Source organism: Sphaerochaeta halotolerans (genome assembly GCF_003429665.1).
Taxonomy (GTDB): domain Bacteria; phylum Spirochaetota; class Spirochaetia; order Sphaerochaetales; family Sphaerochaetaceae; genus Sphaerochaeta; species Sphaerochaeta halotolerans.
This window is the reverse complement of record NZ_QUWK01000004.1, coordinates 57,672-109,871: the sequence shown is the minus strand read 5'-3', so window position 1 is coordinate 109,871 and position 52,200 is coordinate 57,672. Positions and strand designations below refer to the sequence as shown.

Genomic DNA, 52,200 nt, shown 5'->3' with positions numbered 1-52,200 from the left:
TCTCCTGCACACCATAGGGGTAGACCAGTTCCTTGGGCTCCTCTACTACCGGTGCCGGGGCTGGTGCCGGGGCTGGTACCGCTACGAGCTCTGGAGCTGGTTCTACTGGGGGTACCGGCTCAGGAGCGGGTTCAACAGGAGCTGGGGGAATTGGTTCTACCTTTGCAGTGCTCTTACAGCCAACAAGGGAAAAAGCCAACAAAGCTACCAGCATTGCTGTCATAATTGTTCTTGAAAGACGTTTCACGTGTTTCCTCCTCATGACGTTCTCATGTGTCGTTGTATACGTACTCATCAACACTATAACACACACTACTTGAAACGGATACATTAAAAATGCTTGAAAAACGTTGATTTTCCGGAAGAATTAGAAAAAAAAGCAGCCTGCGATAGTATTAATCACAGGCTAATGGTTATTTTTCTTGATGCTAATTCCTTACATCAAATCTTTGGGCTTGCGAGCAGTATTACCTGATTTCTCGCAATATGCCACATGCCGAAGTTTTCCATTCTCGAAAACTGCTTTCATCTTGATAGCGCCACCCCAACGGCTGGTCATTGCCTTTGCACCTTCACGGCGTGCGTTTTTGGATACATTACCTGCCATATACCTATTCCTCCATACTTATTGCTCAATTTTTTATTATCATAACGATTATCACGTTACAAGTCAAATGTCTACCTAATCAGTGTAGCTACTTGTTGCAACTTTGACAATCGCTCAATAAAATGTTCTCATGAAAAAAATACTTTGGCTGTTAAGGCAGATATTTCTCATTCCAGTGTACCTATACAAAGGGATCCTGTCACCTTTTTTTGGTGGGGGGAGCTGCCTATACCATCCTACCTGTTCCTCATATATGGTAGATGCCGTGACAAAGCATGGAATTGTGAAAGGTTTTATCATGGGATTTGCCCGAGTTATCCGTTGCAGCCGATGGTTTTATGGAGGGGACGATCCAGTCCCAGAATCGTGGTCTTGGAAATCAATCAAAGAGGGTTTTATCATCTTTCGCAAGCGTTGATCACCCGGCAAGCTCCTTCACAAAGGGTATAAGCACCGAAAGTGCATTCTCATTATACCCACCTTCAGGGATGATTAAATCAGCAAACGCCTTGGTAGGCTCAATAAAATTGAAATGTCCAGGCCTCACGACCTCTAGATACTGTGTGCACACACTTTCAACGGTTCTCCCACGCTCTGCAATATCACGCTTCAACCGTCTAATGAAGCGTATATCATCAGGGGTATCAACATATAGCTTCAAATCCAACAAATCTCGAATATTGCTATCATATAAAATCATCAACCCTTCAATAATCACCAGGCTTTTTGCTGCTACCGACACTGTTTCTTCTTTTCTACGATGATGTACGAAATCATACTGAGGCATTTCAATAGGTTTACCCTCCTTGAGTGTCTTCAGATGTTCATGAAGTAGTTCCATATCAAATGCATCAGGATGATCAAAATTAAAAGCAGTGATATTTGCATTGCTTATAAAAGTAGCTGAGCGATAATAGTTGTCCTGTGGAATGAATACAAAATCCGTGCAGACCTCACTGATTTTCTTCACAATTGTGGATTTCCCGGAACCAGATCCCCCGGTAATCCCTATAATTTTCACCTCTTTCATACTAATGCTCCCTTCAGCAGATTTTTACTCTTTCTACTACAGCGATACCATTTATTACAAGTAGGTACCGTTACTATCGTCCTTATAAGAAAGAGCACGAGAAGACTCCCGACTTTGGGCGGGAGAGTTGTCACTTTACGCCAAAGGAGAACACCGTTGTATGCTTATAAGGTCGCTCCTTACTAAAAATACAGGAAGGAAACGCTTCATGATTCGGTGCATCTGGATAGTATTGAGTCTCAAAACAGACTCCACCATGCTTGGGGTAGGCTACTCCACCCTTCCCAATCTCTTTACCTTCAAGAAAATTCCCACTGTACAGCTGCACAGCTGGCATGGTTGTCTTGATTTTCATGGTTCGACCGGAGACCGGCTCATAAATCCACGCGAATTCTACAGGTTTTGCCACGGGTGTCTGTTCAAGAATAAAACAGTGGTCATACCCCCCTGCTTCTTGCATATCCCTTCCCAATGCTTTTCCCTTGGTAAAGTCAAAGGCAGTACCTTGAACTGGCACCACTTTTCCAGTGGGAATCAGTTGCTCATCAACCTTCAGATATCGGTCACAAGCAAGTTTCACCTCATGTGCAGTAATTTCACCACTGCCAGCGCCTCGTAAATTGAAATAGCTATGATTGGTCAAGTTGATCGGTGTAGGAGCAGAGGCAGTCGCTTCATACTCAATATGTAGTTCCCCGTTTTTGGTAAGCACATAGGAGACCGTACAATTCACATTGCCGGGAAAGCCACCATCACCATCAGGACTGAAGAGACTCAACACCACTCCAGGATTGCCATGCAATTCGAAGGGCTCTACGTGCCAGTTCCGCCATCCCCAATTACTCTTTCCACTATGAAGGGAGTTCCCCCCTTCATTTGTTTCAAGGGTATACTGTTTTCCTCCCAGAGAGAACGTACCTTTTGCTATACGATTCGCGAATCGACCCACAATTTGCCCGAAGTAGGTTGTGGATCTCAAGTTATCCAAAGGGTTGTCAAAACCAAGTACTATATCTACTACCTTCTTGTTCCGGTCCGGAGTCTTTAGTGTCTTAAGATTAGCCCCTAGACTCAAAATCTCAGCGGAATAATCACCAATGGAAAGTGTTATCACATAAATGGGTTCCCCATCATTGGTTTGGGCGACAACTTGTTTGGTCAACATATTACACTCCTGTGAAGCTATACTTTCTTGCAACGAGTATACACCCAGCCACAATCGAGAACAACAATGAATTAGGCAAATACGTTATTTAGAACTGTCATCACTCTTCAAAACAGCGAGGAATGCACTCTGAGGAATCTCCACATTCCCTACCATTTTCATGCGCTTCTTTCCCTCTTTCTGTTTCTCAAGCAATTTGCGTTTTCTGCTGATATCACCACCATAACATTTGGCTGTCACATCCTTGCGGAAGGCGTTGATGGTCTCCCTGCTGACAATGGTACCTCCAATAGCTGCTTGGATTGCTATCTTGTACTGCTGACGGGGAATTTCCCCCTTCAACCGTTCACAAACCTGTTTCCCACGCAATTGACTGCTTCCCCTAAAGACGAGTTGGCTCAAAGCATCAACCGGCTCCCCATTCACGAGGATATCCATCCTCACCAGATCGGTACGTTTGTAACCAATCAATTGGTAGTCGAATGAAGCATACCCCCGGCTAACCGACTTCATACGGTCATAAAACTCAAAGAGCACCTCACTCAAAGGCATCTCATACAGTAACTCCACACGCTTCTCATCAAGATAATTCATCCCAACCTGAACTCCACGTTTTTCCATGCAGAGCGTAATCAGGGAGCCAACGAACTGAGAGGGAGTTATGATATTTGCCTGGATGAAAGGCTCCTCTGCATATTCAACCCGCATTGGATCAGGATACTCAAGTGGATTGTCAATATTGATAACATCACCATTCTTCATATGTACGATGTATTTGACCGAAGGGCTGGTAAAGACGATAGACAGTCCGAATTCTCGTTCAATACGTTCCTGGACCACCTCAAGATGCAACATTCCCAAGAATCCACATCGGAATCCAAATCCCAAAGCAGCTGAACTATCCTTCTCATAGATTAAGGAAGCATCGTTGAGCTTAAGTCGCTCAATTGCACTAACCAGTTCTTCATAATCATTGGTATCTACCGGATAAATAGAACTGAACACGACCGGTTTCACATCTTTGAATCCCGGAAGAGGGTTTTTTGCTGCATTCTTTACAGTGGTAATGGTATCGCCGACTCTTACGTCGCTGATTGTCTTTACGCCCGTGATGACATACCCAACATCTCCTGCGTGCAGTGCATCTGTTTTCACCAAACCAAGCTGGAAGAAACCGACCTCCTCAACCTTGTAGGGGGTATCAGTATGCATGAAGCGAACTTCAGATCCAACCTCCAAGATTCCATTGAAAACACGACAATGGACAATGACTCCTCGATATGCATCATAGTGAGAGTCAAAGATTAAGGCCTGAAGAGGCAAGGAGTCCTTCCCTTCAGGGGGATTAATCTGTTTGACGATTGCCTCAAAAAGTTCATCTACTCCTGCTCCCGTTTTTGCACTCACCAAAACTGTTTCTTCAGGCTCCAGGCCCAAATCATGGTCAATCTGGTGCAAACATGCATCAATATCTGCTGAAGGCAGATCAATCTTGTTGATGACAGGAATGATAGTGAGGTTGTGTTCCATTGCCATGTACAAGTTAGCCAAAGTCTGGGCTTCAACACCCTGTGAGGCATCTATAACGAGCAGGGCTCCTTCACATGAGCTGATTGCACGACTCACCTCATACGAGAAGTCAACATGTCCCGGGGTATCAACGAGGTTCAGCTCATAGGTCTTGCCATCCTTGGCCGTGTAGGGAATGGTTACCGCTTGGCTCTTTATGGTAATTCCCCTCTCTCTCTCAATATCCATAGTATCGAGAATTTGATCCTGCGCAGGACCACGAGACACATACAGTTTTGCTTTCTCAATGAAGCGGTCGGCAAGCGTCGACTTGCCGTGGTCAATGTGCGCAATGATGCAAAAATTACGTGTCAGTGTTGAATCAGCTGGCATACTGTTCCTTATTCATGTATAGGTTCTTCCTGCGTGCCAGGAGAAGCCTCCTCATTCGTTGAGGGTTCTCCCTGGAAATCATCGATGGCTTCGAAGCCCAGGAGAATCCTGATCTGTGCATCGTCCAGGGTCTCCTTCTCGATCAGCTCAGTGGTAAGGGCATCCAATTTGTCACGGTGCGTTGAAAGAAGCTGACGAGTCTCTTCCATTGCCTTGTCAAGAATCTTATGGATTTCCGCATCAATCCGTTTTGCTGTCTCTTCGCTGTAGTCCTTGTGCTGAGTAATCTCCCTACCCAGGAACAGCGGCTCTGCCTCATCTGCAAAATTTACAAAGCCCAATCCACTCATTCCCCACTCAGTAACCATCCTATGTGCTAGGTCGGTTGCTTGCTTGATATCGTTGCTGGTACCGGTCGTGGTTTCCCCATAGACCAATTCCTCTGCAACATATCCACCCATGCAAACCTTGATCCAGTCATCTAGCATGGAATGGGTCTTGGTGTAGGGATCACGCTCTGGAAGACTGACCGTAAGGCCAAGTGCACGTCCGTGCGGAATGATGGTCACCTTGTGCAATGGGTCAAGATGCTTGAGGTAGTAATGCAGCAAGGCATGCCCTGCTTCATGATACGCAGTAGCACGTTTTTCTTCATCAGTCATTGCACGACTCTTTCGCGCAACTCCGAGAAGAATCTTATCCCGTGCATCTTCCATCTCCTCCATCCCAACAGTGCTCTTGTTTTTCCGAGCAGCAAACAAGGCAGCCTCATTGACCAGATTTGCTAGATCTGCTCCGCTGGTGCCAGCTGACCCTCGGGCAAGACGCTTGAGGTCTACATCCTTTTCCAACTTGATCTTTCTGCAGTGAATCCTGAGAATCTCCTCGCGCTCCTTGATATCCGGAAGATCAACAACGACCTGCCGGTCGAAACGTCCAGGACGGAGCAAAGCAGGGTCTAGAACATCAGGGCGGTTGGTAGCTGCCATAACAATAACGCCTGTTGTGGTACCAAAACCATCCATTTCCACAAGGATTTGGTTCAAGGTCTGTTCCCGTTCATCATTTCCTCCACCAAGGCCACCTCCACGGGTACGTCCTACAGCATCAAGCTCATCAATAAACAGAATACAGGGAGAGTGTTTACGGGCTTGTTCAAACAAGTCACGTACACGGGCAGCACCCATTCCTACAAACATCTCTACAAAGTCGGAGCCACTGGTATGAAAGAAAGAGACACCACTCTCCCCAGCAACCGCTTTTGCAAGCAGTGTCTTGCCGGTTCCTGGAGGACCTACCAATAAAACGCCACGGGGGATTTTTGCCCCAACCTTGGTAAAGTGATCAGGATTCTTGAGGAAGGAGACTACCTCCTCCAATTCATACTTCGCCTCAACCTGACCAGCAACATCCTTGAAGGTAGTCTTCGTATCAGTCTCCATATACTCTTTTGCTTTACTCTTCCCCAACGTTGACATCATCTTCCCATTCAATCCACTGGACTGCCGGTACAGCATAATGGTAAAACCAATAAAAATTATCCAGGGAAGCAACTGCAACAGCACTTGCAGGAATGAAATTTCCTGTACAGAACCAGTGACAGAGACACCCTGTTGCTTCAATGTTTTGAGCAACATATCATCAAAGTATGGTATTCTGGTCTGCGCTGTGAGCCCATTTTTCAAAGAAAATCGAATCAAAGATTGTTCCTTGATCTCTACTTGCGTTACCTGACCAGACTCAACATAGGAGATGAATGTGGTGTAAGGTACCGACTGCTCAACACCTGCGGCACTACTAAAAAACATATACGCAAATAGAATTGCCAAGGTTGCAAATACAATCAAGGCAAACCGATTCTTTGGATTATTCGGAGGCATGAAAGGAGGCTTTTTGTCATTCTTGGGAGGACCCTGCCAGTACTGGTTTGGATCCTGGTTTTCCGAATGTTTGTCCGGTCCGTTCTCTTGGCTATCTTTTCTCAATTTCACTGTCATTGTTCCTTTATTCTACTACTATATATATTTGTCAATCTTCGGGCAAGGGGAGCCTTGAAACGACGAGCCAACCTATCCTTTCCCCCATACATACGTGCAAAAACCGCCACAACACCACTGCGGTCACACAAAAGAGGAACCGCAGGGTGTTTGCTCTTGGGAATATGGTAGGAAGAGAGCAGTTTTGACACTGAAACACTTCCTGCCTCCAGCTCAATGCAATCTCCTACTTCTGCAGATCGGATAACCGCATTCTTCAAGGAATCTGCATCAATCATAAGCAATTGGGAATCCATTTCCTCTTGCATTTCATCGATACGAAACAAGATTCCACCGGGAAAGGAAATTTCCTGTACCTTGCCAGGATTATCCAAAGGAAAAAGAAAATGAGGGTATTGCGTGACTTGGCTCCAGATTACCTGTCCATCAGAGATCAATACACTGCAGCCTCCTGTCTCAATATGCAACCGGGTAGCAGAGGTACTACCATCAAGGTGCGCTCGTAACCCTGCAACCATTACCTGACGGAGGCGTTGTGTTTCACAAGCGCATACTTCCGCGTACAAGCGAAACAATAATCGCTCACGCATTTCTTCCATCGTACCCTGGTACCATGCAAGAGAAAATCGCACCTCTCCTTTGCCCACCTCTACGTGAGAGAGGGCATCATCTTCCCAAGCCTGCAACATACTAGCAATTTCGGAAAACCGTTGGGACATAATGGAAACTGCATGGTAAGCCTTTGGGAAAAGAGCAAGAATCTGGGGTTTGACCTTATGGCGTAACTGGTTTCGTAAGTACGTATCTTGTGCATTGGAGGAATCCTCAGCCCACAGGAATCCTTCAGCCTCTACATACTCCCGCAGTGTTCTATGAGGAATCGTCAGCAATGGCCTGATCAGTACGGGATTACCCGCTGATTCACTCCATGCAGCAATCCCTTTAAGAGAAGAAACCGAGGCAGCCTGAAACAGACGCATCAGCAGGGTTTCCATCTGGTCATCCGCATTATGGGCAGTGGCAAGGTAAGTGCAGCCATGATTACGGCATGCAGCAAACAGGGCTTCATAACGAAGTGTTCTTGCGGCAGCTTCCACACCTTCCCCACACTTTTTCGCTTGTGCCTCAACGCTTCCTTTCCCCAAATCAAGAACCTCGAGAGAAAATCCCAATCTTTGGCAATTCGAATGACAAAGCTGTAATTCAAGGGACAACTCCGGCTCTGGACGTAGATGATGATTGACATAAAAGACGGAGACTTGCGCACTCTCCAACAAGCAGGAGAGACCCAACAGGAGCGCTAGGGAGTCACTTCCACCTGAAAAAGCTACAGCAATCTGTGCATCGTTGTCTATGTGGTGAGCAACCAGAAATTCATGGATTGTCTTAGGAACGATTGCGTCTGTTGTAGGCAAGCATTACCTCCTCCAGGGACTTTCCCTGAATAAGATCCTGTAGTGCAGAAGAAGCAAGCATGATTCCATCCTGCAATGCAGGGGAAGGATCATGAGAAAGTACATGATCCACTACCGACACCCCTTTAGCAGGTCTGCCTATACCAATATAGACACGAGTAAATTCACTACTATCCAGAGCACTGATAAGACTTTTAAGCCCATTATGGCCGGCACTGCTTCCTCCTCTACGGATTCTGATCAATCCAGGAGGCAAGTCCATCTGGTCACAGACTACCACGATATCTTCTGCTTTCACATCTGGAAAGTACCGCATGACTTCTCCACTATTGTTCATATAGGTTAGTGGCTCTACCAAGGATACAAAACTCCCCACCTTAGCCTGTCGGTAAAGACGAAAACAGCGCTTTCTCAGGCGAGCCTGAAAAAACGCTGCACAAGCTTCCACTGCATCGAATCCGACATTGTGGCGGGTGTTTGCATACTTGGCACCAGGATTACCCAGCCCAAGAATCAACTGCATTGTTTCCCCTACTCTTCCTCAGAAACAGCTGCTTCCTCTGCCTCTTCCTCAGTAGATTCCACAACTTCGGCCTTCACACCCTTGACGGAAGCAACGGTCTTGGACAGGTCCTCAAGAACTTTGATGGTTTCAGGGAATTTCACATCTCTCAAGTGCAATGCCTGGTTGATCTCCAAGTGGCTCACATCAGCTTCGATTGCTTCGGGGAGGTCCTTAGGAAGACATTCAATTTCAATTTCATGAAGAACCTGGTCAAGGATACCACCTTCACGAGTCCCGATGGGGCTTCCCTTGAGAACGATAGATACCAAAGCACGCAGGGTATGTCCATGAGTAACCTCATAGAAATCAACATGCTTGATCATTCCACGCATCAAGTCTTCCTGGTAGTCCTTCAACAAGACCTCATAGTGTTTTCTTCCTACAGCAATCTTCAACAGCGCACTCTCTGAAAAGTGACGCATCTTGTTAGTAAATTCCTGGGCATCAAGAGCGATGTGTACTGGATCCTTCTTTCCATAGATAACGGCAGGAATCTGGCCACTTCTAAGCAGGCGACGTGCACCGGCACTACCGAAATCCTCGGTTCTTGGTTTAGCTTTTAAGCTTCTATTGATGTCAGACATACATACTCCTTGTACTCTCATTGGTGCATCTTCTTTATGCGATGCCCAATTACCATAACATTCGGATATTTAGAATACCACTAGGGTGGGAGTATAGAATGTTTTGGCACACCAACACAAGTACTCCATACCACGAAAAAACGAGCAGCCCTAACGACAGGACTGCTCACTACTGGGAAGGAGGGATTCGAACCCCCGATGCCGGCACCAAAAACCAGAGCCTTAACCGCTTGGCGACTTCCCAACAACGGAAATGACAGTATACCATATTCCCAAGTTTGTCCAGCGGATTGTTATAATTCCTTTTTTTCCGCTGCCTGTGGGGCTTCTTGTGCTTCTTCTGAGTCATAAGCATCCATCACCACTTGCTGGAGATGATCTCTGAAGTCACTACTGATGGGGTGGGCTACATCCTTGAATTCACCATTGGCCAACTGTCTACTCGGCATAGCAATGAAGTCACCTTCCCTGCCCTCGATAATCTTGATATTGTGTACCACAAATTGATTGTCAAACGTTACGGTCACATAAGCCTTCAATTTGCCTGCTTGACTGACTTTTCGTACTCGAACCTCTGAAATGTCCACAAGAACCTCCAAACAAACAGTATCTTATTCTATAATACTAAACCGGTTTTCCAACTCATCACTTCAGTCCCAAACCGCGAAACAACCTCATCAAAAACAATTTGTACTTGCCTCTGGTCATCGCTGACGAAAAACCAACAAGCGCCACTACCTGTAAGCCCACTATACCCATTGCAAGCGCTGCGTAGTTGTTCAAGTTGGCTATAGAATGCTTGATGCTCCACACCTTGCTGAAAATCATTATACAACAAACTATTCCATACTGCAGGTGATTTCTTGAAAACTTCTGCAATCTCATCACCTGTTGGTCCCATTGTAACAAAATCACCGCCACGAATCTCATCAAGCCTGAAATAAGCAGATGACGTAGAGGTAGCAAATGAAATCGGCATCACCAAACACACCGCAAGATTTCTTGTCTCGACGGGGGTAATACCTTCACCTCTTCCCGTAACAATCGCGCAGCAATGCGAGGAGAGAAAAAAAGGCACATCACTGCCAACCTGCAGAGCAATATCTGCCAAGTTATTTTCATCAAGCGCATCATCTGAAGCATATTCCTGCAAAAGGTGGAGCACTGTAGCAGCATCGCTGGAACCACCTCCTAAACCAGCCTGGGCAGGAATTCGTTTCTTGCAATCTATATGCAAGGATAACGGTACATGTGCCCGTTCACACCAGAGTCGGGCAGCCTTGGTTAAGGTATCCTCTCCATTGAGCTGAAACGCTTCCAATCCAGTTACTTCTACCTTGAACCTACGACTCCCTGTTACCGTTATGGCAATATCATCGAAGAGATCCACCAAGGCAAAAAGTGAGCGGATGGGATGATACCCATCAGGAAACGGTTGACCGACGGCCAGATGCAGATTTACCTTGGCATAAGCAGGACGCGCAAGTATGGTATCCATGTTCTACAGAGTACCAAAGCCAAAGTTGATTGTCTAGTAAGATTTTTTCATACTTGTAAGCTATAAGCCATTTTTTTCAAGAAATACAATTCTAAAAGTGATATATTCATCAAAGATAGAAAACAAATCTAGAATACAAGCTTATGCATTTTCCCAGACACCCAACGCAACAAGTTGCTGCTGGGTTTTTTCTTGCCAGTTCCGATTGGCTTGAGGATTGGCAGGACTGGGGTGAATGATGGAGCCGAGTATGTATCTATCATCGCCGGAAACCACCTGTTGCAACTTCTTTAGTGCATACGTACCTACCCCGATTAAATAGGTTGGCTTCAGCAACAGAATCAGGTCAAGAAGGTAGCGGTCACAGATGGCTTCCAATGCCATCCGCTCACCTTTGGGGAGCTTGTCCGGAGTAATATTCTTTGCGTGTTTGGTTTGTTCCATAAATGCCAATGGGCAATAATTGGTAATGGCAATCTCCTGTGAAAACGCATCGGCATTCTCGTAATGTTCTGCCATCAGTGCCCAGAGTCGCTTACCACTGACCTCACTTCGCTGTACAGATAGCCCAAGCACTGGACGTGATGGATGTTCGATAGCGGGTTTTTTGATAGGTTCGTCAAGCTTGAGGAACTCCCTCACGGCACCCACTTCACCAAAGGGGATGCCGTTCTGGGCCATGCCGAAAGGCCCTGGATTCATCCCGAGCATCAGTGTATTCACTGGATGAGCAAGATACTTCCTTATGTATGCTTCATGCATGTTCCAAGCATATTGTAATGGATTATAGATGTAAAAATCTCCACTGAATCGCAGTTGCTCCACCTGCCAAGCAAACAGCTCTGTACGTTGTACGATCTCTTGTGAGCAATTCTGCACCACTGTACCCCTAGCATTAAATTCGGTTTGTACCGTATGATACCACAACATGGCACAAAAGGTTGAGAAACTCAAGGGAATCATTTTTGACAAGGATGGGACGTTGTTTGACTATGCTCAGGTCTGGGAGACTATCCTTAAAGAAGGTATTGAACTGACCTTCAATTCCATGCGAAAACAGCACAAACAGAGCGCGAGTCAGGCAATGCTTAGCCTGATGGGCATAGATGAAGACGGTCAGTGCATTCCAAGGGGTTTGATGTTTACCCATCGTAGGGCCCAAATTTTCAGAAGATTCCTACTCTATTGCATTCGTTACCGTGTCAATCCAATCCAAGCATTCAAAGGCTATCAGAGAAGTATAAAACATAGTGAAGTCTTGCTCAACGAAAAGCTCAAGCAGATGGACTTCTCTATACAGCAAAGCTTGTTCAAAAGACTGAAAGAGGAAGGGTATCACATTGGAGTCATCACCAGTGACAATGCTTCTTCAACCAATCTGTTTCTCTCCTTGATGGGCTTGGAAAAAATGGTGGATTTCATAGCAAGCCGTGACAGCAACTACCGCAGGAAACCCCATAGTGAAGCATTCGATGCATTTTGCAAACAGACTGGGATTGAACCCTCTCAGGTAGCAATGGTAGGTGACACATTCACCGACATGCTGTTTGCAAAGCGAGCTCATGCAGGATACCGGGTTGCTCTTCTAAGCGGAAGCAATGACAGAAGAAGGCTAGAACGGTTAAGTGATGTTGTCTACGAGGATATTTCTTCCCTTCATACTGATACACGACTGTTTCCAGCCAAATAGTACGTTTTAACTAAGTGTCCAATCATTTTCATTGAAAGAATTTATGCTTTTTCTTGACAAATGAGTACCTTTCTGTGAGAATAGCTGTTAGGTATTCAAATCGGTATCTAGTAGATTTCTATCATTCGTATTTTTTTTGGAGATTTCCCTATCATGAAACATTCTTGGGATGAACTGGACCAATATCGTGGCATACAGTTTGAAGGCCAGTGGCCTACCATTATAGATCTCTTATGCATTACAGAGCAAAAATTTGGGAAGAGAAACGGGTTCACTGTATTCAAGCCCGAGCGGAAAACGCTGACCTTCTCCGAAATCCTCCAAGAAGTTAGGCGAGTCAGTTCTTATCTTCAGCAGTGTGGCATAGAAAAGGAAGATCGAATCATTGTCAACGGGAAAAACAGTCCTGCATGGGCTATTGCTTATTTGGCAACCTTGTATACCGGCGCAATTGTTGTTCCCTTGGACAACCAGATGAATACTGAACGTGTTGAAACACTCAGCAGTTTTGTGGAAGCATCCTTTATCTTCGCCGACAAGAACGTTCTCGAAGCACTGGATACTGAAAAAGATTGGTTCAAAGAACTCAAGGGTCATGCTACTCTCCTCGGATCAAGTGAGCTCTACCCAAGTATCACCACTGTGCACGCTGAAAAGGAATATGAACGTGTACAGAGCTCTGAACATGACATTGCATCCATTCTCTTTACCAGTGGAACCACAGGCAACGAAAAAGGAGCCATACTTACTCATGCAAACATCGTGAGCGACCTCTACCAGGCATGTGATGGCACGTTCCTCAGCCTTGATGAGACTGATGTGCTCTATGCCCTACTCCCTCTCCACCACAGCTATTGCTGTACGGCTGTATTGCTTGAATCCATCAAGCATGGGGCGGAATGTGTCTTCGGACAAGATATCGTGGTGAGCAGGATGATTACGGACATGAGAGAAGGAAAGGTCACTATTTTTATGGGGATACCCCTGCTGTATAACAAGCTGCTTGCAGGAATGATGAAGGAGGTAAAGAAAAAAGGGTTTCTGGTCAACTCATTGGTGCATACCATGATGGTGATCAACGGATTCGCCAAACAACACTTACATTGGAATCCTTTCAGAAAGACCTTCAATACATTGCTGCTCAGCAAGATAGGTCTGGACAGAAACAATTTTTTGATCTGTGGGGCCGGCCCTCTAGCTCCAAAGGTTTTCAAACAATATCAGCAACTTGGCCTTGATTTCATTCAAGGCTATGGTCTCACCGAGACAAGTCCAATCTTGACACTCAATCCGATCAGTCACTTCAAAGTGGACTCGGTGGGCATGGTATTCCCCTTGGTTGAGATGAAGATAGCCGATCCTGACGAAAATGGAGTAGGTGAAATCCGGGTGAAGGGCCCAAACATCACCCAAGGCTACTACAACGATCCAATCCACACCGCTGAACTGTTTGATGAAGAAGGGTACCTAAAAACAGGAGACCTTGGATATCTGGACAAGGAAAACTACCTCTATCTCAAGGGACGGGCAAAGAACATCATCGTTACTGAAGGTGGCAAGAATGTGTACCCTGAGGAGATTGAAGATCTCTTCCAGCTCTACGATCAGGTTGAACAGATACTTATTCGAGGATATCAAGAGAAGAAAGATATCCCCAGCGAGCTTATAGAAGCTGTCATATACCCCAATCCAGATTACTACACGGAACATAGGGTTCCCTTGCAGGAAGACATGGAACGGGTGATCAAGGAAGTCAACCAACGGGTATCCGGCTACAAGAAAATCACACGTCTTACCATACTTGACGAACCGATGGATATGACAAGCACCAAAAAGATTAAGCGTAACAAGGTGACTGCCTAACGACTTCATGGTACTATAGCTTCATGAAACTACTCATAGCAAACGCACTCATCATACCAATGACCAAAGAGGGTCTCTACCTCCGTGGTGATATTGGTATCGATGGGAAACATATTGTATTTGTCGGAACGGGAGACCCTTCATTCAGGGCGGACCGTATCATTGATGGATCTTCATTCCTTGTAATGCCTTCCTTGGTGAATGCCCATACCCATTTGAGCATGGGCCTTATGCGCAACTACAAGGACTCACTTCCTACCCTACAGGCATGGCTAGCTGAGATTTTCCCGATCGAAGACAAACTCACCGCAGAGGATGTACTGCTTGCCAGCCGTCTTGGTATCATTGAACTGATCCAGGGCGGCTGCACCCTGTTCACTGACATGTACTTCGAACCCCAGGCAACGGCCCAGGCTGTCATCGAGGGAGGGATCAGGGGAAATATAGGAGTGACATTGTTCGGCGCACTTGAAGAGAACAAAGCACGGGTCGAAGAGAGGGAGACCCTTCTTGCTCCCTATCTTGCAGAAGCTGAAGGGCGTCTTACGTTGAATGTTGCCCCTCACGCAATCTATACCTGTACGCAGGAAACCTACCAGTATGCAGCCTCTTGGGCACGTGAGCATGGCAGAGTACTGCACACGCATCTTAGTGAGACCAAGAAAGAAGTGGATGATTGCATCAAAGAAACAGGAATGACTCCCCCTTCCTACTTGGCAAAGACAGGTGTACTACAGGACGTTAAGAGCATGCTTGCCCATTGTGTTCACTTGAGTGAAGAGGATATCAAGCTTCTGGAAACCTTTGACACCACCATCGTACACAACCCCAGCAGCAATCTCAAACTTTCCAGTGGCATTGCTCCTATCGCATCCTACCTGAAAGCAGGAATTCCTGTAGCGTTGGGCACCGATGGGGCAAGCAGCAACAACAATCTGAACATGTTCGAAGAGATGCACATCGCCAGCCTTCTGGGAAGAGTCGTGGAAACCGACGCTGAGAAACTAACACCTTACCAGGTGTTGGAAATGGCCACCAAACGAGGAGCAGAAGCCATGGGAGTTGGTGACAAGGTGGGAACATTGGAAGCAGGTAAGGAAGCAGATCTTCTTTTGATTGATCTGAAGAAAAGCCACCTCACCCCACTCAATGACCCATTCAGTGCATTGGTGTATGCAGCCCAGAGCTCTGATATCGACACCGTTTTCTGTCAGGGAAAGATTCTAATGGAACAACGCAAGGTACGTACATTGGATGAAAACAAAGTAATGGATGATGTACAGAAAAGCTGGGCAAATATACTCAAGCGCTAACGAGGAGATAAGCATGGATGAATCATTTGCAACACTTATATTCAAGGATGATACGCTTACGTTGATCGATCAACGTATCTTGCCGGCTGAGGTTTCCTATGTAACTTGTAAAACCTTTGAGGATGTCGAGTTTGCCATCCGGGACATGATTGTTCGAGGCGCTCCAGCCATCGGCTCTGCTGCAGCGTACGGAGTATATCTTGCTGCACTCCAGTGCCCTGATGATGCAGACTTCAAGAAAGCTTGTAAGTTTCTTAGTCTGGCAAGGCCTACTGCGGTCAACCTTGGTTGGGCTATCAACCGAATGCTGGCAACGTATGAGCACAATATAAAACAGCCAAGAGCAGAGCTCCTCAATTTATTGCTCGCTGAGGCTGATTCCATCAGGGAAGAGGATATCAAAACCAACAAGCTGATGTCCCGTATCGGTGCTGCAGTGGTTCCTCAGAAGGCAACAATTCTTACCCACTGCAATACTGGTGCACTGGCAACAGCAGGTTGGGGAACAGCGCTTGGTGTCATCAAGACAGCGTTCTATGACAAGAAAGACATCTTTGTCTATGCTGATGAAACTCGACCAAGGTTCCAGGGAGCTCGCCTTACTGCTTGGGAATTGATGGAAGCTAAGATTCCCTCGAAGCTCATCCCAGATAGTGCAGCAGCGACGCTTATCAGAGATGGAAAGATAGACCTGGTTCTCCTTGGAGGGGATCGGGTCGCTGCTAACGGTGATGTTGCAAACAAACTGGGGACCTTTGCACTTTCGGTCATATGCAAAGCCTATGGGATACCCTTCTACAGTGTTGTTCCCGTTTCAACAATAGATTTTTCCATTCCAGATGGCTCTGCCATTCCCATCGAAGAGAGGGATGCAGAGGAAGTTACCCATGTGCAGGGAGTTCAGGTAGCACCAAAAGGTATGGATGTGTACAATCCTGCTTTTGACGTTACCCCACACCAGAACCTTACGGGGATCATTACAGAAAAGGGTATCATCTACCCTCCATTCAAGGAAAACATTGAACGGCTCGAGCGGGGTGAAACGCTCTAGGCAAACTTTGGCAGTGGAAGCAACTTTCACTGCCATTTTTTTTGGATTTTTTCTTGCAAGAAGGATATTGTGGATATGGCAAATTGCGTGGCTATCCATTGCGGTCCTCCTCAGTCATTCTTGTCTGTGATATGTCTTTTACGCATACCTCAAAATCCCCTACCCCTTTTTTCGGTTTTACGAAAGGCTTTACCCTTTTCTCCATTTTCTATACCATCATATACAGATTATGTATATTTATACAAACAGAGGAGTAGTATCCAAATGCACGAAGCAACACAACAAATTCTTGATCACGTAGTACAAGTCGATCCGAATCAACCGGAATTCATCCAGGCTGTAACCTCATTCATGGCATCAATTGACCATTTGGTGGATGATCTCCCTCAGATTGTATATCATAAGGTCCTTGATAGAATGGTAGAACCTGAACGTGTCATCATGTTCCGCGTTCCATGGATTGATGACGATGGACAGCTGCAGATCAACCGCGCATTTCGTGTCCAGATGAATAGTGCAATCGGTCCGTATAAAGGTGGTTTGAGATTCCATCCATCGGTTAACCTTTCAATCTTGAAATTCCTTGCATTCGAACAGACCTTCAAAAACAGTCTTACCGGTCTTGCAATGGGTGGTGGTAAAGGTGGAAGCGACTTCAACCCCAAAGGGAAGAGCGATAATGAGGTAATGCGCTTCTGCCAGAGCATGATGACAGAACTTTCACGCCATATTGGTGAGGATACCGACATTCCAGCTGGTGATATCGGCGTCGGGTCCAGGGAGATTGGATACTTGTATGGCCAATACAGAAGAATGAAAAACCGTTCAGTCGGAATATTGACCGGTAAAGGCCCCTCCTACGGTGGTTCCTTTATCCGCCCAGAGGCAACTGGTTACGGTTTGGTATACCTCTCAGCAGCCATTCTGGAAGCAAAGGGAAAAAGCCTTCAAGGAAAGACCTGTCTTGTCAGTGGTAGCGGAAATGTCGCGCAGTACACCGCTGAGAAGCTGTTGCACATGGGGGCAACACCCATCAGTTTCAGCGATTCCTCCGGCATACTCATTGACCCATCCGGAATTGATGAGAAGAAGCTTGCCTTTGTAAAGACACTGAAGAATGTAAGAAGAGGAAGAATAAGCGAATATGCCCAGCAGTTCAAGGAAGCTACCTACATTCCTCACAATGACTCGGAGGATGCCAATCCACTGTGGGATGTGAAAGCTGATTATGCTTTCCCTTGTGCAACCCAGAATGAAATCAACGCAAATGATGCCAAGAACTTGGTAGCCAATGGAATTTCTCTGGTAGGAGAAGGGGCAAACATGCCTACCACCTTGGAAGCCGATGCTATTTTCAAGGAGGCAGGCGTGTTGCATGCTCCTGGAAAAGCGGCCAATGCAGGAGGTGTTGCTGTATCTGGGTTGGAAATGGCACAGAACAGTCAGAAGCTCCAGTGGACCGCTGAACAAGTCGATACGCAGTTGCAACAAATCATGAGGAACATCTACACATCCATCAGCCAAGCGGCTGAGAAGTACAGCACCAAGGACAACTTTGTCGATGGTGCGAACATCGCAGGATTCCTGAAAGTAAGTGATGCTATGATTGCTCAAGGGTATGTTTGATACACCCTGTAATTCAATGCTGAGGCAGGCTGAAAAGCCTGCCTTAATTTTAACTCCACCCTATTAGGAATAATACCCACTGTACTACTGGCAAAATCTAGGGTATAATGAGAGCTAAGGAGAATAGCTATGAAAGATCAGATTTTCTACATTTGTAAGCACTGTGGCAACATTGCAGCCAAGGTTGTCGACAGAGGGCCAAAGCTTTCTTGCTGTGGTGAGGAGATGGCTCCCCTGAAGGCAAACACTGTTGATGCAGCAAAGGAGAAGCATGTTCCTGTGGTAAGTGTTGAAGGGAACAAGCTGAGTGTGAATGTAGGTTCCGTGGATCATCCCATGACCCAGGAACACCACATCGAATTCATCTATGTCCAGACTGAAAAGGGTGGTATGAGAAAGGCTCTTCCTATTGACGGCAAACCGCACGCCACTTTTGCACTTGATGATGACAAGGCTGTAGCTGTCTATGAGTACTGCAATCTGCACGGTCTCTGGAAGGTTGACCTCTAGGATCGTACCAACGTTTCTACCAGATCGGCTTCCAAAGCCAATAGTGATGCATCACCGATATTCCTCGCTTTGCGGGGAATATGTATTTTTTGGTACAACAATGGTTGTTTTGGATCACCAAGACAGCACACAGCATCTCCAAGCAGGATAGCTTCCTTCGGGTCGTGTGTAACAAACAGGGTGGTCTTTGGGTTCTCTTCCCACAGCCTAATGAAAGCATGTACCAACGCATACTTCAGTTTAATATCCAAGCTCTGGAATGGCTCATCGAGCAACATGAGATTGCACTGATGGGCAAACGCCCTTGCAATTGCAACACGCTGCCTCATTCCCCCCGAAAGCTGATGGGGATAGAGAGGAAGGCTTTCTTGCAGACCAACAAGGTCAAGATAGTGCAAAGTACGTTCCTCTCGTTCATTTCTCTCCTTGTAGGAGGAACGAAGAGCAAGCTCAACGTTTTCATATACTGTACTGGCGGGTAGAAGTCGTGGCTCTTGGAAAAGATAACTGATACCTCCCTGCTCCCCTTCTTCCTTCTCGATAAAACCTTCATCAGGTGACAAGAGGCCGGCGGCCATCTGCAACAAGGTGGTCTTTCCTTCCCCTGAAGGGCCAACTACCGAGAGTATAGTGGAAGGAGGCACTTCTAGGTTGAAGTGATCGAACACCTGGTTGTCTCCGTATCGCTTGGTGATATTCAGGAAACGCATGGGACCCTCCTTGCGTCAAGTCGATGCTTCAGAGCACCTACGCCCTCCACTATCAAAGCAAACACCAAGTCCCCAAAGGCGGTAAGGAAAATAGCAATCAAAGTCCAAGAGAGCACCTTGTCAGTCTCCAGTTGCATTTGGGCTAGCTGCATCCTCGACCCCACCCCGTACTGTGGCACCGTCAACACCTCAGCAGCAATGACCACTTTCCAGACCATGGAGAGCGCTGTCTTGGCACCAGTGACAAAATAAGGAACCAGGGAAGGTACAATGAAATGTACAAGCTTTGTCTTTTTTGAGAATCCATAAAGGTCACACATTTCATCCAAATTGGAATCGAGCTGTTTAACTCCCATCTCCATCTGCACAAACATGACAGGGAATCCCATAAGAAACGCTGAGAAAAGCGGCACTGTGCCACTGGAGAACCAGATGAAAGCAAGCAGGATGATACTCATCACTGGCACAGCCTTCAACGTGGTGACAAAGGGACGTAAAAAGGTGGAAAGCAAGGAATACCTACCAGCAAGTACCCCAAGGATCGAAGCACTTACAAGAATGATCAAGAAACTTTCCAATGCCCTGAGGACAGTAAACAGAACATTGGAAGTAAAGACCGGCTCACGGGCCAAGCCAAGCAAGGTAGTGAAAACCGGTCCAAGACTAGGAAGCAAAATCTGACTATCAAGCCAGATAGAGGCAACCTGCCAGATAATGAGCAGGATAGCCGAAGCGAGAAGAAGTACCAGATTCCGCTTCACTGACCGCATGTACTACCCCTTACAGATAGAAATTGTCTGCAGGAACCGCACCTCCGATCGATGCTGGGCTGAAGGAATGAAGAAACCTGTAGTAGGCCTGTACTTCCTCCTTGGCTTCCTGGCTGGGTACAAACACCAAGTTACAGAAAGGGATGGAAGGAGTTGCCAAGGCAGCCTTCATGATTCCAGCTTCCTCAATTGCCTCTCCCGCTGCTTGAGGTTCTGCGTTGACCCAAGCAACAGAGTCCTCATAGGCCTTGAGTATTTGCGCAAGTGCACGGGGGTGGTTCTTTGCAAACTGCTCTCGTACCACCATAACACTCATTGGATAGTTTGCAACACCGGAAAGATCTTCATACAGAACCTGTATATCGACAACTTCTGTGGCGTTCTTGCTCCCATTCAAAATCATGGAAACAAACGGCTGTGGCAACATGGCCAAGGAAACCTTCCCTGCTATGGTCAGTTGTGCAAGCTGCGCAGGGCTGGCGACTGAATAGTCAAGGATTACATCCTTCCCTGCTGCAAGCCCTGCTTCCTTGAGCAACAGCTGAGCCATTTGGTCAGGGGTGGAACCAGCTCCCGGTACATGTATCGTTTTCCCAAGGAGGTCACCCACACCTTGTACAGAGCCATCACTGGACACTACGCTGAGCATCCCATTCCCGATGACTGCTGCCAGTTTGATCTTTACTCCCTTATTGTAGATATTTGCAGCAAGGTTGGAAGGAAGACAGGCAAAATCGAGCTCCCCATTGGCCAAGCGGGCTACCACTTCATTGGGTGAAGGGAACACCTGCATCGCAATCTGAATGTCATCTGCAATTCTCCCTTCATTTTTATTCAGTGCAACAGATGAAAATCCGGTAGGTCCGGCCATAACAGCGAAATGGACTTCCAATGGCGAATCAACCGATTTTTCAGCAACCGGCTGTGCCCCAATCGCCACCATGGCGAGCAAGGCTACGAAAACAAGACTGATTTTATGCTTCATCACATATCTCCCTATGAAGAGAGGGGGAAATCCCCCCCTCTTCGTTTATTCTACAATGATGCGGAAATACCGCTTCTTTCCAGCACGAAGGATCAATTCCCCATACTCATCCAGATAGGAGGAATCAATGAGTGTCTTGGGATTATCAACACGACGATCCCCAATCCAGGCACCACCACCTGCTACCAAGCGTCGAGCATCACTGTTTGTTGCTGCCAGGTCAGTCCGGCTGAACAAATCCAACACACCGATACCCGTCTCCAACTCTTGTTTTCCGATAACTAGAGACGGCATGCCTTCACGACCAACAAGCCCCAGGTTTGCACCATTGAACATGGCTTTTGCTGCAGTCCTGGCTTTCTCGGCTTCTTCTTCCCCATGGATGATCTTTGTCTGTTCATAGGCAAGACGATCCTTGGCCTCATTGATATTGACATCTTCTCGCTCATACTGAGCAATTTCTTCAAGTGGAAGGAAGGTAAAAAGCTTGAGAAACCTTACAACATCTGCGTCGTTGACATTACGCCAGTACTGGTAGAAATCGTACGGACTGAAAAGTTCGGGATCAAGGAAAACCGCTCCCTTCTCACTCTTACCCATTTTATGTCCATCAGAGCGGGTGATCAGGTTGAACGTCAGGCCATAGCATTCCGGTCCACCAAGTTTTCTGATCAATTCAATACCACTGACAATATTTCCCCACTGATCATCTCCACCAATCTGCAGACGGCAACCATGATCACGGTTGAGAATATAGAAATCGTAGGACTGTAGAAGTTGGTAGTTGAACTCAATGAAAGAAAGCCCACGCTCAAGGCGCTGCTTGTATGATTCAAAGGTAAGCATCCTGTTCACCGAGAAATGCTTTCCAATCTCCCTGAGGAAGGTAATATAGTTCAATCCATTGAGCCAGTCTGCATTATTCAATGCAACTGCCTTTCCTTTTCCACCTTCTGGATGTTCACTAAAGTCTACAACAGTTCCCAGCTGTTCCTTGATGGAAGCACAATTTTTCTTAATTTGTTCAACAGTAAGCATCCTTCGCATCTCTGTCTTTCCAGAAGGATCTCCGATCATCGCGGTTCCCCCTCCTACAAGCGCAATAGGATTATGGCCTGCGTTCTGTAGATGGTGCATGGCAAAAAATGGAACCATATGACCGATGTGAAGGCTCTTCCCGGTTGGGTCTGCACCCACATAGAATGTAACAGGACCAGCATTCATCAGGTCACTAAGTGCATCATAATCAGTACAGGCTTTGACGAATCCTCTATCAACCAGGGTTTGTAGGGCTTTATTCATTGTGCTACTCCACTCGTTTGTATGCTTTGTTTGCTTCCTTGATTGTTGCAACCAATGTTGCAATGCTCACCCGGCTCTGCTCCATACTATCCCTATATCGCAGGGTAACCGTATTATCCTCCAGTGTCTGGTAGTCAACGGTAACACAGTAAGGAGTACCAATTTCGTCCATTCTGCGATATCTGCGCCCAATGGCACCACTGACATCAAAGAAGGTTGAGAAGTCCTCTCGCAATTCCTTCTCAAGCTTGGAAGTAAATTCTGCAATTCCATCCTTCTTAACCAACGGAAGGACTGCAACAGTGATTGGTGCAATGTTTGGATGGAAATGCAGGACTGTCCTCACATCGCCGCCATCCAAAGTCTCTTCCTCATATGCATCACTCAGAGCCATCAATACATTACGGGTCAACCCAGCTGAGGTCTCCACAACATAGGGGAGGTAACGCTGGTTATCCTCTGGATCAAGATAGGTCAAATCTTTCCCACTGAACTTCTGATGCTGCCCAAGGTCGTAATCGGTTCGGTTATGGACCCCCTCAAGCTCCTGCCAGCCCATGGGAAAGAGAAACTGGATGTCATAGGCGTCCTTTGCGTAGAATGCCAATTCGTCCGGACCATGCTGATGCCACCTGAGGCTGCTCGGCTTGATTCCCATCTTATGATAGAAAGCCATCCTCTGCTCGCGCCAATACCCGAACCATGACTCATCTGTTCCAGGCTTACAGAACCATTGCATCTCCATCTGCTCGAATTCACACGAACGGAAGATGAAGTTCTTCGTGGTAATTTCATTTCTGAAGGACTTACCAACCTGGGCAATTCCAAAGGGAACCTTTACACGGCTTGAGGAGACCACATTCTTGAAATCCGCATAGATACCTTGGGCAGTCTCAGGTCGCAGGTAAATCGTGGAACCTGCGTCCTGATTTGCTCCGATATGAGTGGCAAACATCAGATTGAAATTTCTTGGTTCGGTAAAACTATCGCGGGTGCCACAGGTAGGACAAGCTCCACCGAGATCTATCTGGTCTGCACGGAATCGGGATTTACACTGTTTGCAGTCAACCATGGGATCACTGAAGTTGGATACATGCCCGCTTGCTTCCCAGACCCGAGGGTGCATGAGGATAGAGGCATCCAATCCAACGATGTTATCATGAATTTGGGTCATCTCTTTCCACCAGAAATCGCGGATGTTGTTTTTCAGCTGCACTCCCAGTGGACCGTAGTCATAGGCACCGTTCAAGCCACCATAGATTTCACTCGACTGGAAAATGAACCCACGCCGCTTACACAAGGAGACAATCTTATCCATCGTTACTTCTGCCATTTACTTATACCTCTCTCTTCAGCACATCCAACGCTGTTTCAATTCTTTTATAGGTTTCTTCTTGGCCCAACAGCTTGATTGAGTCAAACAAGGGAAGGCTCACCGTACTGCCGGTGATGGCCACCCTGAGGGGCATGAACACCCCATTCACCTTTATTTCCATCGCTTCGGCCAAGGAAGCAAGCTCTCCTTCAATCTCCTCTTGTTCTTTGCCTGCAGCAAACCCTTCCTTAAGCTTGTCATATGCACGCTCCAAGGCCAAGGTTGCAGTGGCCAGATCAACCTTCTTGGCAGCAAATACATGTACATCCTCATAGGTTGGTGTTTCAAAGAGAAACCTGCTCAGGTCAACGATGTCACTCAGTACCTTCAACCGTTCCTTGCTCACTGCGGTAAGTGTAAGCATATCACGCTTTTCTTGTTCCTGCAGGGGGAGGGTGACAAACCCTGCTCTCTCCAAATAGGGAAGTAGCAGTTCCATGAGTTCCTCATCCCCTTTCTGACGGATGTATTGTCCGTTGAACCAGTCAAGCTTCTTGTAGTCGAATATCCCGGGAGCCTTGTTGATCTTTTCCAAGGTGAAGAGCTGTTCAAGCTCTTCCTTGCTGAAAAACTCCCTCTGTCCATCGTAGGACCAACCTACCAGACTGATATAGTTCGTCAAGGCTTCGGGAAGATAGCCCTTCTCACGAAATTCCCTCACTGCAGTGGAGCCATGGCGCTTGCTGAGCTTCTGTCCATCCTTACCCATTACCATTGGTAGATGGCAATACAAGGGAGGTTCCCAACCGAATGCTTCATAGAGAATAATGTGCAGAGGGCCGGAGGGTATCCACTCTTGAGCTCTCATGATGTGGGTAATACCCATCATATGGTCATCAATGACGTTTGCAAGATGATAGGTGGGAAACCCATCACTTTTGAGCAACACAGGATCGGGACTTACATCCTTGTTCTTTCTGGAAATATCACCCATGAGCACATCATGAAAAGTCGTCTTTCCTTCGGTTGGCACCTTGAGACGAATGACAGGTTTGATGCCTTCTTTCTCATAGGCTTTACGCTGCTCTTCAGTGAGATGTTGGCAGTGCCGATCGTACCCTTGTTGTTTACTCTTCTCTTTCTGTTGTTGTTCCCGTAGGGCTTCCAACCTTTGGGGAGTACAGTAGCAGTAATACGCCTTGCCTTCAGATACCAGCTGCTCGGCATACTGTTTGTACAGGTCGAATCGTTCGCTTTGGATATAGGGGCCTCTATCACCCCCCACAATAGGACCTTCATCCCATTTGATTCCCAACCACTCGAGCGTGTCATACAAGTCCTGCAAAGATTCATCGCTGTATCGCTCACGATCGGTGTCTTCCACTCGCAAAATGAATTTACCCCCGTTTGCGCGGGCAAAGAAATAGTTGAATAATGCAGTCCTTACTCCACCGATATGTTGCAAACCGGTTGGAGAAGGTGCATACCGTACTCGTACTTCCATTAGGATACACTCCTCTCAATGCTACTGTTGTACCGTAAATCAAAGATTATAGCAACACAGATGACAGAACAGGGGAACAGGTTTTACACACGTGTATAAATCGCAGGTCTCCCTGTTGACCTTCGTTGTGTATTTCGATACGGTACACTCAATTGAACGGAGGAACACACTACTGATCAACCCAACGATTCCGGTCTTTTTTGCAGGGGGAAATACCTCCCTGACTACCTTATTTAGGTTTCCTGTTGCGCTATTTACTACGCTGTATACATCCAAATCTTTCGCCCCATTCCAACAGTTTTCCAGCTTTCCAACTGAACTGTTGTTTCTTCTCTTTTCGCTTATCAGCTTTCTGCTCGCCTACAACATCCAACGAACGTACAGACCGCGGTATATACGCGAACATGAGCTGTTGATTAGTGATATTCTTGCTCATGAGGAATTTCTTAAACTGAAAGAATACCATCATCATGCAGGCCATATCTATGACCACGCCACCAGAGTAAGTTATATCTCGTACCGTATCAGCAAAGCTTTAGGATTGGACTACCGCGCAGCAGCTCGTGGAGGTTTGCTCCATGACTTCTTCCTCTATGACTGGCGGGAACGAAAAAGAGTGGATGAGAAGCGATCATCTCACGGGAAGGAACACCCTTTCATTGCCTTGGAGAATGCGCAGAAATACTTCTCGGTAAATGCAAAGGAAGCTGACATCATCGTCAAACATATGTTCCCCAAGACATGCTCGCTTCCAAGATATCGAGAGAGCTTCATCGTAAATCTCAGCGATAAAATTGCTGCATTCTATGAATATTCCCTGCACCTCAGACGCTCCTAACGATTCCCTTCAATCCAAGACACTACTTCAGCCATTGCCCTGTCCTGGGCCTTCTGGTTCTTGTCATAGGGCATGAGATGTCCAATATCCTCAATATGCAGATGCTTGTTGACGCCCTTGCTCTTGCTGGTCACCAGGGTACAGGCTTCCGGTGGTATGGCCGAGTCCATCCCCCCACTGATGGCCAAAGTATCTGAGGCAAGGTGATCAATGCAAGCTACTGCTTGCTTGCGTACCCGTTCCAATTCCCAAATCCCTGAGGGGAACTGATAAGACCAATACTGAGATCCAAGATATGCATCATCATCTGGATCACCCTCATAGTAGAAATGGTACTCGCTGTCGCTCTGCCAGGAAATCTTCCGCTTCTTGATGAAATGCTTTAAAACCCAAATGGTCTTCCTTGGAATTGCAGGAATCACCAGTGCTGGAGCAAGCAAAACCAGGGTGTCAACAGAGAATGCATCAGCGATGATTGTGGCAACTGCTCCACCCATGGAATGACCAACCACGGAGACAGTATCATACTCACGAGAAAGATGAGCATATGCATCATAGGCAGTACCAATCCAATCCTCTGCCTTGGAAGCAAGAAAATCTGTATTGCTGGTTCCGTGCCCGGGATAGCGGGGACAATAAACATCATAGCCCTTATCAAAGAGATCAACCCCTGGTCGGATCAACTCCCCAGGATATCCTTTGTAGCCATGGCAGAGGAGAACAGCCTCTTTGGCTGGCTCTTCATGAACCATCGCCCAAGCCCTGGCACTTTTTCTCACAGGTGCCTGGTCCTGATAGTGCTTGGCCGAAAAATCAGGTACTTCATAGGCTATATGCATCGTTCCTCCTACCAACTCTGTTTCAACAGATTCAACAAGTCAATACGGCTCCTTACCTGGGTTTTTCCATAGATATTAGCCACGTGGTTGTTCACTGTATTTGCACTGATTCCCAGTTCACTGGCAATTTCCTTGTTGGTCAGACCTTTGCTGATCAACTGAATGACCGAAAACTCCCGCTCAGTAATATGATACTCCCCAAGATCTTCCAGACACAACTCAGCCTTGGGTTTCTGTGACCCATCATCCCGTCCGATACGCACGAACGTAATGAACAGGAACGTCATGATTGTAATTGAAAGGGCAATAAAATAGACTCCAAACAGGAATGGCTTGAGGGCGGGAAAGAAGAGAGCCAGCAAAATTACCGGCACCATTGATGCACTGACAATGATAATAGCTAGTGCTGAAGCCCTGGCTGTTTTGTTCTCAATGGTCTTGATGTTCTTCAACATGACAATCAAGCTAAAGCCCACGACGAAGACAAACAAAAAGAGCATTACCTGGTCCAATATCACCTTTCCCGTTATTTCCCGTGCAATTCCCAATCCAAGATAGAGGGCAGATAGGAAAAAAAACAATCCTTTGTACGGTTGTCTCCACGGATGGGCGATTACCCAAGTAGTAAAATACGGGATAAAGACAATGAGAAATGCAAGATCAGCCAGGAATACTGAAGTGATGATAATCGAGACAATCGTGTAAGCAAGCCCACTGAGGAACATTTGGCTGAGTACCTGCAGTGCCAACAACATCATACATCCCAGAAGGGATGCATGACAGACAATGAAATATGTAGCCCAACGTTTTGCGTTCGATAAGCGGTACACGATGGCCAAAGCCAATGTCATGCACCCCAATCCGAACGCAAGCATGTAAACCAGCAGCAGGATTCCGCTCACCTTTCTATCCTTTGTTCTTGTTCAGGCCCAGCCGCTTCTGATTGTGTGTCAGGTCTGCCAATCCACAGATGTCAGTGATATCATTCAACAAAGCCACCATATTTGTCGGAGCTAGCCCTACCTGCGACGCTGTCAATGCGTTGTAGGAGGAGGCATTCACTGCAGCTTTCGATTTCGCTGAATAGAGCTTGAGATGTAGGTCGAGGCCTTCATCCAAGAGATATGCAGCATCACTACTGAAGCCGGGGAATTGACCAGCAAGAGCGCTTTCAATCATAGCTGGATCTTTGACAAAACCTTTTGGAGCCTGGAGATGAAGAAGATACCAAAGAGGTAAGGATGGATTGTTCCATGCCAAATTCACCTTCTTCTTTTCTGCATGCGGCATCAACTCCTTCACTTCCTGTACAGAAACATCCAGGTCAGCAAACCCGAAGACCAGCCAGACACTGCTGTACTGTTCCTTGGTCCGCATTCTACCAGCTAATGTAATCAAATTTGCAAGGTCCTTGTAATCTGGTTCCCATACCACCGTCATATTTGCATAGCGGCAGTCCTTTCGCATTTGGGAAAAGTAGAGGGCTTCCGCCTCGGTTGCCGTCACCACCAGTATGGTTCTGCGTGGTTTTTGGGAAATACGTTTGCGTGCCATTATTACTCCTCCTTATCCTTACTTGTGTCCACAAAACAGAACTCCGAGAGAATCGGAAGAGCTCCGAATGCTCCATTCATGTACTGACTTTGCGTTTTGTCTTTGCTTCTTGAATACTTGAAGTTGGCCAGACTGAAGTACACAGTGGCACTCTCACTGTTCTTCTCGGCAAAGTAAACGCCATCACGCCTAAGCAATCCCGGTTTGAGTAGGGATGGGTTGCAATCGACCAAAAGCATTTGCGAACCATATCCTATATTACTTGCCTCGAAAATTTCCACAATATGACAGAGAACATTGGGATGCAATAGCATGCCAAAATCATCGATCACCAGCGTCTGATTCCGTATGAATGCATCGAAGAAGGCAACTCCCATCAAGCATAGTCGCCTGAGGCTCAAACTCTCCAAAGAGAAATAGGAAGCATAGTGCTGGGTTACGTTGGTGTGGACGAAGATTATTCGCTCATCCTTGACCCTGATGTCACGAATATCGGTGATATCGACACTCCATAGGAAATTAATCAATTGCTGGACCCACTCAGGATGTTCACTCAGGCGATTGATAAGATATTTCTCACTGATGTTTGAAACCCCCATCGGGAGCAGATGTAGGCTGTCACTCAACCATGAATACAGCAAACCTGTGGTTTCACTGCCTTTTTGGGCAGAGGCTGCCAGGAAGGAATGCTTTTCATCTACTTTCCCCACCAGGCGCTTCTTATCCCCACGATACATCTTGCCCCATCGATACGTATAGGTCAGCGCCTGTTGATCGAGCAGAAGGCTGTTCTCGTCCACCTTCCGTTCAAACATCATTCGCTTTGAACGACCTTGGAGATGGTACAGAGTTTCCTCGAAAATCTTTTCCCGGTCGCTGACCAAGGTGTATTGGGCAATGGTTGGTTCGCCACTCTCTTCATCACGATCAACCAGTACTCTGATGATGATGGTCGCAGGCTGTCCCTTTTCCTCGGAATAGGCGAAGGAAGTACCACTGAGAATCTGTAGGGGATTCTCCGTCTCCTCCGTAGCACACACAATGCCTTTCAGTGCCTCAAGTGCTCGTACGAATGTGCTCTTCCCAGCTCCATTGGGACCGATAATGGCTGCTGTCTTGATCAGCTTCAATTTCTCAGTGACCTCAACAACTTTCGACTCAGGGAACCGGTTGTCCCTGACAGCTTCAAACGAAATGGTTTGCGCAGACTTTACGGACCTGAAGTTCGCAATAGTCATATCCAGCAGCATACGCTACCTCCTCATACCCATAGGTGAATTCACCAAAGATTTTGCATACTTCGCCCCACCGATGGCCATTTTTCGAGTGCATCCATCAAACGGGCCGGAAGCGTTTCATCGCCATGATTGTCTGTGGCGATCACATCAATCAAGCCAAGTTCCAGATAGGGAAGCGAAAGGTTGTTCTCCACAGCTTCAACGTTCGTCTGTAGTAAACAACCGAGAGAGCGTAAACGTTGCAACATTGTGCTCTTTGGGCTCAGCCAAAGATACCGTTCCACATGGGCTATGAGCGGGCGATAGTGCATCTGGACCAATTGTTGCAACCGTTCCAAAACCTTGGGGGGGGGCAAGGAGAGCCCGAACTCCACCAAGGCAAACCTCCCATTGATGGGAATAGTTTTCAAGGTTTCTTGGTCCCCAACAAATAACTCACTCCCCAAATAGGTCTGCAACCCCAAGGATTCTGCCTCCCCTCTCGCCCACTGGTAGGTCTCTCTCAGTTCGGAAATATTAGTAGTCACATAAGGATTGAAAATATGGGGTGTGAATGCAATTGCCGTGACACCAGAGAGCTGATAAAGATTGAGCATACGGATGAATTGTTCCCGTGAGAGATAGCCATCATCAATCTCAGGGAGAAGATGACTGTGCATGTCACAGATACCCATAGACAAAACTCCTTGACGTGATTATATCCGGAAACTTGAAAATGTGAAAGAAGAAAAGGAGCAGTGCAAGGAAATAGGCTATCAAATAGTGCCTAAAATTCAATCATAGGTTGTGCTGCACAGTTCGCATTAGAAAGATGATGCTTCACTTCTTTCAATTCGCTCACCATATCTGCAACCCCAAGTAGTTGGCTAGAAGCATTTCTCCCTGTGATGACAATATGGGGAAAGCCTTCCTTGCCCTTATGGTCTGCTAGCCAGGAGCAGACTTCCTCACCGTCAAGATATCCTAGGGAGAGTGTATAGGTGAATTCATCAAGGACAATAAGGTCATAGGAAGCAGAAGAAATCCAACGCTTCACCTGCTGCCAACCTTTCTTTGCCAATTCTGCATTCTTGGCATCATTGTCTCCTTCCCAGGAGAATCCGGAACCAAACTGTTTCCAAGGCACTCCAAGTTGCTTGAGGAGACGGTACTCACCACTGTCCAGAAGCGCAGGGTCTTTCTTGATAAACTGGGCAACCGCACAACGTGCATCGTGCCCTAAGGCACGAATCAACTGGCCTACCGCAGCGGAGGTCTTTCCTTTTCCGTCACCCGTATAAATCAAGATCAAAGAGGATTGTGTTGCTTTCATGTACTACTCCATCACCATGTACTGGGTCATCGTGACTCCCTGCCCGTCATCCACAGAATCACCACTGATCTGCCTTTGGGCGAGCTGGTCTTGGCTCAAGGCTTGTTGCAGAATCAAAAGGGTATCATAGACACGTTCGTCACCCGTGGAATTGTAGACTTCATTCATAAGATCAACAGAGGCATGGAGTTCTCCCAAAGTTGCAAGCATCAAGGATGCGTTGTATCCACTGCTCAATTGTCGTGATTGTTGCCAGATTGACAGGAACTGCTGATACGCTCTCCTATACTCGCCATTCTTTGCAAACTCATGTGCTATTTCTGCAGAAGCAAGCTTCTCCTTGTTTTTCATCAGGGGGAAATGCTCCGTCTCCCAAGAAGGTGCTAGATTGAGCACCATCTTGTCTGTAATGCGTTCAATAATCTGGGAAAAGAGGGTGCCAAAAGAGGGTGCCAATCCACTGCTGTAGTTTCGCTCATCACGATAAGAGCCATCTTCAGCATAGTAGCGTGTTCCTATTTTGGTTCGCTTCTCTTCCTTGTCAGTAACGGTTTCACGTACCAAAATTCCGCCATCATGTAACCTGGTGATGGTATACGATATGCCAAGGGTGGCTTCCTGTATGAGGTAATACTCCCGTTTGGTGACTTGTTCGCTGCTAATACCGCTACTGTTGGTAACAAACTCCCTAAGATCTGTTCCCTCTACACGTTCCTCCACGTCCATATAGGAGATTTCACTACTCATAAGTAGGTCAAATCCCTTCTCACGCATCAAACGCACACCGTCTTTTCCTGTCCTGGAGAGGCTGAGGTAGGCATCGGTAGCCTCAGGGACAAGAATTGAGAAATATCGGGTGTCACTCACGGCCTGCACAATCTTCCGGGTTGCAAGGGAAGCAACACGCTCTGACAGGTTTGTCTCGAAGCCAGTGGAGAGCGTAAAGTCAGTTCCCTGCAGACCACTGACCCATGGACTCAGCGGCCTGCCATAGGGAAACCTATAGCTGGACGTTGAAGCGATGGCAAGACTCCTTTCTCCCCCGAGATCTACTTCCCCTGGAACCAGATGGCGCACCTTCACCGTGGTTGCACAGCCGCTTAGGAAAACCATCAGGGCAAAAACCAGAACCACCTTTACAAAACGCTTCATTGGTTCTCTCCTTCCGCCAGGAGGTAGCCAGCTGCTGCCTCCAATGCACGTACCATGCCTGTTGCATCTGCCAGATTCTTTCCTGCAATGTCAAAAGCAGTCCCATGGTCAACACTGGTTCTTAGGAACGGAAGATTCCATGTGATTGAAATTGTCTGGTTGAAATCATAGGTCTTTGCAGCAATGTGCCCCTGATCATGGTAAAGGGAGATTACTGCCCGATATTTCCCTATTCTCGCTTGATAGAAGACCGAATCGGCTCCAATTGGACCTACAACATTCACCCCACGCCTTCGAGCCTCATTGATGGCAGGCTCTATGGCGCGTTCTTCCTCATCCCCGAAGAGACCATGCTCTCCGCAGTGAGGGTTCAACCCCGCTACTGCCAGGCTGAGCTCATTCTTGAATACCCCACCATGGTTCTGCGTAATAGCGTCACATTCAAGGATGGTTGCAAGTAAGGACTCCTTTGTTACTGCATCGCAGGCCTGACGCAAGGAGAGATGCCTGGTATGAAAGAATATCTTCAACCCAAGCGTGTCAAACATCGTTATTGCCCGCTGGGTTCCGCTCAGTGCACTGAGTATTTCGGTGTACCCGATATGCTCTACTCCTGAGGCTTTCAGAGCTTCCTTATGAAGAGGTGGTGTGACCAGAGCATCAGCATACCCACATTGAATCAGACGTACTGCCTGTTTGACTGCAAGATAGGCAGATCGGCCACACATTGCCTGAATTTCACCATAGTTGAATCGATGCATATCCAAGACATTCTGAGCATAGAGAATTGAGCAGCTTCCACCTTCAATTGCACGGGCCAAGGAGAAGTCATCCACTACCACTGCATCAAAATCTGAAGGAATACCCAAATCAGCAGAAACCTTATTAAAGAGAGGCACATCACCAATTACCACAATACCTAGGGAAGGTGGGAGTGAAGCTCGTTGCATTGCCTTCAACACAATCTCAGGACCAATCCCTGCTGGATCTCCAAAAGGGACTGCCAGATACCTACGTTTTGTTTCCATATTCGCATCATATCAGTGTGATTCTCACCTGTCCAGATAGACAAACCGATGCAACCAATTGACAACCTGATTACCTTCACTTATGTTGGAGATGTGGGATTTGATTCTGATTTCAAGGAGTAACGACATGGCTAAATACCGTGACGAAGAAGATGAGCTCGATGATGAGGAAGATCGTTATTTCAGCAGACTTGAGGATGAGGAAGATGCATATCTTGCCGATCTATTCGATGCTCCTGAGGTAATTGATTTCGGTGATGATGATGACGAAATGCTCGATGAGGATGAAGAAGACGATGATTTGCTTGATGATGGCTTCATGGTCGATGGAGATGAATCCTACGAGGATGAGTTTTACGACGAGAGAGACGATTTCGGTGATACCGACGCATTTGAAGAAGAAGACTTTACCTGATCCAGCGCAACTATGAAACACACACTCCCCGATTACCCCGGGGAGTTTCTTATGCAGGTTCCATAAAAAAATTCATGTTTCTACAAATAGATACTTGCACTCCTTTTGGTTTCTATGTATAGTAACACCATCACGAAGGAGAATACCCATGAAACGAACCATTGCACTGCTAGCAACGTTCTTGCTTGTCGGATCCTACTTGGTTGCGCAACCTACCAGCGAAACACTACCAAGCGAGGGTACGGAAAAGATCTATACCATCGGCATTTCAAAGCTGGTCAGCCATCCAGCTCTCGATGCAATTGAACAGGGAGTCATGGACTATCTCGAGTCAAGAGAATTCACTGTTTCCTTTGACAACCAGAACTGCAACGGAGAAATAGCAACAGCAATTGCCATTGCACAGAAATTCAAGAGTGATGACAAGGATATCGTAGTAGGCATTGCTACTCCTGCCGCCCAAGCCCTTGCTCAGATCATCAAGGAGAAACCTGTAGTATTCGGTGCTATCACTGACCCGCTTGCTGCAGGATTGGTTGCCGACTATACCAGGAAAGAAGAGACCAATATCGCCGGAGTCTCAGACCTGAACCCGATTGAGCTACAACTCGAGACGTACTTCTCCATCGTCAAGCCAAAGACCCTTGGGATGATTTATACCAGTAGTGAAGCCAATGGTGTTGTGCAGATGGAGATGGCAAGAGAAATCTGTGAAGCGAATGGAATCAAGTTCGTGGCAGCGGCCATCAGCAATTCAAGCGAGGTAAAGATGGCTGCCCAGTCCATCATCGACCGCATAGATGCCATGTATGTGGCGATCGACAACACAGTTGTCAGCGCCATCCCCAGTGTGAGTGAAGTCTGCATGAAGGCTGGGATACCACTCTTCAATACGGATACCACCAGTAGTGAAAACATCGACTTCCTGATGAGCTGGGGGTTCAACTACTATACCGTCGGTACAGAGACGGGGAAAGTAGTGGAAAGAATCATCAAGGGAGAAAATCCAAAGGATATTGGAGCCATCTTCTTTGATGACCCTGCACAATTTGAACTCTGGTTCAATCTTGATACCGCTAAGAAACTCGGTATCACGATTGATGAATCATTGCTCGCCAACGCAAAAGTGATCATCAAGGACGGGCAAAAACAAGTACAACCATGACATTGATTCTCCTTGTTCTGCAGACCTGCTTCTTCGGGAGCAGGTCCCTTTATGCTAAATCTCGCTAATACTTGTATATTATATGAATTATTATTCATTATTTTGTATATTCGGATTTACAATTCTTGAAATTCCAGCTATAGTTTTGCAAACGAAAAGGATTATCCGCTTGGAGGAATGATTATGAAAAAACTACAGCATCCGATGCTCTTCGCTCTCTCTCTTTTGCTCTGTGTTGCCCTCCCGCTCTTCAGCGCCGGGCAGGCAGAACAAACCGGCCCACAACCATACAAGATTGGAATTTCCAAACTGGTCACCCACGCTGCCCTTGATGCAGCTGAGCAGGGAATGATGGATTACCTGGCAACCACCGACCTTCTGGTGACCTATGACCATCAGAATGCAAATGGAGATATTTCGACCGCTTCCTCCATTGCCCAGAAGTTCAAGAGTGACAAGGTTGATGTGGCAGTCGGTATCGCCACCCCTGCCGCCCAGGCTCTTGCCCAAGTGTTTAATGAGAATTCTGGTACCCCTGTCGTATTCAGTGCCGTTACCGACTCAACCGAAGCTGGCCTTGTAGCTGCTAACATTGCCGGAGTATCTGACAAGAACCCGGTCGATGAACAGATCAAGCTGTTGATTGATATCACCGGTGCAAAAACCATCGGCAATATCTACGCTTCCGGTGAAGCCAATGGGGTGCTACTCATGGAGATGGCAAAGGCTGCCTGTGAGAAGTATGGAGTGGAATTTGTATCTGCTGCCATCTCCAACTCCAGTGAGGTCAAGATGGCTACACAGTCCATCATCGATCGTGTTGATGCGCTCTACATCGCAACAGACAACACGGTCATCAGTGCAATAGCCTCTGTTGATGATGTTGCCAAGAAGGCAGGCAAGCCGCTGTTCAGTTCTGATGCAAGCGGTATTGAGGGTTTGAATATTATGATCAGCCTCGGCTTCGATTACTACAACATTGGTGTTGAAACCGGCAAGGTTGTAGAACAGGTCCTCAAAGGCGCTAAAGCCGGAGACATCGGAACGGTCTACATCACCGATCCTACAAAATTCCAGTTGTGGTTCAATCTTGATGTAGCCGAGAAGCTTGGGTATACTATTCCGCAGTCGTTGCAGGATGCAGCTGCAGTACTCATCAAGGATGGTGTGAAAATCACCCAGTAACTGGGCCGATTGCAATCCCGCCGGACTTGTATTGAGCCGGCGGTTTTTTTCTGTGTAAGGGGTATTACATGCTTGAAGGAATTTTTGTTGATGGCCTGATCTTTTCCCTGATGGTCATTGGAATCTTAATCTCATATCGAATCCTCGATATAGCTGACCTGACCTGCGATGGATCAGTCGCCACCGGGGCAGCAGTCGCAACCATGGCCATTGTAGCCGGCCTTCCCATCTTTGTTGCATTGCTGCTTTCATTCTTAGCAGGAGTGGTTGCTGGTATGATAACTGCCGCTATCCATAATAAATTGAAAATTCCTGGTTTGCTTGCAGGTATCCTTACCATGACTATGCTGTACTCAATCAACCTGAGGATTCTGGGCAACAAGGCAAACGTTCCCTTGCTTCGTGTGGAGACCTTGTACTCCAAGCTCCCCGACGCATTCCAGTTCCTACCCCCTGAATGGGCAAGCCTTGTGGGTACCCTTTTGGTAGTACTCTTCGTGAAGGTCCTTATTGATATCTTTTTCCGTACCGACCTAGGCGTCTCACTTGGAGCAATGGGGGGCAACGAACAGATGGTCATCAGCCAAGGGATAAACCCGGAGGTACTGAAGCTGATCGGTCTCGGGCTCTCCAATGGTTTGATTGCTCTCTCTGGTGGGCTCCTCGCCCAGTACCAGGGCTTTGCAGATGCAAACCTGGGCATCGGCATGGTCGTCCAAGGACTGGCGGCAATCATGCTCGGGGAGTTCCTCTTCTCCACAAACAGGATATCTTTGTTGACCCTTCGTGCCATCTTCGGAGCCATTATCTATAAAGCGTTGATGTTCTTTGGCAGAAAGTACGGCTATTTGGTCAACATCACGCCGAACGACTTCAAACTCCTCACGGGTATTTTGGTAATCGTCAGCTTGTTCGTTGCCCAGACCCGCAGCGCTGCCAGTACTGCCGGGGCGAAAAAGAAAGCCATTGCACGCTCCCAGGCTAAAACCATGAGCAATAAGGAGGATGCAACCAATGCTTGATTTGAGTAATATTACAAAAGTATTCAATCCTGGAACCGTTAATGAAAAGATTGCATTGGAAAACATCAATCTCCATGTTAATAGAGGGGACGTCATCTGTATCATCGGCTCGAATGGCAGTGGCAAATCCACGCTTTTCAATATAATCAGCGGTACCTACCCAGTCACTAATGGAAAGATCATCTTTGATGAAGTGGACATCACCAGCAGTCCAGAGTATCGCAGGGCTATGACCGTAGGCCGCATATTCCAGGACCCCACCAAGGGAACAGCTGCAAACATGTCCATTGAGGACAACATGATTACAGCAATGACAAAAGGGATGAAGGGGCTGCGCATAAGCTTGAACAATGAGAAGCGGAAAATGTTCAGTGAACTGCTCAAACCCATCGGTTTGGAGAACAGGCTCAAAGACAACGTTGGACTGCTTAGTGGAGGGCAGAGACAAGCGCTCACCTTGTTGATGACGGTTATGAGCAAGCCGAAGATGATCTTGCTTGATGAGCATACTGCCGCCCTTGATCCGAGAAATGCACAGATTGTCATGGATTTGACCGAACGGTACATCAAGGAGTATGAGCTCACTGCACTGACGGTTACCCATAATATGCAGTTTGCTATTGACTTCGGCAACCGTCTGATCATGATGGATGAAGGATCTATCATCCTCGATGTTTCTGGTGAACAAAAGGCAAACCTGACTGTGGATGAACTGGTACGCAGATTCAAAGACCTGCGCAAGAAAAACTTTGACGATGACGAAGGCCTGCTTACCGATTAACAGGTTGTCAGCATTGCCCTCACAATTTGTTATGGGCATATGAGGTAGTATTGTGAAATCCACCCTCCAGGATACGGCGATGGAGAACATGTTCTCCCGCCGTTTTCTGTATAGCCTCATTGTTCCCCTCATCATCGAACAAGTGCTTATGGTCTCCATAGGAATGGCTGACACGGTCATGATTGCTTCCGCTGGGGAAAGTGCTGTCAGCGCCATCAGTTTGGTAGACTCGATCACCATTTTGATTGTCCAGCTTTTTGCTGCGTTCGCCACCGGTGGGGCAGTTGTCGCAAGCCAGTACCTGGGAAGAAAGGACAATGCCTCTGCAAATGAGGCAGCCAAGCAACTGATTTTGCTCTCGCTAATCGTCTCGGTTGCTTTTATGCTTCTCTGCATGCCGTTTAGGAGCCAGATTATCAGCTTTATCTTTGGATCCATTGAGACATCGGTCCTTGAAGGTGGAGCAACCTACTTCATATATATACTTCTCTCACTCCCTTTTCTTGCCACCTATAACGCATCGGCAGCCCTGTTCCGCTCCATGGGAAACAGCAAGGTCTCATTGTGGGTAAGTGTTGTTATGAATCTGGTCAATATCGCAGGAAATGCCTACTTTATCTTTGCCCTACATTTGGGGGTAATCGGAGCAGGGCTGGGAACGCTGCTCAGTCGTATTATCGGAAGTACAATCATCCTCGTGTTGTTGACAAATCCCTCCAACCAGATAGTAGTGCGCAACTATCGTGACTGGTCCCTTCGCTGGGAGATGATCAAGCGGATCATGCATATCGGTATCCCCAATGGGATTGAGGGCAGCGTCTTCCAAATCGGAAAATTACTTGTTCAAGGATTTATTGCTGCTTTCGGTACTGCATCCATCGCCGCAAATGCAATTGCCAATTCAGTTGCTTCTTTTGTAAATATTCCAGGGGGAGCTATCGGCTTGGCTTCAATCACTGTCATTGGTCAAGCAATCGGTGCTAAGAGACCCGATCAGGCTGTCTTCTATGGAAAGAGGCTTCTTTTGGCTGCCTATCTTGCCATGACAATCGTGGCAATCCCGGTCTTCATCTTCGCACCAAAGATAGTGATGGTCTTCAACCTCTCCGCTGAGGCAACTGAACTTGCATCCAATGTCATCCGTTCTGCCATGATTTTCAGCTCCCTGCTCTGGCCAGCTGCATTTTCACTGCCCAATTTTCTGAGGGCAGCTGGAGATGTAAAGTTCACCATGGTTGTATCAATGGTGAGCATGTGGGCAAGTAGAGTAGGCATGAGCTACCTCCTTGCAATAGTCTTTGGATGGGGCATCTATGGTGTTTGGTTCGGCATGTATATTGACTGGATTTTCAGAAGCACCTTTTTCATTACCAGGTTTGCTCGTGGGAAGTGGAAAACCAAGCGGGTAATTTGATAAAACAGTTTCAGATGTTGTAAAAATCTTTGTACATACCGTATTTTTCTCTTTACAAATACCCAAATGGTACTATCATGATACATGAACGTGCCCGGGCACTACGCAGGAAATTATATATTTTGCTTGTAACCCCTGCTTCAGTACTACGTATACCCTCCATAGCTCATGCATATCACTGGAGTAATCCAGAAAAAAGGAGTCGTATATGAAAAAGTGTATCAGTGTGCTCATGATGGTGTTGCTGGTTGCAACATCTCTCTTCGCCACCGGAACAAAGGAAGAAAGTGGAATCGCCAAGATTGGTGTCTCGATGCCCACACAAAGCCTCCAACGTTGGAACCAGGATGGTGCCAACATGAAGAAGCAACTCGAAGCAGCAGGCTACCAGGTAGATCTGCAGTATGCAGGGGATAATGACATCCCTACCCAGGTAGCGCAGCTCGAGAACATGATCGTCACAGGTTGTGATGTATTGGTCATCGCCTCCATTGATGGCTCGGCGCTCACTGAGGTACTCAAGCAAGCCAAGGAAAATGACATTGAAGTCATCGCCTATGACCGCTTGATCATGAACAGTGATGCAGTAACCTATTATGCAACCTTTGATAATTTCAAGGTTGGAACAATTCAGGGTGAGTTCATTCGTGATGCTCTCAAGCTGGACAGCACTCCTGGTCCCTACTACATTGAGCTGTTCACTGGTTCCCCTGATGACAACAACATCAATTTCTTCTTTGGTGGTGCCATGTCAATTCTGGAACCATACATCAAGAGCGGAAAACTGGTAGTACCTTCTGGCCAGACCAGCAAAGCTCAGGTAGCAACATTGAACTGGTCTACAGAGGAAGCTCAGAAGAGAATGGAAAATCTCATCACTGCTAATGGATACGGTCCGAATGGGAATCGCCTTGATGCTGTCTATTCTTCCAATGACTCAGTAGCAAACGGAATCACCAATGCCTTGGTAGCTGCCGGCTACACTAAGGACAACTTCCCGATCATCACCGGTCAGGATTGTGACAAACCAGCGGTCAAGAACATGTTGCAAGGCCTTCAGGCCATGTCCATCTTCAAGGATACCCGCACCTTGGCCAGCAAGGTTGTGGAAATGGTCAATGCCATTGTGAAGGGTGAGGAAGTCGTGGTTAACGACACCAAAACCTATGACAACGGTACTGGGATTATCCCGTCCTACCTCTGCGAACCAGTATTCGCAACAGTGGACAACTACAAAGAACTGTTAATCGACAGCGGTTACTATACCGAAGCTGACATACAGGTCTGATCTGTTTCGAAAGAAGGCGGGCAACACTTGTTGCCCGCCACCTTTCTTGGAGGTTTATTTTGGATACCCTACTCTTAGAGATGAAACACATCACCAAAACCTTTCCCGGGGTCAAGGCATTGGATGACGTTACTCTTGATGTCAGGCAAGGTGAAATCCATGCAATTGTAGGAGAAAACGGGGCTGGCAAATCCACTCTGATGAATATCCTCAGTGGTGTGTACCCTGCTGGTTCCTTTGAAGGAGAAATTATCATTCATGGGGAATCCTGTCACTTCCATACCATCAAGGAGAGTGAACAGAAGGGAATCGCCATCATTCACCAGGAACTTGCCTTGGTCCCTTACCTCACCATCGGCGAGAATATGTTTCTGGGGAATGAACGTGGCTCATACTTTCGCATCGATTGGGATAAGACGTACAACAGGGCAGATGAACTGCTTTCCATGGTCGGGCTTGAGGAGTCTTCCAAAATTGCAATCAAGGATATTGGGGTTGGCAAGCAACAGCTGGTAGAGATTGCCAAAGCACTCGCAAAGAACGTCAAAGTGTTAATCCTAGACGAACCAACTGCTTCCCTCAATGATTCAGAAGCAAAAAAATTACTGGACCTCTTGCTGGAATTCAAAAGCAAGGGAATGACCAGCATCCTTATCTCACATAAACTCAATGAGGTCTCCTATGTTGCCGATAGGATCACCGTCATCCGTGACGGCCAGGTCATCACCACCATGGACAAGGAACAAAAAGCTTTTGCTGAGGATGAGATTATCAAGGCAATGGTTGGGCGTAGTATTGAAGACCGGTTCCCCAAGCGGAATATAAAAATTGGGGAAGTAAGTCTTGAGGTTGAGCATTGGACGGTATACAACCCAATCAACCAAGGAAAGAAAATTTGTGATGACATTACAATCAATCTCCACAAAGGGGAAGTGGTGGGCATCAGCGGCTTGATGGGTGCAGGCCGAACAGAATTTGTCATGAGCTTGTTTGGAAAGAGTTACGGTCAGGACATCAGTGGAACTGTTCGCATCAATGGAAAGGAAGTACATCTGAATACCGTACAACAGGCAATTGACAACAAAATTGCCTATGTCACAGAGGATCGCAAGACCAATGGCCTGATCCTCTCCAAGCCTATTATGGAGAACACCACCCTCGCAAACCTGAAGGCGATCAGCAACCATCAGATTATTGATCCTGACTTGGAGATGCAGGTATCCAAGGACATGGTGGCAAAGATGGGAACAAAATGTTCCTCTGTGCTCGAAGATGTCAACAATCTATCGGGAGGCAACCAACAGAAAGTGCTGTTGGGCAAGTGGATCTTTACGGAACCAGAAATCCTCCTGCTTGATGAACCAACGAGAGGCATTGATGTTGGTGCAAAATATGAAATTTATACCATCATCAATCAATTGGCTGAAGAAGGGAAATCCATTCTTGTCATCTCTTCCGAAATGCCTGAGATCCTCGGCATTTGTGACCGAATCTATGTGCTCAGTGAAGGAAGAATTGTTGGAGAAATGCTTGGCTCTGAAGCAAGCCAAGAAGCAATTATGACATGTATTATTCAGAATCAGAAAGGAGCAAAAACATCATGAGACATAGCCTCGGGATCAAGGATTCTATGAAGAAGAATTCCATGCTTTTAGTCCTCATCGCAACAATGATTCTCTTCAACGGCTTGATCAGCGCCAGTGGACGAGGTTCTCTTTTCGTCCCAGCGAACATCTCAAACCTCATTAGCCAGAACTCCTATGTGGTTATCCTTGCCACAGGAATGTTGCTTTGTATTCTTACCGGTGGAAACATTGACCTCTCAGTCGGCTCTGTTGTCGCCTTGGTTGGTGCTTTGGCAGGAACGTTGATCGTGAACCTCGGTTGGAATATATATTTTTCGATTTTCATCTGTTTGCTCACAGGGTTGGCAATCGGTGCCTGGCAAGGCTTTTGGATTGCCTATGTACGCATCCCTCCCTTTATTACCACCTTGGCAGGGATGCTTCTGTGGAGAGGGGTTGCGCTCATCATTCTTAATGGGCTCACCATCTCTCCTTTCCCAGAAGAGTACCTCAGGTATTTCAATAGCTTCCTGCCAAACACTGATGACAAGGCGAGGGTGTTTACCATCACATTCGTCCTTGGGGTGATTATCTGCTTGGTTGTAATAGCCTATACACTGTTCAATCGACAAACAAAGAAGAAAAAAGGGTATCAGATTGAACCATTGGCTTACACCATTGCACGAATCGTTTTCCTTTCAGCCGCCATTCTCTTGGTGGCAAGCTTACTTGGTCAGCACAAAGGAATCCCTGTTGTACTGATACTTCTTGCCGTAATCGTCCTTGGATACAGTTATTTCACTTCACGCAGTGTTCCAGGAAGGCATCTCTACGCATTGGGTGGTAACGAAAAGGCAGCAAAACTCTCAGGTATCAACACCAATCGGGTACTCTTCTTTGCCTATGCAAATATGGGGTTTCTGGCCGGAGTAGCAGCACTGGTGGGAGTAGCCCGCTTCAACTCTGCTGCCCCTACTGCAGGAACCAACTATGAACTGGATGCCATCGGTGCCTGCTTCATAGGAGGAGCTTCAGCTTACGGTGGAACTGGTACCGTTGGAGGAGCAATTATCGGAGCCATCTTCATGGGTGTCCTAAACAATGGCATGTCAATACTCGGAATTGATGCGAACTGGCAGAAGGCAGTCAAGGGTATTGTTGTCCTTGCTGCAGTGGTATTTGATGTTTTGAGCAAAAAGCGGGTAAAATCCAACTGAGGACACTTGCGCATGCAACGTTGTCAGCATTATCCTCAAGCAAAAGGACTACCATGGCTGTTACAATTAGAGACATCGCAAAAGAGGCAGGAGTTTCGCGTGGGACCGTCGACCGGGTTCTCCATAAACGAAAAGGGGTGAATGAAGAGGTTGCCAAACGAGTACAGGCTATCGCTGATGAAATGGGATTCACCCCCAACCTTGCTGGGAAAGTGCTTGCAAGAAGAAAACAACCTCTCCGGATTGGATGTCTCTTACCCAGTATTGGGAACCCTTTCTTCGATGATGTCATCGCAGGCTTCCGCCAAGCAGAACGTGAGTTGAGTGACTTTGGAGTAATCCTTGATATAACCCAGATCAAATCTTTCGACCTAAATGCACACCTGAAGGAAATCAAGCATCTGGAAGCAAAGCATTATGATGGAGTATGCGTAACAACACTTGATGTGCAACCAGTTATTGATGCCATCGACAGGATTGCAGAAAGTGGCACAACTGTGGTGACGGTGAATACAGATATTGACAGTTCACACCGCCTTTTTTATGTAGGACCTGACTACTATCTTGAAGGGAAAACTGCCAGTGGTCTCTTACAGTTGTGTAGCAAGACACAAAAACGTGTTCTCATCGTTACCGGTTCCTTTAACATGAAAGGTCACCAAGAACGCATCCGAGGTTTCATCGAGGGGTTGCAAGAACACGGAGCAGACTATGTTGTGATTGATACTGTAGAAAGCCTTGATGATGACACCATTGGCTATGAGAGAACCCGTGCTTGCCTTGAGCAACATGAAGATATCAACTGCATCTATCTGACAGCTGCAGGTGTTCAAGGAGCATGTCAGGCAGTGAAGGACCTTGGCAGACAGGATTCACTGAGAATATTCAGTTTTGATGATGTTCCAATAACCAGATCACTGGTAAAAGAAGGGGTTATTACGTTTACCATCTGCCAACAACCCAAGAGGCAGGGGTATGATGCCATCCAGAAGCTGTTCACCCACTTGATGAACCAGCAGGACCCCATTGTTGACACCATCACCCAGACCATCATCAAGATACGGGAGAATATTGAGGAGTAGCCTACTCTTCTTCTTCTCTCTTCTGCCAGAGCCTCTCAAGGGAATAGAAATCCCTGAGCTCACTACTCATCAAATGGATGATGATATCACCACAATCGATGAGTTCCCAACCATCACCCGCCGGTTTCTTGTGCCGGTTGCTCACTTCCAAACCAAGGTCGTTCAAAGCACCCCACAGTTCATGGGCTACACCCCTCAGGTGCCCCACACTGCTTACCGTTGCAATGATGAAGCAGTCCGCCCATGAGCACTCCTGCGATACATCAAGGATATTTACATCCTTGCACTTATGGTCTTCCAGAAACTGGCCGATAGCATTTGCATTGGCCTGTACCAAATCATTCATTCCTACAAACTCCTACGTTTCTTTCTTTACGTTTCTTCATCGTGTATTCCGTATCTGCTTAAGATACAGAGTCATATGGCTTTTCAATTGCTGCCAATCAACAACTGTGTCTTCTTTAAATACACTTCTCAGATCGTACACACGAAATTGCTCTATTTGTTGCAACAATGAGAATGCATCCAAGCCTGGACAGGTGTGGGAAAGTGTATCTGCCAAACCAGTTTTCCTCAAGTAGGGAGCGCCCGCTTTAAGCGCCTCCAAACGTGCCTGACCATCCACCTCCCGGAGTGTACGATCAGTTGTATCAACGGCAAGGGTGGTCAGGAGATCACGAATCCTTACGAGCTCTCTCCCCTCTCCTTCAACAACCAGCTGGGGTTCCATCCCTCCCAGCTCTTGCAACACCTCAGCAGGGCTGCAATCTGTCTGCTCAGCGTGTTTTGAGATCAATGACCACGGCAAGACAACCATAAACAGGGTGTCTCCTGCCTCGAAAGCAATTATGGCTGCCTCATCCTCAAACAATCCGTAATATGCAGTGGACGGATCATGAGCACATCCAACAAACAAGAGTACTCCCAGAATCATGAGAAGCAATCCCGTTCTTCTCACAGCCTGCCACCTTCCTTGAGCAACGTACGCAGCGCCAACCCTGAATGTGTAATCTCTTTCCCCTTGGAACGCAAATGCATACTTTCAGCTTCCAAGATTCTGATACACAACGCCTCAAGCGTCGGCTCGCCAAGCAAGGATGCTCGATCCCCATCATCAAGATGCATCCTATTCGGTTCGATATAATCGGCAATGTAGAGTACCAAGCCCATTCTCCCCATGTGGATGCTCCCGATCGTGTGATAACGGACTGCAATACAAAGTTGTTTGGGAAAACCCCGCTCCTCAAGCAAAGCAGCACCCACTGGAGCATGCAGCAGAACAGCAAAATCCCTCTCTTCCTTTTCCAACGATAGATGGTGTTCTTCAGCAAACTGGGTAAGCGCAGAGACTTTCCAATCTCGTGCAATGTCATGCATCAAACCACATTGATAGAGCTCTTGCTCATCAAATTTCTCCTGGTATTGATGCTGTAGACGCACACAGGTCTCACCCACAGCTACACTATGCTGATATCGCTGGGGAGGTAAAATCTTTGCAAGCTCTTGCTCAAGTGCGGTAGAGTCGAAATGACTCGACATAGTGAGCTACCTCCTCAGGCATCAATGTTGCAATATCTTTGGGTAGTGAATCCTCTGCACCGAGCATCCGTACCCCCTCCCGTATCTGCGTTGAACTGTCTTCAACACATGGATTCTCTAGATACACAAGATCTGCTGCGAGATCACTGAAGGGAGTGTTTTCCCCCTCTCGCTTTATGACAACAAAAGTCACCAACTCCTTGAGATCCTCATAGGCATGCCATTGCTGCAGATTGCCGAGCAAATCATCACCCATGACCACTGCAAGCCGTCCCTTGATGTTGTACTTGAGATAGAGGTGCTTAACGGTATCATAGGTGTAGGATATTCCACCACGATTTACCTCGCAGTCGTCAACGATAAATTCCATATCAGGATCTTGAGGATAAAGTCTCGGGTAGGCAGCGAAACCCAAGTTGAGCATTCGCATCCTATGCTCAGCTGAAGCCAGATTAGCATCCCGCTTGAAGTTGTTCCGGGCTACCGGGACAAAGATAAATCGTCTATATGAGGTGGAGGAAGCCACCGTATGTACCAAGTGCAGATGGCCGAGATGAACCGGGTCAAAACTGCCTCCCACAAGGGCAGTGGGTACTGCTTCTGCCAAGGTCTCCTCCTATAGCTCTTTCAGTTCCTCTGGATAATAAGCATCATGATCAACGGTAGTAGTAAAACCACCTTCGTCAGCAACAGATACTTCTTTTGCTGATTCCTGCCTCTCTACCATCCGGATGAATGCATGCTTAACGTCATCAACTCCTTGATCCAGATACACACAGAGGCCGATAACCTCTTTGTCTGCATACTTCTGCTTCAGTTCTTCCAGATGCGGTCCAGTTCCTGGTTCATCAGTCTTTGTTCCGATGATTACCTGATGCTTTTTCAACAGTTCAGGTTCGAACGCCTCCAGTTCCTTGCATAGTATATCATAGGCATCAAGATATCGCTCATCACTTAGATCAATGAGAAAAGCCAGTCCTTTGGTTCTGCTGATGTGCCTGAGAAACTTGATCCCCATTCCAGAGCCTTTACTAGCTCCTTCTATCAAACCTGGTATGTCGGCCAACACAATATCATGTTCATCGTATCGCATCATTCCCAACTGAGGAATCTTGGTGGTAAAGGGATACCCTGCCACCTTGGTACGGGCATTGGTCAGAATATTCAACAAGCTGGACTTACCTGCATTGGGAAAGCCTACAAAGCCGATGTCGGCTATGACAAGCAATTCAACACCAACTCGCAGCTCCTCCCCCTTCTCCCCTGGTTGGGCAAAACGGGGTGCCTGCCTCGTGGCGGTACGGAAGTGCCAATTGCCTTGGCCTCCCCTGCCACCCTTGAGAAATACCCACCGCTCCTCGTCGGTCAGATCCTTGAGAATCTCCCCAGTCTGGGCATCCTTGATCACCGTTCCTGGAGGAACAGGTATCTCTATATCTGCACCATCGCGTCCATAACAACGATCTCCTTGGCCGTTCTTTCCATTCTCCGCACGGTAGGTGCGTACCAATTTGAGATGGGCCAAGGTTCTCAGATTATGTTTGACGACGAATACCACATCCCCACCACGGCCGCCGTCGCCGCCATCAGGGCCTCCCTTGGGAACATATTTTTCCCTTCGGAAGGATACACAACCGTTGCCCCCGTTTCCGGAGGCAACATCAAGATAGGTTTCGTCTGAAAATCCAAACATTATCTCGTTTTCTTCTACTTTTTACTTACTCAGTTACGATGCTGATGTACTTCCGGTTCTTCCGACTGTGAAACAGCACGGTACCTTCAGCTTTAGCAAACAACGTATAATCGGAACCGAGGCCTACATTCTCACCAGGATGGAACTTAGTCCCATGCTGACGAACAAGGATTTCACCTGCCTTGACCAACTGTCCACCAAAGCGCTTCACACCCAGTCTCTGGGCATTGGAGTCGCGACCATTGCGGGAACTACCGCCACCTTTCTTATGTGCCATCTTTCGCCCTCCTTATGCAATGATCTTGTCAATTGTGATCAGGGAGTACCGCTGACGGTGCCCCTGGGTTCTTGTATAGCCCTTTCGGCGCTTTTTCTTGAACACTCTGATCTTGTCACCCTTAATATGCTCGACGAGCGTTGCTTTCACAACTGCATCTGCTACATAGGGGGTGCCAAACGTTGCATTGTTCTCATCCACAACGGCAAGAACGGTGGCATACTCAAGGGAGGAACCGGCCTCATTCTGGCTGATATAATCAACCTGGACTGTCTCACCTTCGACGGCCTTGTACTGCTTTCCGAGAATCTCTACAAGTGCGTACATGTCGATATTCATCCTTCAATTTAATTTGTGCTTGTTTCTTATACCAAATATACGAACCAGTTGCAACAACTTTTTTGCCATAATTGATTGAAAAACAAAGAAAAAGGCATTGAAATATTACCGACCGATAGGTTAGTATTCAGTATGCATACTACTACTATGAAACAACAACTTATCTTATCCCTCTTAAACCTGGGGTCTCAGTTAGGCTTGGATGCAGTCTCTCTCAGCTTGCTTGCAAAGCAGAACAACATCAGCAAGGCTGCAATCTTCCACCATTTCCAGAGTAGGGAGGCATTGGTTTCCGAACTCTTTTCCTACTGCAATACACTCGCCTACAAACAGAAAGGTACCATCAGTCTGGACGGGAGTGCGAGCGAGGTGCTGAATAGGGCCATGGCACACTGGCACCATATGTATGAAGATGAGGTAATGCGGTCCTTCTACCGTATCATAGAGAGTGAAGCGCTTACCCACAAGGAAGCCGCAAGCATCAAACGGACACTGGACGAGATGCTCATCGGCCAGAGCAGCATTCTCTTGGAGAGCCTGAGCAACAGTGGTCGCTTGGATATAGAGGATTTGGATCTTGCAATCCAGAGTTTCAGCAGCGTCGTCCAGCGTTTCCTTTACAGGATACTTCTGGACGACGATCCTGACATCGAATGGGAAGAAGAGCGATTCATCAACCGTTTCTGCTCACTCTACAGCATACAGTGACATCACATGGAGGAGAGGAAGGGAACCCCAATTAGGCTGAATGCGTTCTTGATTACCTGCAAGACCATGCTTACCAGCTCAATACGGGAACGAACCAAGGGCCTTGAGGAAGCCTTTAAAACTGGATTGTCGTGATACCAACGACTGAAAAGCTTCGAGATGTCATAGAGATAACTGCAGACAACCGAAGGATCATAGGCACTACCTGCCCTCTCAACCACCTCCCCATAGCGCGCAAGCTGTTTGATAAGTTCCCGCTCGTCAGGAAGGGTCAACAAACTGCCGTCGAATTCCATTGCATGACAATCGGCATATTCATCATCCTGGTACTTCCTGAGCATGCTGGAGATTCTTGCTCCCATATACTGAAGGTAGGGACCGGTATTGCCGTTGAAGGAGATCGATTCGGCCGGATTGAAAATCATATCCTTGGTCGGGGAAACTTGCAGCAGGTAGTAGTTCAATGCACCGAGGGCAATGGCACTGCTGGTCTTTTCCACATCATCAACAAGTTCCTCACGCTCTTTCGCACGAATCTCGTTGCGTGCAAGCGAGGTGAGGGTATCCACCAGCTCATCAGCATCAACGACTGTTCCCTCACGGCTTTTCATCTTTCCGTCGGGTAGGTTCACCATTCCGTAGGAAAGGTGGCGCAAGTCATCTGCCCAGGAGTACCCCAGTAGCTGCAACACATAAAAGAGCACCATGAAGTGGTATCGTTGCTCACTGGCCACAACGTAGATCAAGGAATCAAAGGGCCAATCCTTGTGACGCATGATTGCTGTGCCCACATCCTGGGTCATGTACAAGCTGGTTCCGTCCTTTCTGAGGAGGACCTTTTTATCCAGCTTGATCGGTTCAAGATCCACCCAGACCGACCCATCCTCTTCCTGGTAGAAGACTCCTTTCTCAAGTCCCTTGAGAATCTCATCCTTACCGTATTTGTACGTCTCAGACTCATAGTAATAGGCATCAAAACTGATTCCCATCTTCTCATAGCTTTCAGCAAGGCCTTGGAGTGTCCATCCGTTCATCTTCTCCCAAAGCGCCATCACCTCCTGGTCTCCCCTCTCCCACTTCTGCAACATCTCCTGGGCTTGTTGCTCAGCGGTGGGGTCCTCTTTTGCCCAATCGGCAAACTTGACATAGTACTTGCCGACCAGATGGTCACCCTTTATCCCGCTGGACTCGGGGGTTTCTCCGTTCCCAAACTTTTGGTATGCAAGCATTGACTTGCAGATATGTACCCCACGATTATTGATGAGATTTACCTTACGAACCTCAGCACCATTGGCTTTCAGGATGGCTGCTACACTTTCTCCAAGACTGTCATTGCGCATATGCCCCAGATGAAGGGGCTTGTTGGTATTGGGACAGCTGAATTCAATGGTGACCTTCTTGCCCTTGAGCGCATCACTGCTGCCATAGTGCTCCTTCTCTTGTGCGATACGAGAAGAGAGAGCAGTTGCAACACCCCCCATGTCGATACGGACATTCAAGTAGGGACCACTCAAGAGAATCTCTCCAGAGGGACGATCATCAAGCTTTTCAATTCGGGTTTTGAGTTCAGATGCCAGCTTGGGAGGAGCTGTCCGCAATACCTTTGCATAGGCAAAGAGAGGGAAAGCAAGATCGCCAAGCTCAGGTTTCGGAGGGCTCTGTACTGCCAAGGCTGGCAACTCGGGCACATCTCCCAACACCTCTGTAGCATAGAGGTGCAATTGCTGTTCTATAAGATTCTTCCAAGTTTCACGTACCGCTTCTAGCATTATTTCATTCCTTGTAGCTCATGACTATACAACAAACCAAAGTCAGACTTCAAGGTGGATACTGACTTCCCCACTGGAGAGAACCCTCTGATGCCCAAAGGCATCCTCAACCACCAGATGGGCTTCATCATCGATTGCAACTGCTTTTGCCACATACTCAGCAGCACCAGAGAGTACACGTACCTCATGACCGAGCACAAGGGACCTTTCTCTGTAGGCAGCAAGGAAGGAACGCTCCCCCAAGGTATCCAGAGAAGCTTCCAACGTTTGTACGATACACGCTACAAGGTCATCCACAGAGAAATCAGAAGGAAGGGAGTCCTGTCCATCGTAGAGCGAGGTGGCAATTGTCTTGAGCGAACCTTGGAATGATTCCCGCTTGGTGAAAAGATTGAGACCGATACCGACAACCACTGCAGTAAGGCGACCACTTTCCACGCCCAACACACCTTCTGTAAGGATACCACAGACTTTTCGGTTCTCATAAAACAGGTCGTTTACCCATTTGATTCTGCAATATTTTCCACACTTCTCCTCGATTGCTTCGCTGACAGCTACCGCAGCAGCACTGGTGATCAGAGAAGCATCAGAGAGGGGGAAGGTAGCAGGGAACAACAGACTGAGATACAGGCCTCCCTGTGGGCTGTAAAAACTCCTTGAGAGCCTTCCCCTCCCCTCGCTCTGATGACACGCAAGCACCAGGGCTTTCTTGGATTCCAGAGACTTTGCATACCGGTTGGTTGAATCGATTGAATCAAACAGATGGAGTTCCCAGGATGGCAACAGGGATTCCAAACGTTCTTTTGAATAGAGAAGAGTGGAAGTAAGCAGGCGATATCCCCGATTGGGAATTCCCTCGATGCTATGGCCTTGGTTACGCAAGGTCTCCATGGCTTTCCAAACAGCCGTACGACTCACCCCCATCTCACCAGCAAGCTGTTGTCCACTGTGATAACAAGACCGATTGGCAGAAAGTATCTTAAGCAACGTTTGTGCATGATTCATGCGACCGATGGTAGTGTGCTGCTCCCCAATTGTCAACCTATCTTCTGTTTACAATTAAAACCGAGCCGTGGTATGCTCCACCCATGCAACAAAGACGATTACTGCTCACCTCTCTCTTTAGTGCCTTGATCATCGTTGGAGCCTATCTCAGGTTTCCGCTTCCTCCTGTACCCATCACACTGCAGACGCTCTTTGTCCTGCTCGCGGGATTCCTGGGAGGACCGGCTGTGGGGATGGCCAGCACGGCAATCTATTTGTTGTTGGGCGCTATCGGGCTGCCTGTATTCAGTAGTGGTGGAGGCCTGGGAATCTTGTTAGGCCCCACGGGAGGGTTTCTCTTCGGCTTGCTTCCTGCTGCATTCCTTGCAGGTCT

Annotated in this window: 55 protein-coding genes and 1 tRNA gene (1 of these 56 cut by a window edge); 20 read left to right on the top strand and 36 right to left on the bottom strand. The window is 47.2% G+C overall.

The features are described from left to right. Nucleotides 1–247, bottom strand: a 247-nt coding sequence (locus DYP60_RS04890; protein ID WP_117329767.1) for a hypothetical protein, incomplete at its 3' end; no start/stop codon positions are given. Nucleotides 248–436: 189 nt separating this feature from the next. Next, the gene (locus DYP60_RS04885; RefSeq protein ID WP_117329766.1) at nucleotides 437–607 is read right to left on the bottom strand and encodes a hypothetical protein; all 171 of its coding nucleotides are present in this window, start codon (nucleotides 605–607) and stop codon (nucleotides 437–439) included. Nucleotides 608–737: 130 nt separating this feature from the next. Between DYP60_RS04885 and yidD the strand changes: the two genes are divergently transcribed. Beyond that, nucleotides 738–1,025: a membrane protein insertion efficiency factor YidD gene (gene yidD, locus DYP60_RS04880; RefSeq protein WP_117329765.1), complete on the top strand. Its 288-nt coding sequence runs from the start codon at nucleotides 738–740 to the stop codon at nucleotides 1,023–1,025. Here the strand turns inward: yidD and udk are convergent, their stop codons facing one another. The 11 genes from udk to DYP60_RS04825 all read right to left on the bottom strand — a co-directional run bounded on the left by udk (nucleotide 1,026) and on the right by DYP60_RS04825 (nucleotide 11,642). Then, nucleotides 1,026–1,637 carry a uridine kinase gene (gene udk / locus DYP60_RS04875; protein WP_117329764.1) on the bottom strand — a complete coding sequence of 204 codons (612 nt, stop codon included), beginning with the start codon at nucleotides 1,635–1,637 and terminating at the stop codon, nucleotides 1,026–1,028. Nucleotides 1,638–1,767: 130 nt separating this feature from the next. After that, nucleotides 1,768–2,802 carry an aldose epimerase family protein gene (locus DYP60_RS04870; RefSeq protein ID WP_117329763.1) on the bottom strand — a complete coding sequence of 345 codons (1,035 nt, stop codon included), beginning with the start codon at nucleotides 2,800–2,802 and terminating at the stop codon, nucleotides 1,768–1,770. Between the two features lie 84 nt (nucleotides 2,803–2,886). Continuing rightward, entirely contained in the window at nucleotides 2,887–4,704 is a 1,818-nt protein-coding gene (gene lepA / locus DYP60_RS04865; RefSeq protein ID WP_117329762.1) for a translation elongation factor 4, read from the bottom strand. 8 nt (nucleotides 4,705–4,712) lie between these two features. Then, a complete protein-coding gene (ftsH, locus tag DYP60_RS04860; RefSeq protein WP_240622823.1) occupies nucleotides 4,713–6,695 on the bottom strand; it encodes an ATP-dependent zinc metalloprotease FtsH in 1,983 nt (660 codons plus the stop codon). A gap of 2 nt (nucleotides 6,696–6,697) precedes the next feature. Then, on the bottom strand, nucleotides 6,698–8,116 hold the full coding sequence (gene tilS / locus DYP60_RS04855; protein WP_117329761.1) for a tRNA lysidine(34) synthetase TilS: 1,419 nt from the start codon (nucleotides 8,114–8,116) through the stop codon (nucleotides 6,698–6,700). Then, complete coding sequence (gene pth, locus DYP60_RS04850) at nucleotides 8,088–8,639, bottom strand: aminoacyl-tRNA hydrolase (RefSeq protein WP_117329760.1); 552 nt, start codon at nucleotides 8,637–8,639, stop codon at nucleotides 8,088–8,090. The genes tilS and pth overlap by 29 nt, the downstream gene beginning before the upstream one ends. An 8-nt stretch (nucleotides 8,640–8,647) precedes the next feature. After that, entirely contained in the window at nucleotides 8,648–9,265 is a 618-nt protein-coding gene (locus tag DYP60_RS04845) for a 50S ribosomal protein L25 (RefSeq protein ID WP_117329759.1), read from the bottom strand. Nucleotides 9,266–9,437: 172 nt separating this feature from the next. Then, a tRNA-Gln gene (locus DYP60_RS04840) sits at nucleotides 9,438–9,509 on the bottom strand. A gap of 49 nt (nucleotides 9,510–9,558) precedes the next feature. Continuing rightward, on the bottom strand, nucleotides 9,559–9,852 hold the full coding sequence (gene spoVG, locus DYP60_RS04835) for a septation regulator SpoVG (protein ID WP_117329758.1): 294 nt from the start codon (nucleotides 9,850–9,852) through the stop codon (nucleotides 9,559–9,561). Nucleotides 9,853–9,881: 29 nt separating this feature from the next. Continuing rightward, entirely contained in the window at nucleotides 9,882–10,763 is an 882-nt protein-coding gene (gene ispE / locus DYP60_RS04830) for a 4-(cytidine 5'-diphospho)-2-C-methyl-D-erythritol kinase (RefSeq protein ID WP_117329757.1), read from the bottom strand. A gap of 141 nt (nucleotides 10,764–10,904) precedes the next feature. Beyond that, nucleotides 10,905–11,642 (bottom strand): uracil-DNA glycosylase family protein, encoded by a 738-nt coding sequence (locus DYP60_RS04825; protein ID WP_165849500.1) that lies wholly within the window; start codon nucleotides 11,640–11,642, stop codon nucleotides 10,905–10,907. Nucleotides 11,643–11,691: 49 nt separating this feature from the next. On the opposite strand from DYP60_RS04825, the gene DYP60_RS04820 reads away from it, so the two are divergent. The 6 genes from DYP60_RS04820 to DYP60_RS04795 all read left to right on the top strand — a co-directional run bounded on the left by DYP60_RS04820 (nucleotide 11,692) and on the right by DYP60_RS04795 (nucleotide 18,816). Beyond that, the gene (locus DYP60_RS04820) at nucleotides 11,692–12,453 is read left to right on the top strand and encodes an HAD family hydrolase (protein WP_117329755.1); all 762 of its coding nucleotides are present in this window, start codon (nucleotides 11,692–11,694) and stop codon (nucleotides 12,451–12,453) included. Nucleotides 12,454–12,606: 153 nt separating this feature from the next. Beyond that, entirely contained in the window at nucleotides 12,607–14,316 is a 1,710-nt protein-coding gene (locus DYP60_RS04815; protein ID WP_117329754.1) for an AMP-binding protein, read from the top strand. A gap of 23 nt (nucleotides 14,317–14,339) precedes the next feature. Further along, the gene (locus DYP60_RS04810; RefSeq protein WP_117329753.1) at nucleotides 14,340–15,629 is read left to right on the top strand and encodes an amidohydrolase; all 1,290 of its coding nucleotides are present in this window, start codon (nucleotides 14,340–14,342) and stop codon (nucleotides 15,627–15,629) included. Nucleotides 15,630–15,642: 13 nt separating this feature from the next. Continuing rightward, complete coding sequence (gene mtnA / locus DYP60_RS04805) at nucleotides 15,643–16,680, top strand: S-methyl-5-thioribose-1-phosphate isomerase (protein ID WP_117329752.1); 1,038 nt, start codon at nucleotides 15,643–15,645, stop codon at nucleotides 16,678–16,680. A 264-nt stretch (nucleotides 16,681–16,944) separates the two neighbouring features. Beyond that, a complete protein-coding gene (gdhA, locus tag DYP60_RS04800) occupies nucleotides 16,945–18,306 on the top strand; it encodes an NADP-specific glutamate dehydrogenase (RefSeq protein ID WP_117329751.1) in 1,362 nt (453 codons plus the stop codon). A gap of 129 nt (nucleotides 18,307–18,435) precedes the next feature. Beyond that, a complete protein-coding gene (locus DYP60_RS04795) occupies nucleotides 18,436–18,816 on the top strand; it encodes a desulfoferrodoxin family protein (RefSeq protein WP_117329750.1) in 381 nt (126 codons plus the stop codon). Here DYP60_RS04795 and DYP60_RS04790 read toward each other — a convergent pair. From DYP60_RS04790 to gltX, 6 genes are read right to left on the bottom strand one after another with little or no spacing between them, the layout of a single operon-like run. Continuing rightward, nucleotides 18,813–19,526, bottom strand: a complete 714-nt coding sequence (locus DYP60_RS04790) for an ABC transporter ATP-binding protein (RefSeq protein ID WP_117329749.1) — start codon at nucleotides 19,524–19,526, stop codon at nucleotides 18,813–18,815. The two genes, DYP60_RS04795 and DYP60_RS04790, sit on opposite strands and share 4 nt — an antisense overlap. Beyond that, nucleotides 19,514–20,296 (bottom strand): ABC transporter permease, encoded by a 783-nt coding sequence (locus tag DYP60_RS04785; RefSeq protein ID WP_117329748.1) that lies wholly within the window; start codon nucleotides 20,294–20,296, stop codon nucleotides 19,514–19,516. Before DYP60_RS04785 ends, DYP60_RS04790 begins: the two co-directional genes overlap by 13 nt. Nucleotides 20,297–20,306: 10 nt before the next feature. After that, nucleotides 20,307–21,281 (bottom strand): ABC transporter substrate-binding protein, encoded by a 975-nt coding sequence (locus tag DYP60_RS04780; protein ID WP_117329747.1) that lies wholly within the window; start codon nucleotides 21,279–21,281, stop codon nucleotides 20,307–20,309. Between the two features lie 45 nt (nucleotides 21,282–21,326). After that, the gene (gene tyrS, locus DYP60_RS04775) at nucleotides 21,327–22,583 is read right to left on the bottom strand and encodes a tyrosine--tRNA ligase (RefSeq protein WP_117329746.1); all 1,257 of its coding nucleotides are present in this window, start codon (nucleotides 22,581–22,583) and stop codon (nucleotides 21,327–21,329) included. A 4-nt stretch (nucleotides 22,584–22,587) separates the two neighbouring features. After that, on the bottom strand, nucleotides 22,588–23,916 hold the full coding sequence (locus tag DYP60_RS04770) for a glycine--tRNA ligase (RefSeq protein WP_117329745.1): 1,329 nt from the start codon (nucleotides 23,914–23,916) through the stop codon (nucleotides 22,588–22,590). Between the two features lie 4 nt (nucleotides 23,917–23,920). Next, the gene (gltX, locus tag DYP60_RS04765) at nucleotides 23,921–25,402 is read right to left on the bottom strand and encodes a glutamate--tRNA ligase (protein WP_117329744.1); all 1,482 of its coding nucleotides are present in this window, start codon (nucleotides 25,400–25,402) and stop codon (nucleotides 23,921–23,923) included. A gap of 91 nt (nucleotides 25,403–25,493) precedes the next feature. Here gltX and DYP60_RS04760 point away from each other — a divergent pair, with 91 nt between their 5' ends. Further along, nucleotides 25,494–26,240, top strand: a complete 747-nt coding sequence (locus tag DYP60_RS04760) for an HD domain-containing protein (RefSeq protein ID WP_202384361.1) — start codon at nucleotides 25,494–25,496, stop codon at nucleotides 26,238–26,240. Here the strand turns inward: DYP60_RS04760 and DYP60_RS04755 are convergent. The 8 genes from DYP60_RS04755 to DYP60_RS04720 form a co-directional block, all read right to left on the bottom strand. Further along, a complete protein-coding gene (locus tag DYP60_RS04755) occupies nucleotides 26,237–27,079 on the bottom strand; it encodes an alpha/beta hydrolase (RefSeq protein WP_117329743.1) in 843 nt (280 codons plus the stop codon). The two genes, DYP60_RS04760 and DYP60_RS04755, sit on opposite strands and share 4 nt — an antisense overlap. 8 nt (nucleotides 27,080–27,087) lie before the next feature. Further along, nucleotides 27,088–27,981, bottom strand: coding sequence for a helix-turn-helix transcriptional regulator (locus DYP60_RS04750; protein ID WP_117329742.1), 894 nt, complete (start codon nucleotides 27,979–27,981; stop codon nucleotides 27,088–27,090). Between the two features lie 4 nt (nucleotides 27,982–27,985). Then, on the bottom strand, nucleotides 27,986–28,633 hold the full coding sequence (locus DYP60_RS04745; RefSeq protein ID WP_117329741.1) for an RloB domain-containing protein: 648 nt from the start codon (nucleotides 28,631–28,633) through the stop codon (nucleotides 27,986–27,988). 2 nt (nucleotides 28,634–28,635) lie between these two features. Then, a complete protein-coding gene (locus DYP60_RS04740) occupies nucleotides 28,636–29,883 on the bottom strand; it encodes an AAA family ATPase (RefSeq protein ID WP_117329740.1) in 1,248 nt (415 codons plus the stop codon). A gap of 29 nt (nucleotides 29,884–29,912) precedes the next feature. Beyond that, on the bottom strand, nucleotides 29,913–30,545 hold the full coding sequence (locus DYP60_RS04735) for a CpsB/CapC family capsule biosynthesis tyrosine phosphatase (RefSeq protein ID WP_117329739.1): 633 nt from the start codon (nucleotides 30,543–30,545) through the stop codon (nucleotides 29,913–29,915). A gap of 92 nt (nucleotides 30,546–30,637) precedes the next feature. Next, on the bottom strand, nucleotides 30,638–31,183 hold the full coding sequence (locus DYP60_RS04730; RefSeq protein WP_117329738.1) for a cob(I)yrinic acid a,c-diamide adenosyltransferase: 546 nt from the start codon (nucleotides 31,181–31,183) through the stop codon (nucleotides 30,638–30,640). 3 nt (nucleotides 31,184–31,186) lie between these two features. After that, nucleotides 31,187–32,335, bottom strand: coding sequence for a hypothetical protein (locus DYP60_RS04725; RefSeq protein WP_117329737.1), 1,149 nt, complete (start codon nucleotides 32,333–32,335; stop codon nucleotides 31,187–31,189). Next, nucleotides 32,332–33,363 carry a 4-hydroxythreonine-4-phosphate dehydrogenase PdxA gene (locus tag DYP60_RS04720; RefSeq protein WP_117329736.1) on the bottom strand — a complete coding sequence of 344 codons (1,032 nt, stop codon included), beginning with the start codon at nucleotides 33,361–33,363 and terminating at the stop codon, nucleotides 32,332–32,334. Before DYP60_RS04720 ends, DYP60_RS04725 begins: the two co-directional genes overlap by 4 nt. A 127-nt stretch (nucleotides 33,364–33,490) precedes the next feature. On the opposite strand from DYP60_RS04720, the gene DYP60_RS04715 reads away from it, so the two are divergent. The 10 genes from DYP60_RS04715 to DYP60_RS04670 all read left to right on the top strand — a co-directional run bounded on the left by DYP60_RS04715 (nucleotide 33,491) and on the right by DYP60_RS04670 (nucleotide 44,497). Further along, nucleotides 33,491–33,778 carry a hypothetical protein gene (locus DYP60_RS04715; RefSeq protein ID WP_117329735.1) on the top strand — a complete coding sequence of 96 codons (288 nt, stop codon included), beginning with the start codon at nucleotides 33,491–33,493 and terminating at the stop codon, nucleotides 33,776–33,778. Between the two features lie 148 nt (nucleotides 33,779–33,926). Further along, complete coding sequence (locus DYP60_RS04710) at nucleotides 33,927–34,943, top strand: ABC transporter substrate-binding protein (RefSeq protein WP_117329734.1); 1,017 nt, start codon at nucleotides 33,927–33,929, stop codon at nucleotides 34,941–34,943. Between the two features lie 183 nt (nucleotides 34,944–35,126). Then, on the top strand, nucleotides 35,127–36,128 hold the full coding sequence (locus tag DYP60_RS04705; RefSeq protein ID WP_117329733.1) for an ABC transporter substrate-binding protein: 1,002 nt from the start codon (nucleotides 35,127–35,129) through the stop codon (nucleotides 36,126–36,128). A gap of 68 nt (nucleotides 36,129–36,196) precedes the next feature. Further along, a complete protein-coding gene (locus tag DYP60_RS04700; RefSeq protein ID WP_117329732.1) occupies nucleotides 36,197–37,150 on the top strand; it encodes an ABC transporter permease in 954 nt (317 codons plus the stop codon). Next, nucleotides 37,143–37,931 carry an ABC transporter ATP-binding protein gene (locus DYP60_RS04695; RefSeq protein WP_117329731.1) on the top strand — a complete coding sequence of 263 codons (789 nt, stop codon included), beginning with the start codon at nucleotides 37,143–37,145 and terminating at the stop codon, nucleotides 37,929–37,931. The genes DYP60_RS04700 and DYP60_RS04695 overlap by 8 nt, the downstream gene beginning before the upstream one ends. A gap of 52 nt (nucleotides 37,932–37,983) precedes the next feature. Then, nucleotides 37,984–39,345: an MATE family efflux transporter gene (locus tag DYP60_RS04690; protein WP_240622822.1), complete on the top strand. Its 1,362-nt coding sequence runs from the start codon at nucleotides 37,984–37,986 to the stop codon at nucleotides 39,343–39,345. A gap of 208 nt (nucleotides 39,346–39,553) precedes the next feature. Next, entirely contained in the window at nucleotides 39,554–40,633 is a 1,080-nt protein-coding gene (gene chvE / locus DYP60_RS04685) for a multiple monosaccharide ABC transporter substrate-binding protein (RefSeq protein WP_117329730.1), read from the top strand. An 80-nt stretch (nucleotides 40,634–40,713) separates the two neighbouring features. Further along, nucleotides 40,714–42,237 carry an ATP-binding cassette domain-containing protein gene (locus DYP60_RS04680; protein WP_338067792.1) on the top strand — a complete coding sequence of 508 codons (1,524 nt, stop codon included), beginning with the start codon at nucleotides 40,714–40,716 and terminating at the stop codon, nucleotides 42,235–42,237. Then, nucleotides 42,234–43,415 (top strand): multiple monosaccharide ABC transporter permease, encoded by a 1,182-nt coding sequence (mmsB, locus tag DYP60_RS04675; RefSeq protein ID WP_117329728.1) that lies wholly within the window; start codon nucleotides 42,234–42,236, stop codon nucleotides 43,413–43,415. Before DYP60_RS04680 ends, mmsB begins: the two co-directional genes overlap by 4 nt. A gap of 53 nt (nucleotides 43,416–43,468) precedes the next feature. Then, nucleotides 43,469–44,497 (top strand): LacI family DNA-binding transcriptional regulator, encoded by a 1,029-nt coding sequence (locus DYP60_RS04670; RefSeq protein WP_117329727.1) that lies wholly within the window; start codon nucleotides 43,469–43,471, stop codon nucleotides 44,495–44,497. 1 nt (nucleotide 44,498) lies between these two features. On the opposite strand, the gene rsfS is transcribed toward DYP60_RS04670, so the two are convergent. The 7 genes from rsfS to rplU are packed head-to-tail and all read right to left on the bottom strand — an operon-like array spanning nucleotide 44,499 to nucleotide 48,333. After that, nucleotides 44,499–44,843, bottom strand: a complete 345-nt coding sequence (gene rsfS / locus DYP60_RS04665) for a ribosome silencing factor (protein WP_117329726.1) — start codon at nucleotides 44,841–44,843, stop codon at nucleotides 44,499–44,501. Between the two features lie 36 nt (nucleotides 44,844–44,879). Beyond that, nucleotides 44,880–45,455: a hypothetical protein gene (locus tag DYP60_RS04660; RefSeq protein WP_117329725.1), complete on the bottom strand. Its 576-nt coding sequence runs from the start codon at nucleotides 45,453–45,455 to the stop codon at nucleotides 44,880–44,882. After that, nucleotides 45,452–46,036, bottom strand: coding sequence for a bis(5'-nucleosyl)-tetraphosphatase (symmetrical) YqeK (yqeK, locus tag DYP60_RS04655; protein WP_117329724.1), 585 nt, complete (start codon nucleotides 46,034–46,036; stop codon nucleotides 45,452–45,454). The genes DYP60_RS04660 and yqeK overlap by 4 nt, the downstream gene beginning before the upstream one ends. Continuing rightward, the gene (nadD, locus tag DYP60_RS04650) at nucleotides 46,005–46,643 is read right to left on the bottom strand and encodes a nicotinate (nicotinamide) nucleotide adenylyltransferase (RefSeq protein ID WP_117329723.1); all 639 of its coding nucleotides are present in this window, start codon (nucleotides 46,641–46,643) and stop codon (nucleotides 46,005–46,007) included. Before nadD ends, yqeK begins: the two co-directional genes overlap by 32 nt. Before the next feature lie 9 nt (nucleotides 46,644–46,652). Beyond that, complete coding sequence (gene obgE / locus DYP60_RS04645) at nucleotides 46,653–47,729, bottom strand: GTPase ObgE (protein ID WP_117329722.1); 1,077 nt, start codon at nucleotides 47,727–47,729, stop codon at nucleotides 46,653–46,655. 25 nt (nucleotides 47,730–47,754) lie between these two features. Next, nucleotides 47,755–48,006 (bottom strand): 50S ribosomal protein L27, encoded by a 252-nt coding sequence (gene rpmA / locus DYP60_RS04640; RefSeq protein ID WP_117329721.1) that lies wholly within the window; start codon nucleotides 48,004–48,006, stop codon nucleotides 47,755–47,757. 12 nt (nucleotides 48,007–48,018) lie between these two features. Further along, nucleotides 48,019–48,333: a 50S ribosomal protein L21 gene (rplU, locus tag DYP60_RS04635; protein ID WP_117329720.1), complete on the bottom strand. Its 315-nt coding sequence runs from the start codon at nucleotides 48,331–48,333 to the stop codon at nucleotides 48,019–48,021. A gap of 159 nt (nucleotides 48,334–48,492) precedes the next feature. Here rplU and DYP60_RS04630 point away from each other — a divergent pair, with 159 nt between their 5' ends. Then, nucleotides 48,493–49,053, top strand: coding sequence for a TetR/AcrR family transcriptional regulator (locus tag DYP60_RS04630; protein ID WP_240622821.1), 561 nt, complete (start codon nucleotides 48,493–48,495; stop codon nucleotides 49,051–49,053). 2 nt (nucleotides 49,054–49,055) lie between these two features. On the opposite strand, the gene argS is transcribed toward DYP60_RS04630, so the two are convergent. Next, nucleotides 49,056–50,822, bottom strand: a complete 1,767-nt coding sequence (argS, locus tag DYP60_RS04625) for an arginine--tRNA ligase (RefSeq protein WP_117329718.1) — start codon at nucleotides 50,820–50,822, stop codon at nucleotides 49,056–49,058. A gap of 42 nt (nucleotides 50,823–50,864) precedes the next feature. Beyond that, complete coding sequence (locus DYP60_RS04620) at nucleotides 50,865–51,827, bottom strand: biotin--[acetyl-CoA-carboxylase] ligase (RefSeq protein WP_117329717.1); 963 nt, start codon at nucleotides 51,825–51,827, stop codon at nucleotides 50,865–50,867. A gap of 83 nt (nucleotides 51,828–51,910) precedes the next feature. Between DYP60_RS04620 and DYP60_RS04615 the strand changes: the two genes are divergently transcribed. Next, a protein-coding gene (locus DYP60_RS04615) for a biotin transporter BioY (RefSeq protein ID WP_117329716.1) crosses the window boundary here: on the top strand, nucleotides 51,911–52,200 show its 5' portion. 265 nt of this gene lie beyond the right edge of the window; 290 of the gene's 555 nt are visible here — the first part of the coding sequence; the start codon lies at nucleotides 51,911–51,913; the stop codon falls past the right edge of the window.

Excerpts from the sequence above, each read along its gene's own strand:
- DYP60_RS04885 (WP_117329766.1), bottom strand. The coding sequence starts at position 607 with ATGGCAGGTAATGTATCCAAAAACGCACGCCGTGAAGGTGCAAAGGCA.
- yidD (WP_117329765.1), top strand. The coding sequence starts at position 738 with ATGAAAAAAATACTTTGGCTGTTAAGGCAGATATTTCTCATTCCAGTG.
- udk (WP_117329764.1), bottom strand. The coding sequence starts at position 1,637 with ATGAAAGAGGTGAAAATTATAGGGATTACCGGGGGATCTGGTTCCGGG.
- DYP60_RS04870 (WP_117329763.1), bottom strand. The coding sequence starts at position 2,802 with ATGTTGACCAAACAAGTTGTCGCCCAAACCAATGATGGGGAACCCATT.
- lepA (WP_117329762.1), bottom strand. The coding sequence starts at position 4,704 with ATGCCAGCTGATTCAACACTGACACGTAATTTTTGCATCATTGCGCAC.
- pth (WP_117329760.1), bottom strand. The coding sequence starts at position 8,639 with ATGCAGTTGATTCTTGGGCTGGGTAATCCTGGTGCCAAGTATGCAAAC.
- DYP60_RS04845 (WP_117329759.1), bottom strand. The coding sequence starts at position 9,265 with ATGTCTGACATCAATAGAAGCTTAAAAGCTAAACCAAGAACCGAGGAT.
- ispE (WP_117329757.1), bottom strand. The coding sequence starts at position 10,763 with ATGGATACCATACTTGCGCGTCCTGCTTATGCCAAGGTAAATCTGCAT.
- DYP60_RS04820 (WP_117329755.1), top strand. The coding sequence starts at position 11,692 with ATGGCACAAAAGGTTGAGAAACTCAAGGGAATCATTTTTGACAAGGAT.
- DYP60_RS04815 (WP_117329754.1), top strand. The coding sequence starts at position 12,607 with ATGAAACATTCTTGGGATGAACTGGACCAATATCGTGGCATACAGTTT.
- DYP60_RS04810 (WP_117329753.1), top strand. The coding sequence starts at position 14,340 with ATGAAACTACTCATAGCAAACGCACTCATCATACCAATGACCAAAGAG.
- mtnA (WP_117329752.1), top strand. The coding sequence starts at position 15,643 with ATGGATGAATCATTTGCAACACTTATATTCAAGGATGATACGCTTACG.
- gdhA (WP_117329751.1), top strand. The coding sequence starts at position 16,945 with ATGCACGAAGCAACACAACAAATTCTTGATCACGTAGTACAAGTCGAT.
- DYP60_RS04795 (WP_117329750.1), top strand. The coding sequence starts at position 18,436 with ATGAAAGATCAGATTTTCTACATTTGTAAGCACTGTGGCAACATTGCA.
- DYP60_RS04790 (WP_117329749.1), bottom strand. The coding sequence starts at position 19,526 with ATGCGTTTCCTGAATATCACCAAGCGATACGGAGACAACCAGGTGTTC.
- DYP60_RS04785 (WP_117329748.1), bottom strand. The coding sequence starts at position 20,296 with ATGCGGTCAGTGAAGCGGAATCTGGTACTTCTTCTCGCTTCGGCTATC.
- DYP60_RS04780 (WP_117329747.1), bottom strand. The coding sequence starts at position 21,281 with ATGAAGCATAAAATCAGTCTTGTTTTCGTAGCCTTGCTCGCCATGGTG.
- tyrS (WP_117329746.1), bottom strand. The coding sequence starts at position 22,583 with ATGAATAAAGCCCTACAAACCCTGGTTGATAGAGGATTCGTCAAAGCC.
- DYP60_RS04770 (WP_117329745.1), bottom strand. The coding sequence starts at position 23,916 with ATGGCAGAAGTAACGATGGATAAGATTGTCTCCTTGTGTAAGCGGCGT.
- gltX (WP_117329744.1), bottom strand. The coding sequence starts at position 25,402 with ATGGAAGTACGAGTACGGTATGCACCTTCTCCAACCGGTTTGCAACAT.
- DYP60_RS04755 (WP_117329743.1), bottom strand. The coding sequence starts at position 27,079 with ATGCATATAGCCTATGAAGTACCTGATTTTTCGGCCAAGCACTATCAG.
- DYP60_RS04745 (WP_117329741.1), bottom strand. The coding sequence starts at position 28,633 with ATGGCACGCAAACGTATTTCCCAAAAACCACGCAGAACCATACTGGTG.
- DYP60_RS04740 (WP_117329740.1), bottom strand. The coding sequence starts at position 29,883 with ATGCTGCTGGATATGACTATTGCGAACTTCAGGTCCGTAAAGTCTGCG.
- DYP60_RS04735 (WP_117329739.1), bottom strand. The coding sequence starts at position 30,545 with ATGGGTATCTGTGACATGCACAGTCATCTTCTCCCTGAGATTGATGAT.
- DYP60_RS04730 (WP_117329738.1), bottom strand. The coding sequence starts at position 31,183 with ATGAAAGCAACACAATCCTCTTTGATCTTGATTTATACGGGTGACGGA.
- DYP60_RS04725 (WP_117329737.1), bottom strand. The coding sequence starts at position 32,335 with ATGAAGCGTTTTGTAAAGGTGGTTCTGGTTTTTGCCCTGATGGTTTTC.
- DYP60_RS04720 (WP_117329736.1), bottom strand. The coding sequence starts at position 33,363 with ATGGAAACAAAACGTAGGTATCTGGCAGTCCCTTTTGGAGATCCAGCA.
- DYP60_RS04715 (WP_117329735.1), top strand. The coding sequence starts at position 33,491 with ATGGCTAAATACCGTGACGAAGAAGATGAGCTCGATGATGAGGAAGAT.
- DYP60_RS04710 (WP_117329734.1), top strand. The coding sequence starts at position 33,927 with ATGAAACGAACCATTGCACTGCTAGCAACGTTCTTGCTTGTCGGATCC.
- DYP60_RS04705 (WP_117329733.1), top strand. The coding sequence starts at position 35,127 with ATGAAAAAACTACAGCATCCGATGCTCTTCGCTCTCTCTCTTTTGCTC.
- DYP60_RS04700 (WP_117329732.1), top strand. The coding sequence starts at position 36,197 with ATGCTTGAAGGAATTTTTGTTGATGGCCTGATCTTTTCCCTGATGGTC.
- DYP60_RS04695 (WP_117329731.1), top strand. The coding sequence starts at position 37,143 with ATGCTTGATTTGAGTAATATTACAAAAGTATTCAATCCTGGAACCGTT.
- chvE (WP_117329730.1), top strand. The coding sequence starts at position 39,554 with ATGAAAAAGTGTATCAGTGTGCTCATGATGGTGTTGCTGGTTGCAACA.
- DYP60_RS04680 (WP_338067792.1), top strand. The coding sequence starts at position 40,714 with ATGAAACACATCACCAAAACCTTTCCCGGGGTCAAGGCATTGGATGAC.
- mmsB (WP_117329728.1), top strand. The coding sequence starts at position 42,234 with ATGAGACATAGCCTCGGGATCAAGGATTCTATGAAGAAGAATTCCATG.
- DYP60_RS04670 (WP_117329727.1), top strand. The coding sequence starts at position 43,469 with ATGGCTGTTACAATTAGAGACATCGCAAAAGAGGCAGGAGTTTCGCGT.
- rsfS (WP_117329726.1), bottom strand. The coding sequence starts at position 44,843 with ATGAATGATTTGGTACAGGCCAATGCAAATGCTATCGGCCAGTTTCTG.
- yqeK (WP_117329724.1), bottom strand. The coding sequence starts at position 46,036 with ATGTCGAGTCATTTCGACTCTACCGCACTTGAGCAAGAGCTTGCAAAG.
- obgE (WP_117329722.1), bottom strand. The coding sequence starts at position 47,729 with ATGTTTGGATTTTCAGACGAAACCTATCTTGATGTTGCCTCCGGAAAC.
- rpmA (WP_117329721.1), bottom strand. The coding sequence starts at position 48,006 with ATGGCACATAAGAAAGGTGGCGGTAGTTCCCGCAATGGTCGCGACTCC.
- rplU (WP_117329720.1), bottom strand. The coding sequence starts at position 48,333 with ATGTACGCACTTGTAGAGATTCTCGGAAAGCAGTACAAGGCCGTCGAA.
- DYP60_RS04630 (WP_240622821.1), top strand. The coding sequence starts at position 48,493 with ATGAAACAACAACTTATCTTATCCCTCTTAAACCTGGGGTCTCAGTTA.
- argS (WP_117329718.1), bottom strand. The coding sequence starts at position 50,822 with ATGCTAGAAGCGGTACGTGAAACTTGGAAGAATCTTATAGAACAGCAA.
- DYP60_RS04620 (WP_117329717.1), bottom strand. The coding sequence starts at position 51,827 with ATGAATCATGCACAAACGTTGCTTAAGATACTTTCTGCCAATCGGTCT.